63 protein-coding genes and 1 tRNA gene are annotated in these 47,027 nt (G+C 44.7%); 55 read left to right on the top strand and 9 right to left on the bottom strand.

What is annotated here, in order from left to right; genetic code table 11:
• Both MHZ92_RS21690 and rnhC read right to left on the bottom strand, forming a co-directional pair.
• Window positions 1-420 (bottom strand): hypothetical protein (locus MHZ92_RS21690; RefSeq protein WP_239433547.1); only part of this gene is annotated, 420 nt, incomplete at its 3' end.
• Between the two features lie 46 nt (window positions 421-466).
• On the bottom strand, window positions 467-1,399 hold the full coding sequence (gene rnhC, locus MHZ92_RS20355; protein WP_239433546.1) for a ribonuclease HIII: 933 nt from the start codon (window positions 1,397-1,399) through the stop codon (window positions 467-469).
• Window positions 1,400-1,613: 214 nt separating this feature from the next.
• On the opposite strand from rnhC, the gene zapA reads away from it, so the two are divergent.
• From zapA to uvrC, 12 genes are all read left to right on the top strand, one after another.
• The gene (gene zapA / locus MHZ92_RS20350; protein ID WP_239433545.1) at window positions 1,614-1,874 is read left to right on the top strand and encodes a cell division protein ZapA; all 261 of its coding nucleotides are present in this window, start codon (window positions 1,614-1,616) and stop codon (window positions 1,872-1,874) included.
• A 9-nt stretch (window positions 1,875-1,883) separates the two neighbouring features.
• Entirely contained in the window at window positions 1,884-2,423 is a 540-nt protein-coding gene (locus MHZ92_RS20345) for a CvpA family protein (RefSeq protein WP_239433544.1), read from the top strand.
• 72 nt (window positions 2,424-2,495) lie between these two features.
• On the top strand, window positions 2,496-4,202 hold the full coding sequence (polX, locus tag MHZ92_RS20340; protein ID WP_239433543.1) for a DNA polymerase/3'-5' exonuclease PolX: 1,707 nt from the start codon (window positions 2,496-2,498) through the stop codon (window positions 4,200-4,202).
• 16 nt (window positions 4,203-4,218) lie between these two features.
• Window positions 4,219-6,573, top strand: a complete 2,355-nt coding sequence (locus tag MHZ92_RS20335; RefSeq protein WP_239433542.1) for an endonuclease MutS2 — start codon at window positions 4,219-4,221, stop codon at window positions 6,571-6,573.
• 78 nt (window positions 6,574-6,651) lie between these two features.
• Window positions 6,652-7,065 carry a DUF350 domain-containing protein gene (locus tag MHZ92_RS20330; RefSeq protein ID WP_239433541.1) on the top strand — a complete coding sequence of 138 codons (414 nt, stop codon included), beginning with the start codon at window positions 6,652-6,654 and terminating at the stop codon, window positions 7,063-7,065.
• Between the two features lie 226 nt (window positions 7,066-7,291).
• On the top strand, window positions 7,292-8,992 hold the full coding sequence (locus MHZ92_RS20325) for a long-chain-fatty-acid--CoA ligase (RefSeq protein WP_239433540.1): 1,701 nt from the start codon (window positions 7,292-7,294) through the stop codon (window positions 8,990-8,992).
• A gap of 87 nt (window positions 8,993-9,079) precedes the next feature.
• Entirely contained in the window at window positions 9,080-9,661 is a 582-nt protein-coding gene (locus MHZ92_RS20320) for a TetR/AcrR family transcriptional regulator (protein ID WP_239433539.1), read from the top strand.
• A 54-nt stretch (window positions 9,662-9,715) separates the two neighbouring features.
• Window positions 9,716-10,489: an enoyl-CoA hydratase gene (locus MHZ92_RS20315; protein ID WP_239433538.1), complete on the top strand. Its 774-nt coding sequence runs from the start codon at window positions 9,716-9,718 to the stop codon at window positions 10,487-10,489.
• Window positions 10,490-10,511: 22 nt separating this feature from the next.
• Window positions 10,512-11,285, top strand: coding sequence for an electron transfer flavoprotein subunit beta/FixA family protein (locus tag MHZ92_RS20310; RefSeq protein ID WP_239433537.1), 774 nt, complete (start codon window positions 10,512-10,514; stop codon window positions 11,283-11,285).
• 146 nt (window positions 11,286-11,431) lie between these two features.
• Window positions 11,432-12,406 (top strand): electron transfer flavoprotein subunit alpha/FixB family protein, encoded by a 975-nt coding sequence (locus MHZ92_RS20305; RefSeq protein ID WP_239433536.1) that lies wholly within the window; start codon window positions 11,432-11,434, stop codon window positions 12,404-12,406.
• Between the two features lie 243 nt (window positions 12,407-12,649).
• Window positions 12,650-12,964, top strand: coding sequence for a thioredoxin (gene trxA, locus MHZ92_RS20300; protein WP_239433535.1), 315 nt, complete (start codon window positions 12,650-12,652; stop codon window positions 12,962-12,964).
• A gap of 57 nt (window positions 12,965-13,021) precedes the next feature.
• Window positions 13,022-14,800, top strand: coding sequence for an excinuclease ABC subunit UvrC (gene uvrC / locus MHZ92_RS20295; protein WP_239433534.1), 1,779 nt, complete (start codon window positions 13,022-13,024; stop codon window positions 14,798-14,800).
• A gap of 79 nt (window positions 14,801-14,879) precedes the next feature.
• Here the strand turns inward: uvrC and MHZ92_RS20290 are convergent, their stop codons facing one another.
• Window positions 14,880-15,311, bottom strand: coding sequence for a YslB family protein (locus MHZ92_RS20290; RefSeq protein WP_239433533.1), 432 nt, complete (start codon window positions 15,309-15,311; stop codon window positions 14,880-14,882).
• A gap of 214 nt (window positions 15,312-15,525) precedes the next feature.
• Here MHZ92_RS20290 and MHZ92_RS20285 point away from each other — a divergent pair, with 214 nt between their 5' ends.
• From MHZ92_RS20285 to MHZ92_RS20230, 12 genes are all read left to right on the top strand, one after another.
• A complete protein-coding gene (locus tag MHZ92_RS20285) occupies window positions 15,526-16,134 on the top strand; it encodes a succinate dehydrogenase cytochrome b558 subunit (protein WP_239433532.1) in 609 nt (202 codons plus the stop codon).
• An 85-nt stretch (window positions 16,135-16,219) separates the two neighbouring features.
• Window positions 16,220-17,974 (top strand): succinate dehydrogenase flavoprotein subunit, encoded by a 1,755-nt coding sequence (gene sdhA, locus MHZ92_RS20280; RefSeq protein ID WP_239433531.1) that lies wholly within the window; start codon window positions 16,220-16,222, stop codon window positions 17,972-17,974.
• A gap of 5 nt (window positions 17,975-17,979) precedes the next feature.
• Window positions 17,980-18,780: a succinate dehydrogenase iron-sulfur subunit gene (gene sdhB, locus MHZ92_RS20275; protein ID WP_239433530.1), complete on the top strand. Its 801-nt coding sequence runs from the start codon at window positions 17,980-17,982 to the stop codon at window positions 18,778-18,780.
• 371 nt (window positions 18,781-19,151) lie between these two features.
• Window positions 19,152-19,598, top strand: coding sequence for an acyl-CoA thioesterase (locus MHZ92_RS20270; protein ID WP_239433529.1), 447 nt, complete (start codon window positions 19,152-19,154; stop codon window positions 19,596-19,598).
• An 87-nt stretch (window positions 19,599-19,685) separates the two neighbouring features.
• A complete protein-coding gene (locus tag MHZ92_RS20265; protein ID WP_060204861.1) occupies window positions 19,686-19,898 on the top strand; it encodes a helix-turn-helix domain-containing protein in 213 nt (70 codons plus the stop codon).
• Between the two features lie 206 nt (window positions 19,899-20,104).
• Window positions 20,105-20,545, top strand: a complete 441-nt coding sequence (locus MHZ92_RS20260) for a MarR family winged helix-turn-helix transcriptional regulator (protein ID WP_239433549.1) — start codon at window positions 20,105-20,107, stop codon at window positions 20,543-20,545.
• Window positions 20,545-21,366 (top strand): glutamate racemase, encoded by an 822-nt coding sequence (racE, locus tag MHZ92_RS20255; protein ID WP_239433528.1) that lies wholly within the window; start codon window positions 20,545-20,547, stop codon window positions 21,364-21,366. Before MHZ92_RS20260 ends, racE begins: the two co-directional genes overlap by 1 nt.
• Before the next feature lie 78 nt (window positions 21,367-21,444).
• Window positions 21,445-22,200 carry a ribonuclease PH gene (gene rph / locus MHZ92_RS20250; protein ID WP_239433527.1) on the top strand — a complete coding sequence of 252 codons (756 nt, stop codon included), beginning with the start codon at window positions 21,445-21,447 and terminating at the stop codon, window positions 22,198-22,200.
• Window positions 22,197-22,811, top strand: coding sequence for an XTP/dITP diphosphatase (locus tag MHZ92_RS20245; protein WP_239433526.1), 615 nt, complete (start codon window positions 22,197-22,199; stop codon window positions 22,809-22,811). The genes rph and MHZ92_RS20245 overlap by 4 nt, the downstream gene beginning before the upstream one ends.
• The gene (locus MHZ92_RS20240; RefSeq protein WP_239433525.1) at window positions 22,808-23,308 is read left to right on the top strand and encodes a metallophosphoesterase; all 501 of its coding nucleotides are present in this window, start codon (window positions 22,808-22,810) and stop codon (window positions 23,306-23,308) included. Before MHZ92_RS20245 ends, MHZ92_RS20240 begins: the two co-directional genes overlap by 4 nt.
• Before the next feature lie 70 nt (window positions 23,309-23,378).
• Window positions 23,379-23,452, top strand: a tRNA-Arg gene (locus tag MHZ92_RS20235).
• Between the two features lie 125 nt (window positions 23,453-23,577).
• Window positions 23,578-24,579, top strand: coding sequence for a tyrosine-type recombinase/integrase (locus MHZ92_RS20230; RefSeq protein WP_239433524.1), 1,002 nt, complete (start codon window positions 23,578-23,580; stop codon window positions 24,577-24,579).
• Window positions 24,580-24,676: 97 nt separating this feature from the next.
• Here the strand turns inward: MHZ92_RS20230 and MHZ92_RS20225 are convergent, their stop codons facing one another.
• Both MHZ92_RS20225 and MHZ92_RS20220 read right to left on the bottom strand, forming a co-directional pair.
• Complete coding sequence (locus tag MHZ92_RS20225; RefSeq protein WP_239433523.1) at window positions 24,677-25,159, bottom strand: PH domain-containing protein; 483 nt, start codon at window positions 25,157-25,159, stop codon at window positions 24,677-24,679.
• Window positions 25,160-25,254: 95 nt separating this feature from the next.
• Window positions 25,255-25,965: a hypothetical protein gene (locus MHZ92_RS20220; RefSeq protein ID WP_239433522.1), complete on the bottom strand. Its 711-nt coding sequence runs from the start codon at window positions 25,963-25,965 to the stop codon at window positions 25,255-25,257.
• 190 nt (window positions 25,966-26,155) lie between these two features.
• Between MHZ92_RS20220 and MHZ92_RS20215 the strand changes: the two genes are divergently transcribed.
• Window positions 26,156-27,016, top strand: coding sequence for a ParM/StbA family protein (locus MHZ92_RS20215; RefSeq protein ID WP_239433521.1), 861 nt, complete (start codon window positions 26,156-26,158; stop codon window positions 27,014-27,016).
• Window positions 27,013-27,258 (top strand): hypothetical protein, encoded by a 246-nt coding sequence (locus tag MHZ92_RS20210; RefSeq protein ID WP_239433520.1) that lies wholly within the window; start codon window positions 27,013-27,015, stop codon window positions 27,256-27,258. Before MHZ92_RS20215 ends, MHZ92_RS20210 begins: the two co-directional genes overlap by 4 nt.
• Before the next feature lie 22 nt (window positions 27,259-27,280).
• Here the strand turns inward: MHZ92_RS20210 and MHZ92_RS20205 are convergent, their stop codons facing one another.
• Window positions 27,281-27,607: a helix-turn-helix domain-containing protein gene (locus MHZ92_RS20205; protein ID WP_239433519.1), complete on the bottom strand. Its 327-nt coding sequence runs from the start codon at window positions 27,605-27,607 to the stop codon at window positions 27,281-27,283.
• A 99-nt stretch (window positions 27,608-27,706) separates the two neighbouring features.
• Window positions 27,707-27,928, bottom strand: coding sequence for a helix-turn-helix domain-containing protein (locus MHZ92_RS20200; RefSeq protein WP_239433518.1), 222 nt, complete (start codon window positions 27,926-27,928; stop codon window positions 27,707-27,709).
• Window positions 27,929-28,113: 185 nt separating this feature from the next.
• Here MHZ92_RS20200 and MHZ92_RS20195 point away from each other — a divergent pair, with 185 nt between their 5' ends.
• The 28 genes from MHZ92_RS20195 (at window position 28,114) to MHZ92_RS20060 (ending at window position 43,806) form a co-directional block, all read left to right on the top strand.
• Window positions 28,114-28,401, top strand: coding sequence for a hypothetical protein (locus tag MHZ92_RS20195; RefSeq protein WP_239433517.1), 288 nt, complete (start codon window positions 28,114-28,116; stop codon window positions 28,399-28,401).
• A gap of 20 nt (window positions 28,402-28,421) precedes the next feature.
• Window positions 28,422-28,829, top strand: a complete 408-nt coding sequence (locus MHZ92_RS20190) for a hypothetical protein (protein ID WP_239433516.1) — start codon at window positions 28,422-28,424, stop codon at window positions 28,827-28,829.
• On the top strand, window positions 28,816-29,106 hold the full coding sequence (locus tag MHZ92_RS20185) for a hypothetical protein (protein WP_239433515.1): 291 nt from the start codon (window positions 28,816-28,818) through the stop codon (window positions 29,104-29,106). Before MHZ92_RS20190 ends, MHZ92_RS20185 begins: the two co-directional genes overlap by 14 nt.
• Window positions 29,107-30,115: 1,009 nt before the next feature.
• Window positions 30,116-30,376: a hypothetical protein gene (locus tag MHZ92_RS20180; RefSeq protein ID WP_239433514.1), complete on the top strand. Its 261-nt coding sequence runs from the start codon at window positions 30,116-30,118 to the stop codon at window positions 30,374-30,376.
• Complete coding sequence (locus MHZ92_RS20175) at window positions 30,377-30,556, top strand: hypothetical protein (RefSeq protein ID WP_239433513.1); 180 nt, start codon at window positions 30,377-30,379, stop codon at window positions 30,554-30,556.
• Between the two features lie 254 nt (window positions 30,557-30,810).
• A complete protein-coding gene (locus tag MHZ92_RS20170; RefSeq protein WP_239433512.1) occupies window positions 30,811-31,002 on the top strand; it encodes a hypothetical protein in 192 nt (63 codons plus the stop codon).
• A 13-nt stretch (window positions 31,003-31,015) separates the two neighbouring features.
• Window positions 31,016-31,531: a helix-turn-helix domain-containing protein gene (locus MHZ92_RS20165; RefSeq protein WP_239433511.1), complete on the top strand. Its 516-nt coding sequence runs from the start codon at window positions 31,016-31,018 to the stop codon at window positions 31,529-31,531.
• Between the two features lie 272 nt (window positions 31,532-31,803).
• A complete protein-coding gene (locus MHZ92_RS20160) occupies window positions 31,804-32,586 on the top strand; it encodes a hypothetical protein (protein ID WP_239433510.1) in 783 nt (260 codons plus the stop codon).
• A 121-nt stretch (window positions 32,587-32,707) separates the two neighbouring features.
• Entirely contained in the window at window positions 32,708-33,016 is a 309-nt protein-coding gene (locus tag MHZ92_RS20155) for a helix-turn-helix transcriptional regulator (RefSeq protein WP_239433509.1), read from the top strand.
• Window positions 33,003-33,302 (top strand): hypothetical protein, encoded by a 300-nt coding sequence (locus MHZ92_RS20150; protein WP_239433508.1) that lies wholly within the window; start codon window positions 33,003-33,005, stop codon window positions 33,300-33,302. Before MHZ92_RS20155 ends, MHZ92_RS20150 begins: the two co-directional genes overlap by 14 nt.
• Before the next feature lie 13 nt (window positions 33,303-33,315).
• Entirely contained in the window at window positions 33,316-33,639 is a 324-nt protein-coding gene (locus tag MHZ92_RS20145; RefSeq protein WP_239433507.1) for a hypothetical protein, read from the top strand.
• Window positions 33,629-33,850: a hypothetical protein gene (locus tag MHZ92_RS20140; protein ID WP_239433506.1), complete on the top strand. Its 222-nt coding sequence runs from the start codon at window positions 33,629-33,631 to the stop codon at window positions 33,848-33,850. The genes MHZ92_RS20145 and MHZ92_RS20140 overlap by 11 nt, the downstream gene beginning before the upstream one ends.
• A 242-nt stretch (window positions 33,851-34,092) precedes the next feature.
• The gene (locus tag MHZ92_RS20135) at window positions 34,093-34,692 is read left to right on the top strand and encodes an HNH endonuclease (RefSeq protein ID WP_239433505.1); all 600 of its coding nucleotides are present in this window, start codon (window positions 34,093-34,095) and stop codon (window positions 34,690-34,692) included.
• Window positions 34,689-34,862 carry a hypothetical protein gene (locus MHZ92_RS20130; RefSeq protein ID WP_239433504.1) on the top strand — a complete coding sequence of 58 codons (174 nt, stop codon included), beginning with the start codon at window positions 34,689-34,691 and terminating at the stop codon, window positions 34,860-34,862. The genes MHZ92_RS20135 and MHZ92_RS20130 overlap by 4 nt, the downstream gene beginning before the upstream one ends.
• A 21-nt stretch (window positions 34,863-34,883) precedes the next feature.
• Window positions 34,884-35,048, top strand: a complete 165-nt coding sequence (locus MHZ92_RS20125; RefSeq protein ID WP_239433503.1) for a hypothetical protein — start codon at window positions 34,884-34,886, stop codon at window positions 35,046-35,048.
• Window positions 35,049-35,082: 34 nt separating this feature from the next.
• Entirely contained in the window at window positions 35,083-35,244 is a 162-nt protein-coding gene (locus MHZ92_RS20120; protein ID WP_239433502.1) for a hypothetical protein, read from the top strand.
• Window positions 35,241-35,411, top strand: a complete 171-nt coding sequence (locus tag MHZ92_RS20115) for a hypothetical protein (RefSeq protein WP_239433501.1) — start codon at window positions 35,241-35,243, stop codon at window positions 35,409-35,411. Before MHZ92_RS20120 ends, MHZ92_RS20115 begins: the two co-directional genes overlap by 4 nt.
• Before the next feature lie 3 nt (window positions 35,412-35,414).
• Entirely contained in the window at window positions 35,415-36,182 is a 768-nt protein-coding gene (locus MHZ92_RS20110) for a hypothetical protein (protein WP_239433500.1), read from the top strand.
• 88 nt (window positions 36,183-36,270) lie between these two features.
• Window positions 36,271-36,840, top strand: a complete 570-nt coding sequence (locus MHZ92_RS20105; RefSeq protein ID WP_239433499.1) for a hypothetical protein — start codon at window positions 36,271-36,273, stop codon at window positions 36,838-36,840.
• Window positions 36,841-36,915: 75 nt separating this feature from the next.
• A complete protein-coding gene (locus tag MHZ92_RS20100; RefSeq protein WP_239433498.1) occupies window positions 36,916-37,272 on the top strand; it encodes a hypothetical protein in 357 nt (118 codons plus the stop codon).
• A complete protein-coding gene (locus MHZ92_RS20095) occupies window positions 37,265-37,624 on the top strand; it encodes a phage tail tape measure protein (RefSeq protein ID WP_239433497.1) in 360 nt (119 codons plus the stop codon). The genes MHZ92_RS20100 and MHZ92_RS20095 overlap by 8 nt, the downstream gene beginning before the upstream one ends.
• A 253-nt stretch (window positions 37,625-37,877) precedes the next feature.
• Window positions 37,878-40,244 carry a phage tail tape measure protein gene (locus tag MHZ92_RS20090; protein ID WP_239433496.1) on the top strand — a complete coding sequence of 789 codons (2,367 nt, stop codon included), beginning with the start codon at window positions 37,878-37,880 and terminating at the stop codon, window positions 40,242-40,244.
• The gene (locus MHZ92_RS20085; RefSeq protein WP_239433495.1) at window positions 40,241-40,921 is read left to right on the top strand and encodes a hypothetical protein; all 681 of its coding nucleotides are present in this window, start codon (window positions 40,241-40,243) and stop codon (window positions 40,919-40,921) included. The genes MHZ92_RS20090 and MHZ92_RS20085 overlap by 4 nt, the downstream gene beginning before the upstream one ends.
• A gap of 64 nt (window positions 40,922-40,985) precedes the next feature.
• Window positions 40,986-41,405 carry a tail assembly chaperone gene (locus tag MHZ92_RS20080; RefSeq protein WP_239433494.1) on the top strand — a complete coding sequence of 140 codons (420 nt, stop codon included), beginning with the start codon at window positions 40,986-40,988 and terminating at the stop codon, window positions 41,403-41,405.
• 251 nt (window positions 41,406-41,656) lie between these two features.
• A complete protein-coding gene (locus MHZ92_RS20075; protein ID WP_239433493.1) occupies window positions 41,657-42,205 on the top strand; it encodes a hypothetical protein in 549 nt (182 codons plus the stop codon).
• Between the two features lie 2 nt (window positions 42,206-42,207).
• A complete protein-coding gene (locus MHZ92_RS20070; RefSeq protein ID WP_239433548.1) occupies window positions 42,208-42,639 on the top strand; it encodes a phBC6A51 family helix-turn-helix protein in 432 nt (143 codons plus the stop codon).
• A 70-nt stretch (window positions 42,640-42,709) separates the two neighbouring features.
• Window positions 42,710-42,907 (top strand): hypothetical protein, encoded by a 198-nt coding sequence (locus MHZ92_RS20065; RefSeq protein WP_239433492.1) that lies wholly within the window; start codon window positions 42,710-42,712, stop codon window positions 42,905-42,907.
• A gap of 62 nt (window positions 42,908-42,969) precedes the next feature.
• The gene (locus MHZ92_RS20060; protein WP_239433491.1) at window positions 42,970-43,806 is read left to right on the top strand and encodes a hypothetical protein; all 837 of its coding nucleotides are present in this window, start codon (window positions 42,970-42,972) and stop codon (window positions 43,804-43,806) included.
• 1,180 nt (window positions 43,807-44,986) lie between these two features.
• Here MHZ92_RS20060 and MHZ92_RS20055 read toward each other — a convergent pair.
• Window positions 44,987-45,526, bottom strand: a complete 540-nt coding sequence (locus MHZ92_RS20055) for a site-specific integrase (protein ID WP_239433490.1) — start codon at window positions 45,524-45,526, stop codon at window positions 44,987-44,989.
• A gap of 77 nt (window positions 45,527-45,603) precedes the next feature.
• Window positions 45,604-45,753 carry a hypothetical protein gene (locus MHZ92_RS20050; RefSeq protein WP_239433489.1) on the bottom strand — a complete coding sequence of 50 codons (150 nt, stop codon included), beginning with the start codon at window positions 45,751-45,753 and terminating at the stop codon, window positions 45,604-45,606.
• Window positions 45,754-46,179: 426 nt separating this feature from the next.
• Between MHZ92_RS20050 and MHZ92_RS20045 the strand changes: the two genes are divergently transcribed.
• Window positions 46,180-46,515: a hypothetical protein gene (locus tag MHZ92_RS20045; RefSeq protein ID WP_239433488.1), complete on the top strand. Its 336-nt coding sequence runs from the start codon at window positions 46,180-46,182 to the stop codon at window positions 46,513-46,515.
• Window positions 46,516-47,027 lie beyond the last annotated feature (512 nt).

Here is a 47,027-nt window from a genome sequence, read left to right as displayed (position 1 = left end):
ATTAGAAAACAGATTATCGATTATACTAGACATAGATAGTGCATCCTCCTTGGTTTTTGTAGTGATTAACCTTGAGGATGCCCTATCTTTTTTGTGCTTACACAGACTATTGTACGTCACCTCGAAGTGAGGTGTACCGCGCCCGAAACTATCCGTTCCACGCCCGAAACGAGCCGTTCCGCGCCCGAAACGAGCCGTTCCGCGCCCGAAACGAGCCGTTCCGCGCCCGAAACGAGCCGTTCCGCGCCCGAAACGAGCCGTTCCGAGCTTCGAAGTGAGCCGTTCCGCGCCCGAAGCAAGCCGTTTCGCGCTCGAAACGATCCGTTCCGAGCCCAAAGCGAGTCGTTTCGCGCTCAAAGTAAGCCGTTTCGCTCTCAAAGCGAGCCGTCCCGCTCTCAAAGCGACCCGTCCCACGCTCAAAGTGAGCCGCCTAGAGCTCAAACCAAGCCGTCCCACATCCAAGCAATCACCTTTTCATCGCCGCAATTTTTTTCGCCTTCTGCGCATTGGCGAAATGCCATTTCGTCATTGACTTCAGAGTCTCTTCGCCACTTTTTAATAAGATCTTCGCAGCTGCTTCATCCACTATCTTTCCCGCACCTTTTGGAAGTCGGACACCTGCAATCTCGCTCAACCGATCCATCTCTTCCAAAAATGCTACTCTAGCAATAATGGAGGCCGCTGCTACAGCGACATGCAAACCTTCCGCCTTCGTTGAAAACAAGACGTTTTCTCGAACAATTTCCGGCTGGTTTTTAATATGGTTATAATAAATGCCACGCTCAGCAAATTGATCAATCAATATATAATCAGGTTTCTCGCCATTCAGTTTACGCAAGACATGCTTCAACGCTTGATTATGAAGCAACGCTTTTATCTTCCCTTGCGACCATCCCTTTGCCTGCACCTCATTATACTTCTCATTCGTTAACGTTAGGACGCTATGAACGAGAGTCGCCTGCAAATCAGGTGCAATGCTTCTCATCAAATCATCATTCAACTGCTTCGAGTCCTTAACCCCTAACTCACGAACAAGCTCGATCTGATCGGCCCTGACGAAACAGGCCGCCACCGTGACAGGACCAAAAAAGTCACCTGTACCTGTTTCATCAGAGCCAAGAACGGACATCTCGGAGAATCGATCAGGCAACACTTCACCTTTTGGTTTGGAGAGTAAAGGAGCAGTTTGCGTTTCTCCATCGCCCCATAAACTAGCCTCTCGAAGCGCTCCGCCACCTTGAAATAGCACTTTTCCCGATTTGTATGCCGTAATGGCGGCATCTGGCAGTTTTGCAGCAAAAACGACCCCTGGTGCATTTCGAATAATCTTGAATGCCTTGTAATGATTGATTAATTTTGTCATTTTCTCATTATCCAATTGCAACACGCTTTGACCCATGGTCCTCTTCCTCTCCGGCTTTAACTTCATTTCCCCTATTGTACAATATCGCAGAATCCATCGCCTTCCCTTTTCATCTAAAACGATTTCATGGTATGATTGTGTACAGAGTTTTAACTTAAATGTGCAGATGTTATTCTACTGAAGAGACGCAGCATGTACAGGAGCGTCAAACTGCTATCAGATAAGTGTTTATTAATAGGAGGTTTCATCATTGACAGACGAGCAGAAGACGCGCGTTGCGGTTGACATATATGGACAGACGTATACGATTGTCGGCAGTGAAACGAGCAGTCACGTCCGACTCGTCGCTTCAATGGTCGATGAAAGGATGAGGGAAATCAGTTCACGAAACCCTTATCTGGACAGTTCCAAAATTGCTGTCCTCACCGCAGTGAACAGCGTGCATGATTACTTGAAATTAAAAGAGCGCATTGAGCTTTTAGAAGAAGAATTGAATAAGTTGAAGGGTTGACGGTCGTATATGCTTGATTTACTACTTATCATCCTCCTACTAGGGGGATTGATCACCGGGTTTAGACGGGGGCTTATCGTACAACTAATACATATGACAGGCTTCATTATCGCATTTATCGTTGCTTATCTCTATTACAAACAGCTTGCTGAGAAGTTCGTCTTATGGATTCCTTATCCTGGCGTGACGGCAGGATCGAAATTGAGTTGGACTGTCGAGCAACTTGATCTGGATCAGACGTTTTACAGGATGCTTGCCTTTGTTATTATTTTCATCGTTGTCAAATTCATATTGCAGCTAATTGCATCCATGTTCGATTTCCTGAAATTCCTACCGGTTTTGGGCTTTTTATCACGTTTTGCTGGTGCTGCTTTAGGTTTCATCGAGTTTTATATAATCATATTCCTATTACTCTATCTTTCGGCAATGCTGCCGCTTAATTTCATCCAAGAACTGATCGGGAAATCATTCTTAGCAGAAATGATATTTGAACACACTCCGGTCATTTCGGAAATGGTGAAGAATTGGTGGTATATTTATATTAAGTAACGGTTCACGGCCCCCTCTTCGTTGGAGGGAGGCCTTTTTAAACGATTCACAAGAATGAAGGGGTGGTTATGTATGAATAAAAAAACGATCATTCGCACGTTCGAAAAAATCGCATTGTATATGGAGTTATTAGGTGAAAATCCGTTTAAAGTGGGAGCCTTCCGAAAAGCCGCGAATGTGCTCGAACTTGATCCGCGGAGCCTCTCCGAGATGGATGATATATTGAAGCTGAAAGGGATCGGTAAGGGGACGGGTGCCGTCATCATCGATTTAATGGAAAAAGGGGAGTCCGACTTGCTGAAGGAACTTGAGAAAGAGGTTCCAAAAGGGTTAATTCCACTCTTAAAAGTCCCCGGCCTCGGCGGCAAAAGAATTGCCAAGCTACGGGAAGCGATCGGCATTGATTCTGTCGAGTCGTTGCGTATTGCTTGTGAATCGAATAAAGTGAGTGTCATTCCAGGATTCGGTAAGAAGACGGAAGAGAAAATATTGCATGAACTGCAGCAACTAGGTACCCGGAAAGGGAAGCTGCCCGTTTGGCAAGTGGAAACGATTGTACATGCAATTGAAGAGGAATTGAGTGAAATTGAGGAAATCACTCGTTTTTCTGTTGCGGGAAGTTTTCGTCGTGCTGAAGAGAAGAGCAGCGATGTTGACTTCATCATCGTTACGGATGAACCGTCCACTGTTCGGGAAAAACTGATGGCAGTACTTCCGATCGAAGAAACAGTTGCTGCGGGTGATTCGAAGCTATCTGTCGTCCTCGATATGGCCGATTTGGTCGATGCGGATTTCCGCTTTGTGAACGATGAACAATTTGCAACCGCCTTGCACCACTTCACAGGCTCGAAAGACCATAATGTGAAAATGCGTCAACTTGCGAAATCAAAAGGGATGAAAATTAGCGAATACGGCGTTGAAATGGAAGATGGATCGGTTAAGATGTTTGAATCGGAAGCCGATTTTTTCGCCTTCTTCGATTTGCCTTTCATCCCTCCAGCATTGCGTAAAGACGGGACGGAGATAGACCGCGCAAATGAAATTGCTGAAGTTGTAACGTTCGAAGATATCCGAGGCGATTTTCATATGCATACGACTTGGTCGGACGGCGGATATTCGATCCGCGAAATGGTGGAAGCATGTAGAGCGAAAGGCTATTCGCATATCGTCATTACCGACCATACGCAATACTTAAAAATAGCGAACGGATTAACGCCGGAAAGAGTTCGAAGCCAAATGAAAGAAATCCGTTCATTGAACGAGGAATACGATGACATCGAGATTTTCTGTGGTACGGAAATGGATATCCTTCCGAATGGGACGCTCGATTTCGATGATGATTTATTGCAGGAACTCGACTTTGTCATCGCGTCCATCCATTCCAATTTCAATCAATCGCAGGAGCAGATTATGAACAGGCTGCATGCGGCGATGAAAAATCCATATGTCACGATGATCGCTCATCCAACAGGTCGTATTATCGGTCAAAGGGACGGATATAACCCTGACGTGCCCCAATTAATTGAATGGGCGAAAAAGTACGATAAAATATTGGAGCTGAACGGTAATCCGCACCGCTTCGATTTAGCAGTCGACTATTTGGAATTGGCTCAAGAAGCAGGCGTTAAAATTGCCGTCAATACAGATGCGCATACGATCGATCAATTGGATCATATGGAAATTGGCGTGAAATACGCGCAAAAGGCATGGTTGAAGAAAGAAACGGTCGTGAATACATGGCCGATTGAACAATTCATCCGGGAAATCATAAGGAAATGAAAGGAAGTGTAAGACATTGGAAAACCGTGTCTTAAAAACACTTGAGTTTGATAAAATCCGGGATATCGTGGCGACATATTGCACGTCATCCGCAGGAAGATCATATATTGAAAAGTTAGTTCCTCAAAGCGACTATGAAGAAGTCGTCCGGTTGCTTGAAGAAACGGACGAAGGACTCGCAATTTTGAGAGTGCGCGGAAATGTGCCAATGGGCGGCATAAGTGATATAAGGCCCCATGCAAAACGTGCTCAAATCGGCGGTGTTCTCAGTGCATACGAATTAATGGAGACTGCCAATACGATTCGAGCAAGTAGGATCTTACGGCAGTTCATTGAGTCCGTTGATGAGGATGAAGATATTGAAATTCCACATTTTCTAGCTAAAAAAGAGGCATTGCCGATTCTTACGGCACTCGAGCACGAAATCAATGCGGCCATCGATGAAAATGGACATGTTGTGGACAGTGCATCCGGCACGCTTCGGTCGATCCGTCAAAGCTTGCGCATCCAGGAAGGCCGTGTTCGGGAAAAACTAGAAGGATATACACGTGGTAGAAATGCATCGAAAATGCTTTCCGATTCCATCGTAACTATCCGAAACGACAGATACGTCATACCCGTCAAAGCGGAATACCGATCTCATTTTGGCGGGGTTATTCATGACATGTCCTCATCAGGACAGACTTTATTCATCGAACCGGATGCTGTCGTCCAAGCGAATAATGAAATTCGCAATTTGAAGATGAAAGAGCAGGATGAAATCGAAAAAATCTTGCAGGAACTATCGATGAAAGTCCAAGCTGTCGCACATGATCTGTTTGTTCTCGTCGATGTCTTATCGGAAATCGATATCATCCTCGCCAAATCAAAATATGGGATTGCGCATAAGTGCACGAAGCCCGAAGTGAATAATGAAGGATATATCCGTTTGGCAAAGGCACGCCATCCTTTATTGCCAATTGAACAGGCGGTTGCCAATACGATTGAATTTGGGAAGGAAATTACAACGATCGTCATTACTGGTCCGAATACAGGAGGGAAGACTGTCACATTAAAGACAGTTGGCTTATGCACATTGATGGCCCAGGCAGGATTGCCGATCCCTGCATTGGACGGGTCGGAAATTGCTGTATTCGACTCCGTCTACGCCGACATAGGTGATGAACAGTCCATCGAGCAAAGCTTGAGTACGTTTTCATCCCATATGGTAAACATTGTCGATATTCTTAAGAAATTCGATTCTCGCTCGTTGCTCATCTTTGACGAACTCGGTTCAGGTACAGATCCACAAGAAGGAGCAGCTTTGGCAATCTCCATTTTGGATGAAGTGCATGGTACAGGGGCTAGAGTGATGGCGACGACTCACTATCCAGAGCTGAAAGCGTACGGTTATAACCGTCCTGGCGTGGCGAATGCGAGCGTTGAATTCGATATTGATACGCTTAGTCCGACGTATCGTTTGTTAATCGGGGTTCCTGGACGTAGTAACGCATTTGAAATCTCAAAACGGCTCGGACTTCATGAGCATATTATTAAACGGGCAAAGAAATTCACGGGAACGGACCGTGGAGAGGTCGATTCCATGATTGCTTCATTGGAATCAAGCAGGGTTCAATCAGAGAAAGATGCGGAACAAACTCATGCATTGTTGATCGAAACGGAAAAACTGAAACGTGAATTGGAAACGAAGCTATCCGAATTCGATGATATGAAAGAAAAATTGATTGAAAATGCAAAAGAAAAAGCGAAAAAAATCGTGGAAGAAGCCCGTGTCGAATCAGAGGCAGTTATTTCCGATTTGCGTGCATTGCGGTTGAATGCGGGAGCGAATGTTAAAGAGCATGAATTGATTGAGGCACGCAAGCGATTGGAAGGGGCTGCCCCTGAAGACAAAAAGAAAAAGATTAAAGCAAAGGCGGCTTCAAGACCTTTGGAAGCTGGAGATGAAGTGAAGGTCATCACGTATGGACAAAAAGGGACACTCGTTGAAAAAGTGTCCGAAAAAGAATGGATTGTACAAATCGGCATCTTAAAAATGAAGCTTGATGAATCGGTGCTGGAATATACAAAGCCTGAAAAAGTGAAGGACACAGTCGTTTCTGCTTCCGTTAAAGGAAGAGATTCGTACGTCAAATTGGAGCTTGACCTTCGAGGAGAGCGATATGAAAACGCGTTGCTCCGTACAGAGAAATATTTGGATGATGCATTGCTTTCCAATTACCATCAAGTATCGATCATCCACGGAAAAGGGACGGGAGCATTGCGCCAAGGTGTTCAAACGTATTTGAAAAACCATCCCCGTGTGAAAAGCTTCCGTTATGGAGAAGCGGGTGAAGGAGGACACGGCGTTACTGTCGTGGAACTGAAGTAAATAGTTGAAGCGAAGTGAAACTTTCCCGTTCGCTAATCGTATAGGTTAGGATGAATGATTTTCAAAGGAGTCAAACAAATGACGGAAACTGGGTTTTGGAGCCATCCCCTTGTGGAAACTGCAGGCTATTTCAGCGTTGTAATCCTTTGCCTCATCGTTTCGATGGTGCTATTTGAACTTGTAACTAAATATAAAAATTGGGAAGAAATTCGAAAAGGGAATGTAGCTGTTGCGATGGCGACAGGAGGGAAGATATTTGGAGTGGCCAATATTTTCCGATATTCAATTGAACAGCATAATTCGTTGCCGCAAATGATCGGGTGGGGTCTCTATGGATTTGTCCTGCTCGTCATCGCTTATTTCCTCTTTGAATTCCTGACACCGAAATTTAATATCGATAAGGAAATCGAAGAAGATAACCGATCTGTTGGCTTCATCTCCTTGACGATATCCGTTGGGTTATCATTTGTAATTGGAGCAAGCATTTCATAGGAGACTTGATATGGAGAAATTATCTAAAATATTAATCGTCGTCTGTGTTCTTTTTATTATTGTAGGAGTATATTGGATGTTCACAAATACGCCTTGACCGAAACTTTTCGGTTAAGGCATTTTTTTACTTGGAAATTAATATTCTATTTGAAAGCGGATTCATTTATCGATATAATACTAGAAGATGGAATTTTCTAAGTATTGGAATGGGAAAAGGGGGGTTACAATGACGGGGAGACCATGGCTAGATTTGTATCCGTCAGAAATACCGAAGACGATCGATTATGATCGGATTCCACTTCAGGAATTTCTGACAAGGTCAAGTAACAAGTATCCTGAAAAGACCGCTATGCATTTCTTGGGCAAGGACATTAGCTACAAAGAGTTTCATGAATCGGCATTGAAGTTCGCCAACTATTTGCGAACACTCGGCATTGAAAAGGGGGACCGAGTTGCCATCATGCTTCCGAACTGTCCTCAAGGAGCGATCGCCTATTATGGCATCCTCTATATTGGAGGAATTGTCGTACAGACAAATCCGCTTTATACAGAAAGGGAATTAGCTTACCAGATGGCGGATTCCGGGGCAAAGGTAATCATTTCACTTGATATTCTATATGGAAGGATTTCAAAGATTATCAAGGAAACTAAATTGGAGCACGTCATCATTACGGGAATTAAGGATTACTTGCCTTTCCCAAAAAATCTTATTTATCCTTTCATCCAGAAAAAAGAGTACGGAGTTATCGTGAAAGTGGAGCACCGGGGCATGAACCATTTGTTCACGGAGATTATGAAAATAGCTAAACCTGATCCGATATCATACGAATTTGATTATGATGAAGACATTGCATTGCTTCAATATACCGGGGGAACGACAGGACCGCCGAAAGGTGTCATTCTAACACACGCCAATCTGATCAGCAACGCGCAAATGTGCAATGCATGGTTGTATAAATGTGAGGAAGGCAAAGAGACAATCATGGGGATCTTGCCATTCTTCCACGTATATGGTATGACGACTGTTCTTGTTTTATCAGTCATGCAGGGCAATAAGATGGTGTTGTTGCCGAAGTTTGACCTTGATAGCGCACTGAAGACAATCGATAAACAGAAACCGACGCTGTTCCCAGGAGCCCCGACAATCTATATTGGATTGCTCAATCACCCTGATTTATCGAAATACGATCTATCATCCATCAAAGCCTGTATAAGTGGATCCGCTGCATTGCCTGTCGAACTACAGGAGAAATTCGAAAAGGTGACTGGTGGCAAACTTGTGGAAGGATACGGTTTGACAGAAACGTCTCCAGTAGCAATGGCGAATTTTGTATGGGAGGAAAGACGTGTTAAAGGATCGGTTGGAGTCCCTTGGCCAGACACAGATGCATGCATTTTAGGTCCGGAATCGACGGAACCGTTGCCAAGTGGGGAAATTGGCGAAATTGCGGTGAAAGGACCTCAAGTGATGAGAGGCTATTGGAACCGACCGGAGGAAACGGCTGAAACATTCCGGGATGGATGGTTTTTGACGGGTGATTTAGGGTACATGGATGATGAAGGACATTTCTATGTTGTCGATAGGAAGAAAGATATGATCATTGCGAGTGGATTCAATATTTATCCGCGCGAAATCGAAGAAATACTTTACGAGCATGAGGCGATTCAAGAATGTGTTGTAGCGGGAGTTCCAGATGCTTACCGAGGAGAAACCGTTAAGGCGTATATCGTTCTTAAAGAAGGGAAATCGGTGACAGAGGAAGAATTGGATGCGTATTGCCGAGAGCACTTGGCATCGTTCAAAGTGCCACGTCAATATGAGTTCAGGAAAGAGCTGCCAAAAACGGCAGTTGGTAAAATATTGCGGCGTGCCCTCGTGGATGAGGAGAAAAAGAAGATCGAGCAGGAATTGCAAACTTCCTCTTGAAAGACTTGACGACAATTAAATAAACGATTAATATGAAAATATGAATGAATAGTCATTCATATTTTCTTCTTTTTGGTGGTGAAAAAATTGAAACGCGATAAACCCAAATATAAACAAATAGTGGATGCAGCCGTAATCGTTATTGCCGAAAACGGTTACCATCAGGCACAAGTCTCGAAAATCGCCAAGGAAGCAGGCGTTGCGGACGGAACGATTTATCTTTATTTCAAAAATAAAGAGGATATCCTCATTTCCGTGTTCCGTGAAAAGATGAGCGTTTTTGTGGAGAACGTTAAAGAAATATTGAAAACAGAAATCACTGCTACAGAAATGCTAGCAAGGATGATTGAAAACCATTTTAGTTTACTCAATGGTGACCGCCACCTAGCCATTGTAACCCAGTTGGAATTGCGGCAATCAAACAAAGAACTCCGCTACAGGATCAATGAAGTATTGAAGGAGTATTTGACATTGCTCGATACCATTTTAAAAGAAGGTATCAAAAAAGGTGAATTTGACGGCAGAATCGACATCCGGTTAGCACGTCAAATGGTGTTTGGAACGATTGACGAAACGATTACCTCGTGGGTAATGAATGATCAAAAATATGATTTGATGAAATTGGCACCAGAAGTTCATCGCCTTATCTTAAATGGAATGAAGGCTTAAAATACGTACGATGAACGATGTTGAAGTAAGCGTTTTTAGAAAGGGTGGGGAAAGATGGAGTTTTTGAAAATGACGATTGAAGAAGGAGTAGCATCCATTGCTATTAACAGGCCTCCTGCAAATGCATTGTCCAGCGGTCTTATCCAGGAAATCGATCGGATATTGGACGAAGTGGAAAATGACGATTCCGTAAGAGTCATTGTGCTTTATGGGGAAGGTAAATTCTTTTCGGCAGGCGCCGATATTAAGGAATTTACGACAGTGACATCAGGAGAACAATTTTCCAAGCTAGCTTCTGCCGGACAGGACGTTTTTGAACGGATGGAAAGCTTCAACAAGCCAATCATCGCTGCTATTCATGGTGCAGCACTTGGCGGCGGACTAGAATTAGCAATGGGTTGCCATATCCGAATTGTTACGGAGAAAGCTAAGCTCGGACTGCCTGAATTGCAATTAGGTCTTATCCCGGGGTTTGCGGGCACGCAACGCTTGCCTCGTTACGTCGGGATGGCCAAGGCGGCAGAAATGCTGTTGACGAGCGATGCGATTACTGGGGAAGAGGCAGTTAGATGGGGTCTAGCTAATCACGCGTTCCCGGAAGAAGAGCTACTTCCAAAAACGATGGAACTGGCGAAAAAGATTGCAAAGAAAAGCCCGATTGCTATGAGAGCCGCACTCCGTATGCTTCAATTTACGAAAACGGACTCGTTCTATGAAGGGGTGAAAGCCGAGGCTGATTCGTTCGGAGAGGTTTTCGTATCGGAGGATGCTAAAGAGGGAATCCAAGCATTCATAGAAAAAAGGGAACCACAATTCAAAGGGAATTAAAAAAGCCGAGGAGGTACGCAATATGAACATTTATGCATTAGTGAAACGTACTTTTGACACTGAGGAGAAAATTGCTGTTTCGAACGGAAAAATTGTCGAAGACGGTGCTGAATTCATCATTAACCCATACGATGAATATGCAATAGAGGAAGCGATTCAAGTACGCGATGAACATGGCGGGGAAGTAACCGTCATTACAATCGGTGACGAAGAGGCTGAAAAACAGCTTCGGACGGCACTTGCAATGGGGGCAGACAAAGCCGTTCTCATTAATACCGAGGACGACCTTGATGAAATGGACGAGTTCACGGCTGCTAAAATCATCGCGGAATACTTAAAAGACAAAAATGCGGATCTTATCCTAGCGGGGAACGTGGCGATTGACGGCGGATCCGGCCAAGTTGGACCGCGTGTTGCAGAATTGCTCGGAATCAATTATGTAACAACAATTACAAATCTTGAAATCGACGGTACATCCGTAAAGATTATTCGTGACGTTGAAGGGGATTCTGAAACGATAGAAACGTCCTTGCCATTATTGGTCACAGCACAGCAAGGTCTGAACGAGCCTCGCTATCCGTCTTTACCAGGCATTATGAAGGCGAAGAAAAAGCCGCTCGAAGAACTGGAGTTGGATGATCTGGATCTTGATGAGGATGATGTGGAAGCGAAGACGGAAACAATCGAAATTTATCTACCACCTCAAAAAGCGGCTGGACGCGTACTCGAAGGCGACTTGTCCGATCAAGTGAAAGAGCTCGTAGATCTTCTGCATAAAGAAGCAAAAGTGCTTTGATTTGATTCTAGCAAATCAAATCAAAGCGCCTCCGGCGGATGTCACGGATTTTTAGTTTTTCGAGAAGGTTCGAAAGAATCCGGACGCAATCACGCCGAGGCGTGATTGATTGCGTGATTTTCATATTGTAATGGGAGGGACTGTATATGTCTAAAAAAGTAGTAGTGCTTGGTGAAGCTCGTGAAGGGGCATTGCGGAATGTTTCGTTTGAGACGATTGCAGCAGCCAAAACGGTAGCGGGCGGCGGGGAAATCGTCGGTTTGCTATTTGGCGACGCTGTGCAATCTTTGGGGGAAGAGATGATTAAATATGGTGCGGATCGTGTCATCACTGTTGAACATCCGCATTTGAAACATTATACATCTGACGGTTTCGGTCAAGCGTTCATGGCTGTCTATGAGCAGGAAAAGCCAGACGCTATCGTGTTCGGACATACTGCACTTGGGAAGGATCTGTCTCCGAAGATTGCTAGTAAACTAGCAATAGGATTAATATCTGACGTAACAGCAATCGAAGGGGAAGGTGACGACGCAGTTTTCATCCGACCGATCTATTCCGGGAAGGCGTTTGAAAAAGTGAAAAACAAGGATGGTCTACTCTTCTTTACAGTCCGTCCGAACAATATTGAACCACTTGAAAAAGACGAAAGCCGTTCGGGTGACGTCTCATCCGTATCGGTCGACATTACGAATTTACGATCTGTCATTAGCGAAGTCGTCCGTAAATCGACGGAAGGCGTCGATTTATCGGAAGCAAAAGTTGTCGTCGCTGGCGGCCGTGGTGTAAAAAGTGCGGAAGGTTTTGCGCCTCTTGAAGAATTGGCAAAATTGCTTGGCGGTGCAGTTGGTGCATCCCGTGGAGCATGTGATGCTGATTACTGCGATTATTCTTTGCAAATTGGGCAGACTGGTAAAGTCGTAACTCCTGATCTGTATATCGCAGCAGGAATTTCGGGCGCTATCCAGCATATGGCGGGCATGTCCAACTCGAAGGTCATTGTGGCCATCAATAAAGATCCGGAAGCTAATATTTTCAAAGTGGCGGATTACGGAATCGTAGGGGACTTGTTCGAAGTCATCCCAATGATGATTGAAGAAATCAAAAAGATTAAAACGAATTAATTCTCAGCCTGTTGACAAACGCTCGCATCCGTTGTTGCTCGTGTCGCTCGTCCGCTCATGAACTTTAGTTCTATTCGCGTCTTCGCTCCACTTCGCGCCTAGGCTGACAAGCGTTTTCAATCAGGCTGAGGGAATTCCTATCTATAGTGTAATTCCTACTTCATTCAAGCAGATGTTTCGCTCGTCAATATTTGACATGCTATAATGCAGACATAGTTGGATTTACTAAAGGAGGGGAATTAAATGGCTATTACACATGCAACTGACCAAGACTTTAAAGAACAAACAAAAGACGGTCTTGTCCTTGTTGACTTTTGGGCAACATGGTGCGGACCTTGTAAAATGATTGCTCCAGTTTTGGAAGAACTCGATGGCGATCTAAACGGTAAAGCAAAGATCGTTAAAGTCGATGTCGATGAAAACCAAGCAACTGCTGGCGAATTCGGCATTATGTCAATCCCGACGCTCGTTCTTTTCAAAGATGGGGAGATTGTCGATAAAGTTGTCGGTTTCCAACCGAAAGAACAACTTGCTGAAATGATCGAAAAACATGCGTAATGAATTACTTGAAACCGGGGCCTGCAGAGGATCCCGGTTTTTTGGTAGGTGAGAAAGATGAATGAAAAAATAGAACATAAACTGTCCTTGCTGCCGGACTTGCCGGGTTGCTATTTAATGAAAGATCGCCAAGGCACGATTATTTACGTAGGTAAGGCGAAAATCTTGAAAAACAGAGTCCGCAGTTATTTCACCGGAACGCATGATGCAAAAACCCAGCGACTTGTCGGAGAAATAGAGGATTTCGAATATATCGTTACGTCATCGGATATCGAGGCGCTCATTTTAGAGCTGAACCTCATAAAGCAACATGACCCAAAATACAATATTATGCTGAAAGATGATAAAACGTATCCGTATTTGAAAATCACTTCGGAGCGACATCCTAAGCTGATCGTCACGAGGCAATTGAAAAAGGATAAGGGAAAGTATTTCGGTCCCTATCCAAACGCGACCGCTGCACATGAGACGAAAAAATTACTTGACCGTTTATATCCATACCGAAAATGCCATCAACTTCCGGACCGCGTTTGCCTCTATTATCATTTAGGCCAATGCCTTGCCCCATGCGTGAATGAAGTCAAACAGGAAACGTATAAGGAAATGGTGGACGATATAAGCCGTTTTCTAAACGGTGGATATAAAAGTGTGAAAAAAGAGTTGACGGAGAAAATGACGTCAGCTGCAGAGAATCTTGAGTTCGAAAGGGCAAAAGAGTACCGAGACCAAATTGCGAATATCGAGGCCGTCATGGAGAAACAGACGATGATGATGAATGATTTCACCGACCGGGATGTATTTGGATATGCTGTCGAGAAAGGTTGGATGTGCGTCCAAGTATTTTTTGTCCGTCAAGGGAAGTTAATCGAAAGAGACGTTTCCATCTTCCCGCTCTATCAGGATCCAGAAGAGGAAATGCTGACGTTCATCGGTCAGTTTTACGGAAAGTCCGGCCATCTTTTGCCAAAGGAAATATTGTTGCCTGAAGGGATCGACAAGGAAATTGTCCAGCAATTATTACAAGTAAACGTGTTCATCCCGCAAAGGGGTAAGAAAAAAGATCTTGTCAATTTATCGAGTAAAAATGCAAAGATTTCTTTACGTGAGAAATTCCAGCTTATCGAGCGTCAGGAACAGAGGACAATCGGTGCTTGTGAGGAACTTGGTGAGGCGATGAGAATTGCAACGCCGTTGCGGATTGAGGCATTTGATAACTCGCATACTGGAGGAGTCGATCCAGTATCAGCTATGGTTTCTTTCCTTGACGGAAAACCGAACCGAAAAGATTACCGGAAATACAAAACGAGGACAGCGGCTGCCCATGATGATTACGGGGCAATGCGAGAAGTGATCAGAAGACGGTACGTCCGCGTATTGAGGGACCAACTTCCGTTGCCTGACCTGATCATCATTGATGGCGGTAAAGGCCAGATGGAAATTGCTCGCGAAGTCATTGAGGATGAACTCGGCTTGTCCATTCCCATTGCGGGACTAGCAAAGGACGAAAAGCATCAGACTGCTCAATTACTGTACGGGAACCCGGTTGAGGTCGTACCGTTAAAGCGGACGAGTGAAGCGTTTTATTTACTCCAACGCATACAAGATGAAGTGCATCGGTTTGTCATTACGTTTCATAGGCAACGGAGGGATGCCAATTCATTGACATCTGTTTTAGATGGCTTGCCAGGAGTCGGTCCTAAGAGGAAACAGCAGCTGCTGAAGCATTTTGGTTCAGTTAAGAAAATTCGCGAAGCGACTGTTACGGAACTGAAAGATGCAGGTCTTCCAATGAAAGTAGCCGAAACGGTTGTCGAATATCTGAAAGAAGAAAATTGAAAAAGGGCTTCATCCGATTGCTGATGAGCCCTTTTTCTTCATATTTTTATACGTGAAAATGTTTATTCGCCCGGATAACTTATACTTGTGTTTTCGTATCCCATTTCACTAGAAAACGTATATGGTTTTCTTTCGGGAATTTTTCGGCATAGCATTCGGTGAGGAATCCGTTCAACTTTTGGAACTGTTCAGCAATGAAACCTGCTTCAAGATGATAAGACCTGTTTTCCAAAACTGTTTGATCAGTTATTTCCAATATGAATATAGCTTCGTCTTTAGCAGTTTTTCCATCGTAGGCGGTGAGATGCCCCCAACCTGCTTCGCGGAAAAAATCCGGTAATTCATCTACTGAAAAAATCGGAAATTTTCTTGCAACTTCCTTACCCGACCAATAAAGAATATCATCCTCGTGTTTACCTAATATGTTCGGCAGCACATGATCCCTAATAATTTCATATCCTAATTGTGATGGAGTTTCATAAGATTGTTTATTTATAGTTTGTTTATTCAATGATTATGCAGTCCTTTCGGGGAAATCGGGTTATGTAAGGGCTTTTTGCTAAGTAGAGAAAAGTCCTCATCGCCTTGACCTCTTTAAAAGTGAGGAGTACAATGAACATGTTATAATATTGTAACATCAAGAGGGATGCCGTGTACTTCTATCATTTGTACAAACAGTGACGATGTTATTCGACATTCTTCATTAACAAGGGAGGGTAAAAGACTTGTCAAGAGATTCAGATTTTTTCTTGCGCCGACTGCATTCTTTGCTCGGAATTATTCCGGTTGGGTTGTTCCTTACTCAACACTTGGTGGTCAACCATTTCGCAACTCGCGGTGAAGAGGCATTTAACAACGCGTCCAATTTCATGGGGAACTTACCGTTCGTCCTATTCTTGGAATGGTTCATTATCTATATTCCGTTAATGTTCCATGCGTTTTACGGTGTGTACATAGCTTTCACTGCGAAAAACAATGTTCAGCGCTACGGAACGTTCCGCAACTGGATGTTCCTATTGCAACGTGTAACTGGTGTTTTCCTAGTCATTTTCATAGCTTGGCATATCTATGAAACAAGAATTCAAAAAGCACTTGGTGCTGAAGTGAACTTCGACATGATGGCGAACATTCTGGATAACCCGTTCATGCTTGCGTTCTATATCGCAGGAGTTCTTGCAGCAACATTCCACTTGGCAAATGGCCTATGGTCGTTCGCGGTAACTTGGGGAATTGCACAATCTCCTCGTTCGCAAAAAATCGTTTCTTATATTACAATCTTAGCATTCTTAGTACTTTCTGTAATTGGTGTTCAAGCATTATTGGCGTTCGTATAATTAGTAGATGATTTAACTATAATAGTAGCAAACTTGAGGTTAATTTAATTATAAGATTATGTAAAACTTGAGGAGTGAATCAATAATGGCAAAAGGCAGATTGATTGTCGTCGGCGGCGGGCTTGCCGGATTGATGGCAACTATCAAAGCTGCGGAAGAAGGGGTCGGAGTAGACCTATTCTCGCTCGTTCCGGTAAAGCGCTCCCACTCCGTTTGTGCACAAGGCGGCATTAACGGCGCAGTGAATACGAAAGGTGAGGGGGACTCACCTGCAATCCATTTTGATGATACAGTTTACGGAGGTGACTTCCTTGCGAACCAACCTCCTGTAAAAGCGATGACAGAAGCTGCTCCGGGGATCATTCACTTGATGGACCGGATGGGAGTTATGTTCAACCGTACTCCTGAAGGATTATTGGATTTCCGCCGTTTCGGTGGTACATTGCATCACCGTACCGCTTTTGCGGGCGCTACGACAGGCCAACAACTTCTTTATGCTTTGGACGAGCAAGTTCGTCGCCATGAAGTAGCGGGCCTTGTTCAAAAGTATGAACACTGGGAGTTCCTCGGTATTATCATGGATGATGAAGGAATTTGCCGAGGCATTAAAGCACAAAACATGCAATCTATGGAAATCAAAGCATTCCCTGGCGACGCAGTTATTATGGCAACAGGCGGTCCTGGAATCATCTTTGGTAAATCGACGAACTCTGTCATCAATACGGGTTCTGCTGCTTCCATCGTTTATCAGCAAGGGGCTAAATATGCAAACGGGGAATTCATCCAAATTCACCCGACTGCCATCCCTGGAGACGATAAACTTCGTCTTATGAGTGAATCTGCTCGTGGTGAAGGTGGACGTATTTGGACATATAAAGACGGTAAGCCATGGTACTTCCTTGAAGAAAAATATCCTGACTACGGAAACCTCGTTCCACGTGATATCGCGACTCGTGAGATTTTCGATGTCTGTGTAAATCAAAAATTGGGTGTTAACGGGGAAAACATGGTATACCTCGACCTTTCCCATAAAGATCCGAAAGAACTGGATATTAAACTCGGTGGAATTATTGAAATTTACGAGAAATTCACAGGCGACGATCCACGTAAATTGCCAATGAAAATCTTCCCAGCTGTCCACTATTCAATGGGCGGACTATGGGTCGATTACGAGCAGCAAACAAGCATCCCTGGTCTGTTTGCAGCTGGCGAATGTGATTATTCTCAGCACGGTGCAAACCGTCTTGGTGCGAACTCCCTCCTTTCCGCTATTTACGGCGGGATGGTTGCCGGTCCGGAAGCGGTCAAGTATATGCGCGGCATAAAGCGCACTGCAGACGAACTTCCATCAACATTGTTCGATTTGGCTGTAAAAGACGAACAGCAAAAATGGGACGACACGTTGAAAATGGATGGCAACGAGAACGCGTATATGCTGCATAAGGAACTTGGAGAAATTATGACAGATAACGTAACGGTAGTTCGTTACAATGATAAATTGCAAGAAACAGACTACAAGATTCAAGAACTTCTTGAACGTTACGAAAATATCAATATTGGCGATACACAACAATGGTCCAACCAAGGTGCAACGTTCACTCGCCAGTTGAAAAACATGCTATACTTAGCTCGAGTCATCACTTTAGGGGCACTGAATCGTAATGAAAGCCGCGGTGCGCATTACAAACCGGAATTCCCTGACCGTGACGACGAAAACTTCTTGAAAACAACGATCGCACAATTCGACGGAGAATCTGCGCCGATCCTTTCTTATGAAGAAGTGGATGTATCCTTGATTCCGCCGCGTAAACGTGACTATTCAGCGAAGAAAGGAGATTGACATAAGTGACTGAGCAAAATACGGCTGTCCTTGAACAGCAAACTGCAAGTAAAACGGTCAAGTTTGAAATACAGCGTCAAGATACACCTGATTCAAAACCGTATTGGGAAAGCTTTGAAATCCCATACAGACCGAACATGAACGTCATTTCCGCTCTGATGGAAATCCGTCGTAACCCGGTGAATGCACAAGGAAAGAAAACGACTCCAGTCAACTGGGACATGAACTGCCTAGAAGAAGTTTGCGGTGCATGTTCAATGGTGATTAACGGACGCCCTCGCCAATCTTGTACGGCTTTGGTCGATCAGCTGACACAGCCGATCAAACTCGAGCCGATGAGAACTTTCCCGGTTGTCCGAGATCTTGTAGTAGACCGAGAATTCATGTTCGATTCCCTTAAACGAGTCAAAGCATGGATTCCGATTGATGGCACTTACGATTTAGGTGAAGGTCCACGTATGCCTGAGCGTAAACGTCAATGGGCTTACGAATTGTCAAAATGTATGACTTGCGGTGTGTGCCTTGAGGCTTGCCCGAACGTCAACGACAAATCGAACTTCATCGGTCCTGCAATATTGTCACAAGTGCGCCTTTTCAACTCGCATCCAACAGGTGCTATGAACAAAGACGAACGTCTTGCGACAATCATGTCCGATGGTGGAATCGGCGAATGCGGTAACTCACAAAACTGTGTCGTCGCATGCCCGAAAGGCATTCCTTTGACAACTTCCATCGCTGCCTTGAACCGCGCAACGACAGTACAAATGTTCAAAAACTTCTTCGGAAGCGACCATATGGTAGACTAAGAATAATCTTTTAATGGAACTGTCCAGAAAGTCGACAAACGGCTTTCTGAGACAGTTCTTTTTTGTAATAAAGAAGTCTCGCGCCCAAAGCTAGCCGCGAATATTGGAGATCAGATGATATATTGGATGTTTACGACTTATTTGATATACTAAAAGAATGAATGTTCATTCATTTTATCTTTGTTCAGCAAAAACCTATCTTTATAGGTGGCGGGATGAAATCAAGTTTTAACTCCTGTCCAGTGGATGTTCATTGGCCAGCTGAACAAAGATAAAGCCTCCGGCGGATGTCACGGATTTTGAATTGTGCAAGCACAATTCAAAATCCGGACGCAATTACGCCGAGGCGTAATTGATAAAGGGGAGTGGGAATGTTGAGGATTGCTTATATTGAAAACATGGAAAAGTGGAGTGAAGAGTTCACATTTTCAGTACCTGTAACCGTTCGTTTTTCTGAAACGGACATGTACGGGCATTTAAACAATACAGTTACCTTTGCATACTTTGAATATGCACGAATCGAATATTTTAAACATGTCGGACACATGGCGGACTGGCTTGACCCGAACGGAACGACAATACCAGTTGTAGCCGATCTGCAATGTGACTATATGAAGCAAGTATTCTTTGATGAACAACTGTCGATTTTTGTCAAAACAGCAGCTGTCGGGAACAGCTCTGTGGACATACATTATATGGCGAAAAATGCGAAGGGCGAAATCGTGTTTACAGGGAGAGGAGCGATTGTCCAAATCGATAGGACAACTGGTAAATCTGTTCCTTGGAAAGACGATCAAAAATCCGGGTTTTCCTTGTAAAATGATGAACGAGCCGGCACAGCCTAAACCCTCCTCACATATTGTAAAGTGAACGTGGATAGGAGGGGGCGCGTCTTGACAGGAGAAATGAAAAACCGTTCTTTGCTTACAGCAAGGGAGCGAGAAATTTTTCATCTATTAGTAGATGATCATACGACGAAAGAAATCGCAGGACGGCTCGGCATTAGCGAAAAAACCGTCCGGAACCATATTTCTAATACAATTCAAAAATTAGGAGTATCCGGTAGGGCACAAGCGATTGTCGAATTGTTGCGATTAGGGGAACTGAAACTGAACTAAACAAATTATTGACGTTCCTTAAAATATAGACTTAGTCGTTATGAAGCCGTCATATATATCAATGTGCCATATGCTCAGTTCCCTGGAAATAACTTCTTATACTTATAATCCTTTATAAAATTGTTGCGTTATATGACGAAAAAGGTGACAATAAGTAGACAGTATTCGTTTTCAGGGAGCTGGTATATGTGGCGGAACATAACGCAATGAGTCTAAATGGTACCGAGAACATTGCTCGGATGGAAAAGGAACTTCGATATATATCCGGAATCATTAAACAACAAGGTCGAAAAATATTAAGCAATTATACGATCACTCCTCCCCAGTTCATTGCTTTGCAATGGCTTTTCGAGCATGGAGACATGACGATCGGCGATTTATCGAATAAGATGTATCTTGCATTTAGTACAACGACAGATCTTGTTGATCGCATGGAAAATAACAAGCTCGTGAAGAGAGTGCGTGATGAGCAAGACCGGCGAGTCGTGCGCATCCACTTGCTCGATGAGGGAGAACGAATCATCGAAGAAGTGATCGATAAACGACGAAAATACTTAAATGATGTTCTGGAAGATTTTACAGAAGTAGAAATAAACGAGTTTTCCCGATTATTAACAAAGCTTCATAAAGAGATGATCAAAGATTGATGAACCGGAATAATGCACCGATCGGAGTCATAGATTCCGGAGTTGGCGGATTAACCGTCGTAAAGGAAATGTTACAATATTTGTCTACAGAAACAATCATTTATATAGGCGATGATGCGCGTTGTCCATACGGGCCACGTTCAGTTGAAGAAGTGAAGGAATTTACAATGGAGATGGCTTCCGCTCTTGCCAAAATGGGAATTAAAATGCTTGTCGTCGCTTGCAATACAGCTACTGCGGTGACGTTGGATTTGTTGCGTGAACAGTTCCCTTTTCCCGTCTTAGGGGTAATCGAACCGGGGGCAAGGGCAGCTACGCGAGTTTCATCCACAAGAAAGATCGCGGTTTTAGGTACTGTCGGGACGATCAAAAGCCAGGCATACGAGAATGCTATCTCCGCTATTTCGGCAGATGCGGAAATTGTTCCGCTTGCCTGTCCGGAGTTTGTTCCCCTTGTTGAAAGTGGTCAGTACAAACAGATGGACATTCGACCAGTTGTAAAAAGATCTTTGGATCCGATTGCGCACATGGAATTCGACACAGCCATTTTGGGATGCACGCATTATCCACTTTTGTATAATCAAATACAAGAACAATTACCCGCAGGTGTTACGATTGTCTCATCAGCGTATGAGACAGTGCGGGATGTGGAGAAAGTTTTATCCAAATTGCGTCTTGAGAACATCTCCGGCGAGCGGAAAGATCCGATTTTTTACACGACAGGCGAATTGGAAGGGTTCCGATCGATTGCAATCGATTGGCTCGGAATAGAAAGACCTGACGTTAGACATATCGTTCTAGGGAAACCCGGCTGCCAATAAAGGCAACCGGGTTTTTGCTATGGTTAAAATGAGTATGGTAAGATGGATGCTGAATTCGAATTGTGGAGGGTATCCAATATGAGGCATGATGGAAGAAATGCAAACATGGGAAGGCCGGTAACGATCGAGACGGACTATTTGATTCATCCGGAAGGGTCGGTGCTCATTTCCGTAGGGAATACGAAGGTGATTTGCACGGCATCCATTGAGGAAAGGGTTCCGCCTTTTCTACGAGGGAGTGGACAAGGTTGGGTGACGGCAGAATACTCAATGCTTCCCCGTGCAACCGGTCAGCGGACTCAACGGGAATCCTCACGAGGGAAAGTGGGCGGAAGAACGATGGAGATCCAGCGCTTGATCGGACGAGCAATGCGCGCGGTGATAGATCTTAAGGCGCTTGGGGAACGGACGATCTGGATCGATTGTGATGTGATTCAAGCGGATGGAGGTACACGTACGGCATCCATTACAGGTGCGTTTGTCGCCATGAGTATAGCAGTCTCCAAATTGGCGAAGGAAAAGGAATTGACACAATTTCCAATCCGTGACTATTTAGCTGCAATAAGTGTTGGGAAGACGGAAGAAGGCGAATTGATTTTGGATCTTGATTATCCAGAGGACTCGACAGCAGCTGTCGATATGAACGTCGTCATGACGGGTGCTGGGGAATTTGTTGAATTACAAGGCACCGGTGAGGAATCGACTTTTACTAGACAAGAGATGAATGACCTCGTCGAACTTGCGGAATACGGCATCCAACGGTTAATCGACATCCAAAAAGAAGTGCTCGGGGAAATCGGACCGCTGATTGGCAGAAAGGGTGACGAACAATGAAGAAATTAATGATTGCAACGAACAATAAAGGGAAGGCTAAAGATTTTGAAACACTATTCAGTCCGTACGGTTTTGAAGTGCAAACATTAAATGACCTAGATCAGGACATCGATGTAGAAGAGACTGGTGTTACCTTCGAGGAAAACGCGGTATTGAAAGCCGAGGAAGTTTCAAAACTCTTAGGGATTATCGTTATCGCTGATGATAGTGGACTCGAAATCGATAAACTAAAAGGGGCTCCGGGCGTCTATTCTGCACGTTATGCAGGCGAGCAAAAGAATGATGAGGCGAATATCGACAAAGTACTGTCAGAGCTTCAAGGAGTGCCTCAGCAGGAGCGTACAGCTCGCTTCCGTTGCGTTCTTGCGGTTGCGGGTCCTGGGGTTGAAACTGTCACATTTTCCGGAAGCTGTGAAGGGTTGATATTGGAAGAGCGAAGGGGCACGAACGGCTTCGGGTATGATCCGATTTTCTATGTACCTGAAAAGGGACGGGCGATGGCAGAACTGTCACCAGAGGAAAAAGGGGAGATCTCTCATCGGGGGGCTGCACTTCGCCAGTTGAAGGAGCAATTACCACGGTTGTTAGATTCGTTAGGTGAACAGCAATGAAGATTATTGTCATGAGTGATTCGCATGGTGATACGGAAACGGTGAAGACCGTTTCCGCATTGCAGGCGGATGCTGTTTTTCATTGTGGTGACAGTGAACTGTCATGGGAAGATCCTATATTGCATAACATCCATATTGTGAAAGGCAACTGTGATAGGGATTCGCGTTTTCCTGATTCAGTCATAGTAGAAGTGGGCGCTAAGAAGATCTGGATGGTGCACGGACATGAGCATGATTGCAAGCGGACAATGTTGCCATTGTATTATGGGGCTCAAGAAATTGGGGCTGACATCGTCTTGTTCGGCCATTCCCATTCGTACGCGGCTGAGCTGAGGGATGGAATATTATTCGTTAATCCAGGGAGCACAAAGTTACCAAGAGCAGGTAAACCAGCAACTTTCGCTGAAATTGAATGGGATGGCGGCTACCGAGTTTCGTTCAAAAATATGGATCTTGAAACGGTTATTGCAGTGGAAATGAAAAATATCACAAATTAACGTTGACATTTCCAACGGACCTGCCTATAATAAAATTTGTCGTTGGTAATCACTAGTTACCAAACAACATGTCTCAGTAGCTCAGCTGGATAGAGCAACAGCCTTCTAAGCTGTGGGTCGGGGGTTCGAATCCCTCCTGGGACGTATTAAAAAGCGGTATAAACCGCGCTGTTATCGCCTTCTAAGACGTTGAATGAAACGGTCAATGATACGGTCAATTATCGTATTATGCCGATTTTATCACTCACTCGTTCTTAGGAGGTTTTTTCATGTCGAAAAAGCGTGAGTCCTTAATCGTAACGGAAGATTTTACGGACTTATTTGCGGTTACGCCTTCACGCGATCTAAACGAAGGGAAAATAATTCAAGCGGAGGAAACTGTCGACGGTCTTTCGATTACGGACGCACTTAAATCGGTAACGCGTCAGATGGAAGTTTCCGGAATGCGAGAGCGGACAATTAGCGACTACAATCGTCACGTTCTCCATTTCGTTAAAGTGACCGGCGCGCAAACGCTCGAAGAATTAACTGTCGAGCATATTTACGAATGGCTTGCGAGCATGGAAGTAAGCAACCAAACGAAGCTGACGCGTTTAAAGTGTCTAAAAGCCTTCCTAACGCGTTGCTTCCATAACGGATGGCTACCGGTGAACTTCTGGCGGCAGGTCAATGTAAGGGTGTCTACGCCCGTTAAAGAGGGTGCTGCGGAGCAAGAGGTCATGACGCTGCTTTCCTTGCTGGATTTAACCGACTTCGTGCAGCTACGCGATGCCACGGCGGTTCTTGTGATGTTTCAGACTGGATTGCGCTCAAATACCGTAGCGCAGCTTAGAAGCTCGCATGTTGATTTGAAGGAGAAGATTTTCAAGATTGACGGCGGGTTACTTAAAAACCACGATCAAATCTTTCTGCCGTTTGACGAAACATTGGCGCGTCTTCTTGCAGCATTAATCCGTCAAAATGAAAGCATCAGGAAAGAAAAGCGGACAAGGAATGATTTTATATTCATTACGCAACATGGAAACTCCGTATTACGTACGCCGACAAATAACATAATTCAGAAGCGACTTAGGAATTATACGAAAACATACGGACTGAAAAATATTAATCCTCACGCTTTGCGCCGAGGTTTTGCGAAACGTCTACTTGATCGGGGCGCGAATGTCGCTGTTATTTCAAAGGCGTTGGGCCATAGTGATTTAGCTGTCACTACACGTTACCTTCATTTAGATAAAGAAGAGGTAGTAGGTAGCCTACGAAAATATCTGTGATTAATCAGGAAAAGTACCCTTATCCATAACGGACGGGGTGCTTTTTAATTCAAAAAAAGAAAAACGACCGCGTAAGCAGTCGCTATATATATCCGTATTAAATTCCGAGCAGCTGTTTCTTTTTCTCGGCGAAGTCTTCCTCCGAAATGATGCCGTCGTCCACTAGCGCTTTATATTTGCGCAGCTCCTCCGAAGTATCAACTTTCGTTTCCACTGGCGCAGGTGCCGATGACTTACCGATCCTTGAACGTACATACTCGACGAATTCCGCGTACTGCCCCGTATTTATCATGCTCATTTCAGCCTTGTTACCGGACGCGAAGATATTAAGTTTGTGGCCCATTGCGCCTTTTCCGGCTTCGATGCTTGAGATATTAGAGAACGGAAATGACTCCGTTTCATAACCGAATGTCTTCTTGCAATAGAAGAATACTTGCCGATCCGTTGCGATAAATAAACCGTTACGAAGCGTACTCTTTCCCATAATCTCCGACTTGAATGCGCCGAATATCCAATACTTGACTTCTTCACCGTTTAAATGCTCCTGCGCAAACTTAATCAATTTTTCGGGTTTTGCCATTGTATAGCCTCCTAATTTTATTTTATATCCATCATAGTACAATTGGAATGTACTGGCAATTTAGAATAGTATACACCGCGAAATTAACGTACATACTAATCTGAATCATCCTCGGCTAGCTCGAACTCGTCAAAGTCGTCCAGTGTCCAGCGATACGTTTCGCGATCAACGGCTTTATCCGGTATCCGTTTACCGAGGCCGCGCGCTCTTTTCGAGAATCCTTCGACTAACTGTACGAGTATTTGATTCCACGATGTCTTGTAAGGATTGCGATGATTTATAAAGCGCATTAGTTTCCGCATTTCTTCATCTTCCTCGTAACCTAATCCTAGACGGTTAGTATGCTTCTGTAGCATTTCCTCGATGATTCCGTGATGGCGGATGCTAAAGTCTAGTAAGACTGCGGTAGCTCGCGTCGGAGATACGTCTAGTAAACTCGCAAGTAGTTTAATATTGTCGTCGTATTCCTCGCGAATAAAGCGTAAGTGTATACGCTCGGTCTCGACGTGTTCGGGAAGTTCGCGCAACGATGGCTTCATATCATGACCGTAATGCATCGTGCTGCCTACGAGTAAAATGCCCGTCTGCATATAGTCTCCAAAGCGGTGCGTTACGTCGTGCGTCTTGAATCCGTAATGACAAAGCAGCTCACCCGTAGTTTTCACCGGCTGATCGAGGATAAATGCAAGTCTCTCAATCTCGCGTTTCAACTGAATAGGTACGTAGGGCGCGACCTGCACTTTCTTATCCGATCGTTCTTTGCGTTCAACTTCGACTTCAATTTTCTTTTTGCGAAGCCATTGCAAAGACTATCCTCCTTTTTCGGTTATAGTACCGCTACCAAGTAGCAAGTAGCGGACTTATTTTAGCTTATGCTGAGAATTGGTTGCATATTAACCAATTTTGTTGCGTAGAATGTTCTACAAGCGTGGCACAAATTTCCCTCTAATTTCTCGAATGTGCCACAACTGTACTACAAAAATGGAGGGGTTTTTGATGAGCGTTTTAAATTTGGGGATTGACGCGGGTAACTATCGGGCTAAGACAGCAGGACCTTACGGAGTGGATTCATACCGGACTGCGATCTGTAGTTGGTTCAAGCGGAACATCGAGGAGGATTTTGGAGAGGACGATATGGAATTCGAGTACAACGGAAGGAAAGGCTTTGCAGGCACTCTAGCTTCCTATGAGGATATGTTCGGGGAATCTGGAATGTACGGCGATAACAAGGCGCATGACGATACGGTGATCCGTGTCCTGCTCGCAATCTATCGTTACACTCAAAAGTATTGCCCCGGTTTCCTGAGGTTTAATATTATCGTGGGGCAGCCTATCGCGACTCATAAACCGTCTGAGAAGAAGAAGCTCATAGATATGCTCGTCGGTCCTCATAAAATCATTGTCAATCGGAAAACATTTCACTATACAATCGAGCAAGTCAAGGTAGTAGCCGAAGGTACCGGAGCATTCTTCGCTTCTCCTAAGAGCGGGCGCATACACATCATTGATATCGGGAGCGGAACGGTCAACCTCGCAACTCTGACGGATGCCAAGCACATCAATCAATCTTCCGGCACGTTCAATTACGGCGTGGAGACTACTGGCGGTAGGGATAACGTTGACAACCTAGCTAGAGCCGTGATTCAATCTACAACTAAACTGAGGTGGCGTGAAGAAGAACCGATTTATGTCTGCGGCGGCGTGACGGAAGAAGTGATACCTGTTCTATCTGAACGCTATAAAAATGTTCAGCCGATCATTCCGCAGTTAAACTCTCATAACGGTATGCAGATTCATCTACCGACCTTTGCGAATGCTATTGGCTTCTACGAGCTGGCAAGGCAGTTATATGAATGAGAATCACACCGTCCGTCAGCTTCAATCTAGACAATGACTATGAGCGCGGACTGCATGAGTTCGCAATGGAGCAGGATAAGTATTTCTCAAAGTACGTTAAGCGGCTGATAGAAAAGGATCGGTCAGGTACGATGACGATAGCTGCTCCCGCGCCCGCTCCTGCGGCTGTTATGCCTATACCTATGCCTCCGGTTGAAAAGCCGATGAAGTTTACTAAAGCGGCATTAAAGGCGTTCACATGAGAAAAAGAGGGGTCGCAGCCCCTCAAATCTTAGAACGGAAATATCGTATTAATCGAATCGCATCGGCAATCTCTCGTTCTGTAGTTTCCACTCCGTCGATGAAAAACCTTTTTTCGGATCGTGATGCTTCGGTTTCCGGTGCTTTTAGGACATTACCGAAAAAGTCATTAGGGTCTACTCCATAAATTTCGAGAATGTCATTTAGTAGTTCGGCTGTGATACCATATTTACCGCGTTCAATTTTGGATAAGTTGCTCCAATCATAATTTATTTTCTCAGCTAGTCCTTTTAATGTATCTTTATTTCCCTTCCTTAGTTGCTTAATTCTCTCTCCTAAACCTTCGATCATAACATCACCCAATTAAATTGTACTAAAGAGTTCGTATATTCACAAAAGGAATTTTATAGGTAGGCTATAGAAGTCAACAATAAAGAAAGACCTCGCAAATTACTTCGCGGGGTCTTTTCTGTCTTCTTCATATTCAATAATATCGCCGACTTTACAATTAAGTACCTTACATAACCGATTCAATGTTTCGTATTCTATTCCACTATTTACCTCGCGCAATATCTTCGAAATTCCGTTACGGTGCATGCCAGCAGCCTCCGCAAGAGTTCCGATATTGTAGCCCTTTGCTTTCATTGTTTCCTTTAGTTTAATCACAATCACAGTTATTACCTCCTTTTAGTAGCTCCTATTACTATAAACGAATACTAAGGTGTCTACATCTTTTTTATAATATGCATAAAAAGAGTTGACAATGCACACTAAGGTGTTTATAGTGAGAATTAAGAAATGCACACTAAGGTGTTCAAAAATGAAAGGGGTTATAAAATTTGAGGCGCATTCAAGTAATGCATTCAGACTACAGCGACGGGCCGGTACTCGGATGGACTGATTATACGGAAGGACTGCTTATCAATCCTCGCATGGTTTTAGAACCTAATCAAATGGGTTTAGGCTTCCTCGTATACGATAAGCCGATTACGGATGAAGTTTTGACAGTATCAGTTCACGATGCAACGCACTATCAGCTCGAAATCTTTCGCGGCAATTCTGTTCAACATATGGACGTCGAAAAACTGGCGCATATGCAGGTATGGGAGCTTGGAGAGTTTATCACGGGCACGGACAAACTATAACGTTTAAGGGGGAATGGGATATGTTGACAATCAAAGATGAACTAATGGAAATCGAAAAAGGGTGGACAGTGCATATTCGCACTATGCCGATAATTGAAGGTGTGGAAGTCGTAACGATCGATAACAAAGAAGCATCACTCCGCGTTAATGGTGAGGATATCATCGAATTTAACTGGACGCAAGAGGCGGCAACGTTATTCGCAAATATAGATGTATGCGAGCCGATCGAACTGCTCGAACTACTCGCGAGACTTAATCGCCAACTGAACGGACGGCTCGGCGCAAGTCGGAAAGGTGGCTGTCTAATGGGTTGGCAATTGGTACCACGCGAAGAAGTCGCCTTGTCACCGGCAGAACAGGCGCAAGTAGAAGCGATCCTGCGACTACTGGACGCAGTAGAAAGGGGAGTTCCACATGAAGCCGCATGAAAAATACGTCGATCAATTAAACGAGCTGAATGAACGGATTCAATCGGACTTCGAATATTACCGCAATATTAATTCGCAGATTGATAAACGACTCAACGAGCTAGGCAAACGCGGCAACATCGAAGAAACTGCGGACGAAATGCGTATGCTGCTCGAAGACCGTGCGCGCGTTAAGGACATATCGCTGAAACTGCTACCGTTGCGCGATTTCTTCCGCAACAATTACGAGGAAGTAGGCGACCGGTTGGCGCGACTGGCCGAGTTTGATCGTAAATAGGGGAGTCATGTTTAGGGAAGGGACGCTCACGCGTCCTTTTCTTATATAAATATTAGGTCTTTAGGATTATTTTGCATGGTCGATGTAGCAATTGCATAGTTGCGTAGGGGGAAATTGGAGTAAGAGGAGAAAAAGAAATTTGTGAAATCAGTCCGCGCGACGCGATTTGAAACGATATATCTATTAGGAGGGAGATTTCCGTCCGTTTAGGTATCCACTTCCGATTTTGAAACGTTAATACCTATGAGGGGAGTTTCGCGAATATCCGACGTTAGAATGAGCGTTTGACTATATTAATATAGCTTTATGGTGAAAAAGAGATATGTAAAGTTTTTCCAGCGAAAGATTGTGAAATGAAAACTTGATGGGTGTTAATGGGGTCTATTTTAAATTTAATTCAAGGAATTTCCATTACTAAATGTCTAGTTTAGACACAAAGTTGTCACAATTTACAGGACTTTAGTCATTGCTTAACCTAATATTTTACATTCACAATCTACTATATAGTGAGAGGAGTAATTTATTTTCGAGGAGGAGGTAGGTGATCGTGTTTCGGGCAGAAAAAAAGGGGAGGTGTGTTTTTCGACGCGTTCTGGACGCGCAGGAGACGTTCTGAGGTGTTTTTAGGGTAAGGACAGCCGGAACACCTTAAAAACGTTCTACGAGGCTTCTAGGGCGCTTTAAATCGATGCGCTATTTTCGAGCCTGATTTTAGCTCGTTTTTAACAGTTTTTAGGTCTTTTTATTTTCGTAGTATAACAAAAACGCAGTTCCTTCCTCCTTAGTTTAGCATACTGTTTAATCGTTTGTAAACAAGAATGAAGAATTTCTTAAAAAACTTTTTAAAATAAACGCAAAAAGGCTAAACAACCGAAATTATCAGCCGATAATATACTTAGGTGTATCTATTTTTTCGCGCAATACACCTATCTTATCACTTTAAGTCAATTATAGCAGTGGGCGCGGAGTATTGCAAGCGAAAAGATTAAAAGAAAAGGGAGCGATTTAATTGGAGATAGCACACGGAGGAATGATCGACCTTAAAGGAAAGTGTTTTCATTGCGGAAATGACACGCGACAAGGCGGAATATGGCAAGGGATCGGCTACGATGTCGCGGTTTGCCCGGACGAAGATTGTATGCGGGCGCTGCTTCACACGGTTTACGACGCGATGAAAGACACTATGCCTTTAGACGAGGACAAGCGCCACGTCAGCCGATGGTTTATGGAATTGACAGCGGAAGTATCGACGGAAAAGGGGCGGATTTAATTGGCGAAACACTACAAGGATTGGTCGCAAGAGGAATTAATTGCGGAAATTAAGGAGGTGAAAGCGGAGTTAAGGCGCAAGACAAGCGCGTTAGACCGGATTTTGGGTTACGCAAAGAGCGGAAATCTAAGCGCGGTGAAAGCGGCGGCAGGTAATGCGGTGAAACCGAAAAGACAGTAAAAATTACAGAAAGGGAGCTGTATATGGAGAAATTTCAAGCAGTCGAAAGCCGAGAACTTGCGTTGAAGTTGATCGACGCAGGTCACTTATTTCTATGCAAGATGGAATCAGAAACCAGGCACGGGGTTATCTATCACATATTTCTTAATTCTAAGAAGTTGCAGGCGGATTTAACGACTTACTTACCTGAACGTTAATAACTGCTGTGATTTCTTCCCCGATTACAAACAAATTTTACTAAGGAGGTGTGCATCTTGAATGTCGCTAAAAAGTGTATCCGCTCGTTTCGTGTAGCGCAATTTCTTATGGAGCGCGGCCATGTACCAGTCGGAACGGAACGTTCGCGGAAATCAGAAGGCTTTAACGTCTTTATTTTCAACGAGACTCCGGCGTTATCGGAGGACTTTGAAGAAATCATGCGTGGAATCGCGCAAAAACAATACTGAGGGGGATTTATTAATGACGAAAAACAGCCAACAAACACAGCCAAACGTAGAAACGGAAGTAGAGAAGACAGAAAGTGCGTCAAAGGCGTTACCATTTGCGGTTAATAAGGGGTGGACAGGCGTGCCTAATTCGATATTTACGGTTTACACCAAACACCCGGAGATCAATGCGACCGCGATAATGGTCTATACGTATCTGTTGCGTCTGCATAACGATGATTACGGCTATGCTTACCCGTCGCAAGTTGAAATGGCTATTAATTTCGGCGTTACTACCGGAACGATAAAGAACGCAGTCGCGAGGTTGCGAAACGCCGGACTGATTACAACTAAATATAATATTCGACACAGCAACAATAACTATTTTTTTAACAGGCCGGTCGAAACCGTGGAGGAATTACTAGAGAAGTTTCCTGAAATTGAGGGGCATTTAAAAAAGTTGGAAGAGAAGGCGCAAAAGACACGGGAAGAAGCAGAGGCGGAGAAAGAGCGACTGGCGAAAACTAGGCAGAAAAAGGCGGAAAGCTAAATTTAATACTGTCCGGTAGTATAAAAAAATATCCGACAGTAAGGTTGTTTTTGTTTACGTTACTAAGACCTACTCTATTAAGAATTACTTTATTAAGACTTACAAAACATAGTCGCAAAGATTAAAAACCGTTGTTCATATGCTTGCGCATATTCACTATCTACGTATATAGATTATTGCGCCAAGTATTTGAAAACAACCAAAGACAGACAAGCCGTCGGACAATTTTTTATCCGACCGTAAAAACAGCCAAATTGAAAAGGGGAATTAATATGACAACGACAAAAAATAGTACACAATCAATCGACTACTCAACGTATCCGCGCCTAAAGGCATTTCACGCAGTACAGTACGGTGAAGGCTTTCAACAACGCAATTACAGCGTCCTAGAATCGTATGCCAACGTAGACGACGTTACACTCAAACGCGCACCAAGAACGACACTAGAAGGCGCAGCGCGCGATATGATAACAGCGGTAGAACGCGCCGAGCAAATCGCTATTCGTGCTAATCCGCCGGTCAATTGCAAAGGCTACGTAGAACGCGCTGACTATCCGATCACATCGTTGTATAGCGATTATAAAGAGGGCATAGAGGCGGAGGAACGAACGTGGGCGGACTATCGCGCCGAGCGTAAGAAGTGGCGCAAATGCAAGCATATGTATTGTCTGAACGTATTTCCGACTGTCAAAGACAACTTTAAACTATTCCCGGCCAAACGCAAGGGTGCCCGCTATTGTTGCGATGGTTGCCGAGTGGCGCACAAAGACGCACACAAGCGTTACGAGGCGACGGGATCGTACTTGCCGGTTTACTACTATTTGCCGAAATTAACCGAGTCAGTGAACGATGAAGCGCGTATGTATGAGAGTGCGTATGAAGCGGATAAAATCGAAAAACAAGTGGATAAGAAGCGTCCACAACGTCGCGTAGTCGTCCGCAAAGTGAACGATAAAGGTACGTCGGGCGGGGTGGTTACAACGTATAAAACGCGGGCGGAAGCAGTTGCAGCGTATGATGATGTGGAACGTGAAGGGTGGGTGAAAATAAATTGATTAAATTGAATAAACTTTCGCGAAAACAAGAAAATAAGCGTGGGAAAATTCCCTTATATAGTAAGAGGGCAGATGTGCCCATTATTTTTTAAGGACTTACGCATAAAAAGGAGGGTTAGCAATGGAGAATAACATTTTTAAAGACATGCGTTTGCAGAAAAGGATGACACAAAAAGAATTTGCAGACGCGCTTGGCTTATCGCAGTCCACAGTTGCACACATCGAAGCGGGACGTAGAGAAATCTCATACAATACACGTACTAGGCTTGCTCAAATTGTCGATGTTCAAGGAGAGTTTGCTTCTTTTTTTGAACGTTTAAAGGAAATCGAGCGCGTGTTTTCCCAATTTAATCATACCACGTCAATTTCAGAGAGTCAAGCGGACGATCAAATTGAATCTAAAGGGGAGTTTTACGATGACGGTACATGAACTAAAGCGTTCAATCACACGCAAAGTCACTGAACACACGGTATTAGCGGCAGTATCCACGCTAGATTGTTACGGAGTCCCGCATAGAGTCACTACAGCTTTACATGCGGACTTACACGAATTGGAGCAGTTAGAAAGTTCGCGGGTAGTTGACGCTGCAAAGTCGCTCGTAAAAGTAGCGATCGCTCACAGCATATCGCCAACTGAAACGACTTACGCGGATGCTCGTAGAGCGAGAGATACTTTAGGGGATTTGCTTATGGATACGAAAGAAATTAAGGGATAAGGGGAATGAGCTTATGGAAAAAATCGATTTAACTTTAAACATTGAGGAAGACGATGGCGGCAAAGGCTTCAACGTGACCGGCGCACTAACCGCTGCGGGAGAAACAACCGATATAGACCGGTATTTTGGCGGAGGGAACGCTATATTTCCGCTATACATCACGTTGCGCGACGAAATAAAGCACGTCACCAACTGCGAAATAGTCATCAACTCGAATCACCGTCGTTTCAAACGTGAAATAACGGAACTGGACGAACAGACTGGCACACTTGCGAAAAACCTCCGACGCGAAGCGCAGAACAACAATTTAATTATCCGCGTTTCGGATGGGAAATAACAAACTTTGGCGTATGGAAACGGGTTTTATAGGCGGTTACACGGAGGATCGCGAACTAATTAGACGTATCCGGCGCTACAAAGAGCCGAAAGGTTGGACGATTATGGCTGACTACTACAAGAACGGTAGATTTATCGGCATTCAGTATAAAGTGCCGATTTCGCAACGACGCGTTGCCGAGCGAATGTTCATGACAAATTTAGAGGACTAGACGGCGTTCTAAGACGTTTTAACGCAGGGATGAACGAATACACTCGAAACAATTTAAAGGTGCTGTAATCACACGGAAACGAACGTAAATCAGTTGTATTCACCACAATAAAACAGGTAGACGAAAAGGAGATAGACGAATATGAAAACGAATATGAAAACGATGTTACCATCGCTACTAGAGTTACTAAAGGTGATTAAACGCGTTGAGGGTAAGCTAGATAGTTTGGTAGGTGACCGCAAATGACAACACGGAATGAAGAAACGCGCCAGTGTCGACTTTGCGGTAAGGTCAAGGTTTTGGATTTATTCGAGAACGATAAGCGAGTAATCGGAGGGAAAACGTCGAGGTGTCGGGTCTGCAAAGCAGGATTAAACGATCGCGCCAGTACAGCACTTGCGAGTATGAAACAGAGGGCAGCGCGTCACGGTGCGGAGGTAGAGGTCACGATTGAACAAATCAACACCTTATACGAAGCCTTTGATGGTCTATGTATATATTGCGGAAAGTCGGAGGAAGGCGAAGAAAGACGACACGCAATCGACCATGTGATTCCGATTAGTCGCGGGGGAACTTCGCATATTTCGAATTTAGTCCTGGCGTGTAACAGTTGCAATGCCTCAAAGAACGACAAACCGCTTGCAACGTTCTATATCGATCAAAAGGAAACAGGCATCTTTCCCGGTGAAAACTTCGTAGTAGTTGAACAATTTCTCGCACTAATGTCGGGAACACCCGTTATAGAGTTGCGGCAATCACTTCTGATGGAACACGCGAAATGGACTACGGGTAGATTGTTCGAGCAATTGGACAAGCAATCGGAATTGGAGGGGGTTTCATGACAATCGACGAACGCGCACGCCTCGATGCACTTGAACACTTCGAAATGACCGAGGAAGAATTCGACAAGTGCAGGGAGGTAATCGAAGGTTCGTTGTATTACTCCAAACGGCGACTACATTACTCATGGTCGGACTTGAAGCAGGCCGTTCGAGACAGTTTTCGAAAATAAAGCGGAAGGAGCGCGGTAATTATGGCACGGAAGACATCGAAGCAGGTGCGCGAACAGAATAAGCCGCAAAACCTCAAAAATAGAGAATCAAAGAATAAGCAATCGGATAGGGAGCAGAAAGATAAGCGCGATATATTCGCTGAAAAGATGTTAAGGCAGCTTGCGGCGATGAAAAAAGCGGATTAACGAACAGTAGGCGAGTAAAGGGGAGGGTATTGCGTTGAAGGTACATGAAGGTATAACGACTATTCCGGCTGTCGCCGGCAGTAAATGTAGTCATACGACTGTATACGACTTGCGCAAAATGAAGCCTGATCTAATAGAGGCATACGGTTTGGAGCGCTATGTTTCGGATAAAACCGGCAAGGCGGCAGCGGTTTGAAGCAACGCGACATTCAAATCCAACGCAGATACGGTCCACATGGAATTACGAGGGTTATCGTGTGGCGCGACGGAGAGGAATACGAATTCACAGTCGGCAGAAACGTCGGGGAGCGGCGCATCTACGAACTGGCTCAAAATATGAAACTACAAAAAAGGGAGATATGAAAAATGACAGAAAAATACGTTGACGTACTAATCACAGAGGGAACAGATATCGGCGGAGGTCATAAGTACGAAGGAAATATATATCAATTGCGTGAAGAAGATGCGCGATTAATTGAGTCACAGGGTAAAGGTCAAATTACGTATGTTGCACCGCTAGAAACACATAAAAACACCATGAAAGTTTTAACGGAACAACTACAAGAGAAGTTGAAAAAGATAAATGACGACCCGAGGCTAACGGATTTCGCTAAAAGAGAAGACAAGAGGGCAGCAATAGAAGAGAGTGAAGGGATCGCGCAAGCCGTACAAGAACAATACGAACGCGAGTTACGGCTTCTAAGTGATTCAGCTCATGAGAAGTTCAGGCACTCCGTCCCCGAGACTAAACTTTCCGGTGATGAAGTGAGAACACAGGCACGATTGATTATGTCGGATACAATGCTGGCTCCTACGTTCGAGGGCGCTATTGAAGTTTTAAAAGAACGTATTGAATATTCAGATCCTAGTGTACTAAGGGAATTACAATCACATTTCTATCAAATCAAGACCGATTTACAATCGAGAATGTCAAACAGCGATGATAGGATCAAACGGATTAAGCAAGCGGGAGAACTCACTAAAATATACGATAGCCTCAAACAGAAATCTATGACACCGGAACAAGCGGAATTAAAGAAGCGGGCGGATTTGTATGCAGCGCTGACTCAACAAAGAGGCGATGTTCGGGCGGATTTCATTAGGACTACGCAAATCATGCGACGGAAATTGTGATATTAAAGCTGTTAGAAAATGATATTAGAATAAAAAACAATTAGAAAATGATATTAGAATAAAAAACAATTAGAAAAGGGGAATGGAAATGACAAACTTACAAACATACCAAACTGAAATAGAAGGCGATATTCAACGATTCAAGACAGCGGTTCGTTTCGCGCAAGGATCGGAAGAAGAAATAGCGGAAGCGGTCGATAGAGCGTGGGCAGTCCTCAACGATCGCGCCAGTGAAGTCAGAAGCAAGTACGCAGCTTTCCGCGAGGAAACGATTGCAGGAGCGCGCAAACAAGCGGCTTTGAATCCGGTATCTTACGAGCCGTGGGATCGTTCTACAGCTAAAAACAACGCACACGACGTAATCGTTGATTTAATCGCGGCAAATGATGCTACGGAGCAAAACGCTGTACTCAAAAAACTTGAAGACACGTTGAGATACTTTTCAGACGGGCAGAAAAGAGCATTTCGTCCGCAATTGATAGCAATTAACGGACTACTAATCGACAAGGCTGCGTCGAAGGCTTCACTAAAAGCGGTAATCAACGAGATTAAGAACGTTGCGAAGCCGTATGACGACGCGTTGGCAGAAGCCGAAGCGTTGCCGACAGTGATCGGAGAAGAATACGACACGCTGAAAGCTGAAAGAGAAGCGGAATAACTAAAAGCATAGCGACGCGATGAAGGCTCCCGAATGGGGGCTTTTTTTGCGTGCGGAAAATAAGGAGGAATGGAAATGGAGAAGGAAATGAACACAAAGGAAGATATTCAGCGCCTCGTAATCGAATACTACTACGGGACGGGGAAACAGATGCAACAAGTAGAAGACCTCTCGAAAGTTTACGAGGGCGCAAGAGTTGCCGAGTCAAGGTTCATGGAAGGCCTCGCGCAATTGGAAAAATTAAAGCTGACGCCCGAAGATCGTCGACACTTCTCATTACTACGCGAAGCATTCTACGATGTTATTCGTTCAATGCGTGAAATTCGCAAAGGAAACCACACAAAAGCGACGCAGTACGGTAGCCAGTCCGGAGAAAAAGCGTTCCGATATACGTTAGCGGTCGGAATTAAAGTAGGCGATCCGAGTGAATAACGGCGATATCTTAATCCGCGTGGGTGCGGATATTTCAGCTTTTAGTAGATCCATGCGTCAAGCGACTTCCGAACTAGATAGATTCCAGCAGCAAAACAAAGAAACGTTCCAATCATTTACAAAAGTTGGGCAGGCACTTACTGCCACGGGCCTCGCTATAGGCGGCGCGCTAGGTTTAACAGTCAAATCTGCGGCCAGTTTCGATACTTCGATGCGGAAGGCAGGCGCAATTGCGGGCGCAACAGCCGAGGAATTCGACTTAATGAAAGCGGCAGCGATCAAACTCGGAGCAGATACAAGTAAGAGCGCAGGGGAAGTTTCTGAGGCTAAACATACATGGCCCGTTGCGTAGAAATATGCAAATGACAATCGCGTGAATTCATGGAAGGCTAAGGCGCAAGCTACGCTAATCATGAGCCAAGCCCGTACGGAAACGGCGGGAAGGTGCAACGACTACCTCACGGAGCCGTAACGTAAAGACGACGGCAGTAAAGAGGCACGAGCGCGCGACACCTTAACGTCAATTGGCGAAGGTGATGATATAGTCTGACCTTGCGGGAAACCGTAAGAAGTAGCGGATAAAGAGCCGTTACAAAAACACAGTGATGACAGAAATGGCCGCGAAAGGTTTCTCAGCTACACAAATAATTGCAGCAATGCCAGGGGTAATCGCAGCTTCCGAAGCATCGGGGGAGTCTTTGGCATTAACGGCAGACACCGTTTCATCTGCGCTTAATATTTGGGCGTTAGAAGCAGGAGAAGCCGGACGGGTCGCGGATATCCTTGCGACTTCTGCGAACGTATCTGCGGCAGGTATTACCGACCTCGGTTATGTTTTGAAGTACGCCGGCGCCCCAGCCAGTGCGCTCGGAATTTCGTTGGAAGAATTGGCTGCTGCGGCCGGCCTCGTTATTGATGCAGGAATTGACGGGAGTTCCGCTGGCACAAGCCTTCGGGCGTCACTCTTAGCACTAAATAACCCGGCAAAAGCGCAAGCAAAAATAATGAAAGAACTCGGATTCTCGTTCCAAGACGGCGAAGGAAACGCGAAAGGTTTAGCGGAAATGATTCGCGACATGACATCCGCAACTGAGCATATGAGCGAAGCAGATAAAGTCGCAACACTCGGTAAGCTAGTCGGTACAGAGGCGGTTTCCGGATTCCTAGCTCTTATGAAAGCCGGTCCTGACGCGATTAACGCGAACACGAAAGCACTCGAAAATAGTGCGGGTGCGTCGCAAGAAGCGGCAGATAAGATGATGGGCGGTATCGGTGGAGCGTGGGAAGAAATGATGGGCGCGTTTGAGTCGGCAGCAATCTTAATTGGTGACGTGCTAGTTCCGTACGTGACGAGTTTTGCTAAGAAAATCGGTGAGCTAGTCGATAAATTTAACAACGCGAGTCCTGCGTTTCAAGATTTAGTCGTAAAAGGAACGGCGATTGCGGGTGCCTTGTTGCTTATCGGTGGACCGTTGCTCATGTTGGTCGGAGCCATTCCTTCTATCATCGCAGGAATCACCTCGGTAGTGACGGTATTCGGTGCGGCGAAGTTGGCTATTGCCGGCTTAGCGACGGGTATTGGGCCACTATCAGCGGCGCTCACATTCTTATCGGGGCCGATCGGTCTAACAATCGCGGCGATAGCGGGAATAACGGTCGGAGTAATCGCGCTCGTAAGGCACTTGAAACAGGATGCGATACCGGAAGTCGATCGATTCGGTAAAGGTGTTTCGGACGCTACGAAAGAAGCGCTCGGAGGATTCTTCGAGTTGTCGGACGGTGCTTCGCAGGCGATTGCGGATATGTCCATTAACTCGAGTAGAATAACGGGCGAAATGGCTACGGACTTAATCGGGAAGTACTCGGAAATGAATAAGCAGATTCTTAGCGCGATGAATGAAAGACACGCAGCGCAAGAGGCTTCTATGGCATCCTTCTTCGCTAATTCTTCCGTCCTTACTGACGAGCAAGAAGCGGCGATATTGCAGAAACAGCAAAACTCACACGACTTGCAAGTTATGGCACAGGAAGCGAAAGAGACTCGCATTGCGGAAATCATGAACGCGGCAGCGGAAGCTAACCGTAGGCTTACGCAGTCCGAGCAAGACGAGATTAATAGTATTCAAAAGTCGATGAACGAGAACGCCGTTAAATATCTGTCTCAGAGCGAAGTCGAGCAGAAAATCATCATGGAGCGCTTGAAAGAAACGGCTGGCGATCTATCGGCGAAGCAAGCTGCGGAAGTTGCTAAGAACTCGGCAGTACAGCGGGAGAAAGCCGTTACGGAGGCAGAAGCTCAATACGACCAGACTATAGCGGAAATCATTCGTATGCGTGACGAGACAGGAGCTATTACTGAAGAACAAGCAGCGCAGATGATTGCGGAAGCTACACGCGCGAGGGACGGTTCTGTAAAGCAAGCGGAATTAATGCACCAAGAAGTCGTTGAGCGAGCGAAAGCACAGGCTGGGGAACACATCGACAACGTAAACTGGGAAACCGGCGAAGTGCTTTCGAAGTGGGAAGTCTTCAAGAACGGCGTAGCGGCTAAGTGGCGTGAAATCGTGAAGGCGACCGGATTAAAGATTGGTGAAATGGTAATCGGAGTCAAAAAGAAATTCGAAGAAATCCGCGATGGTGTACTAGAGAAAATGGTTGAAGTTAAGGAAAAGATCGAAACCGGATGGAAAACGGCGGAGGCATTCCTTAAAGGTATTAACCTTCTGCAAATCGGTAAGGACGTCGTGCAAGGTCTTATTGATGGAATCAGCGGTAAATTTAAGGATGTAAAAGCTAAAGTGTCGGAATTAGCGAACTTACTTCCTGATGTGGTGAAGAATTTGCTCGGTATTCATTCGCCGATAGAGAAATCTAGTCCTAAAACGAAAAAACGAGCTGCTAAACTAGCGGTGCTATTAAAAACTATGAAACCGAGTGAAAAAATACAAGCGAAGCAGGTGAGTTTTGCATGACATTAATTATGAATCAAAACTTCGGTCAATTATTGACTGTAATGTCCAGTGATACGCGGAAGGTTCTACGTATGAACGTGTTAGGGACTATGGTTGAGTCCAAGTTTACCGGAGATAAGTCGAAAATTGAACGCCTATCACCTTACTGTATCTTCGGGGGTGGTGGAGGAGATTCAATCGTCGACGAAATTAAACGGGAACTTAAAGAGTCGGGCGGGAGGTACATCGAGGATTTTATCGAACCGTTTAAGGCTTGCGTCGCCCGTTTATACGGTGATTCAGCTTATAAACGCAAGATGAATAACGATATATATGCGCAGGTAATGATAACGGGATTCAATGCGGATAATTCACTAGGAAGGGTATCGTTTGTGACGGGCAGAGATAGCGAAGTCGAGTATACGATCCTCCCAAACTACGGCACTTTACAATTTATTGCGCCGTCAGAGGACGAAATGGAGGCAGCTGCGGAGAATGTGGAGTACGGTACCCCGGCAAATTACCGAGCGTACGTCGATCATACGGTAACGTTTCTATCTGAAATTCAGCGCGCCTTCCACTTGAATAACCCTGACGCGGTATCAGAAACATTCGAGTACATCGCAATCTATCGCGATCCGGACACCAATGAGTTTTCATGCTTCGAGGATTCAATAAACTTAATCGAACAGAAGTAAGACGGGTGCGTAACTGCCTCGTCTTTTTTAATACAAAAACCTAAAATAATGGAGGAATTACACAATGACAAACTCAAATACAACGCCAAAAACAACTAAAGCACCGAAAGCAGTAGAGCCTTTAATGTTCAAAATTGAAGGGGAAATGCAAGAACTAAAATTGAACTACGCAGGAATTAAATACTTGAACGGACTGTATGAAGGCGGTTCATTCGAGCTTATCGGAAAGGCGCTCATGGGCGACATTGAAACGTTCCCGCACATTATCCTAGCTGCACTCAAGCACACGGACGGGATTTATAACGAATACGACGTTGAAGAATCATTAGATGAAATGATCGAAGCCGGTGAGCTATCGCTGAAAGACGTTATTCGTATAAGTAACGTACTTGTCGCGAGAAGTCCCTTCTACAAGGCGACCGTCGATCAGTTAATGAAAAACGACCCGGCGGCACAGGCGTCAATAGATGCGTTAATGGGGTAATAAATACGCAGTAAGACGGCTACTGCTGACTGACAAACGTAATCGGTGCGCTAGCGTCGAGGGGCATCGTGCTTACTAAGGGCGACCGCTGACCCCCGAGATTATCACCGAGTAAGTCCGTTGCAAAGCCCGGACGCAGTTGTAACGGCAGAAATCGGTCGGAGGTACGAAGGCAAACGTAAGACGGCGGCACTCCTTCGCGGGGTGTCGTTCTTTTTGCGTGTGTTAAATCGGAGAAATGAGGTGGTATCGTGGGTAGTGTGGATATCGAGAAGATGAAAAGGCAGATAGCGGAATGGAAAGCGGATCGGGTATCGCGGGGATTATCACCTAGCCCGCCCGCCGGTTTTGTAACAGACGAACATGCAGCGCGATTACTACATGAGGTAAAACCGGTATTTGACGTACTATCGGGATATGCTACGGTAATGGCAAAAACGGGCCAAGTGGTAGACGTTGATATGAGCGTCTTCGATCCGTTTGAAAAGAAGTTGCTTATTCTGCGGTATGCTAGGTCAAACAGTTACGCGGGGTTAGCGTTTATGCTCGCAAGTTCGTTAAGCGTGATTAAAGCGGCTCAAGAAGGGCGTATGTCGTATCAAAGAATGATGGAAAATGTAGTACTCGCATTAAAAGCATTTAGCGACTCGCACCGCAGTTATGCGCGAATGAAAGAGTTTGAGGATTGGGACGGAATACTCGAAGCATACGACCAACAACGTATAGCGGAGATCGAGGAAGAAGCGAGACTCGAACGAGAGTACGCGGAAAATCAATTGAAAGGGGAAAAGACACAGTGAGAATGAGTTTGGCGCAGATGAAAGAAATATTAACGCCGCAACAACAGGAGTGTGCGGAACTTATCGCAATGAATGAACTGGAATACGGTGTCGGAGGCAAACGTAAAACACTCGAAGAAATCGGGGAAATCGTAGGGGTGTCGCGCCAGTCTATACACAAATGGAAGCAGATACCGGCGTTTCTCGAGTACATGTCGCATGTATCGTCGCAACATATGGCAGCTACACGACCGATGGTTTATTCGCAGCTATTGACGGCAATCCGCGGTGGGAACAACGGGATACCATCGATAAAGGCGATTGAACTGTACTTGAAGCTATCGGGCGACCTCGTAGAACGTCGGGAAGTTACGCATGTTGAGGATTACCGTACTCCGATGTCACGCGAGCAAATCGCCGCAGAACTAGAGGAAATCACGCGCAGGCTACATTGATAATTGACGACGCAAAAAAGGAGTTCCCCTTATTAACGTAGAACTACTAGGTTAGTAGGGAGGTGCTTAAATGACATTTCAAGGCAAAATTATTCAGATGGTTGCTAATATGAGCGATAGCGAATCGAAGGAATTACTTGCGCGGATATTTCTTAAACTAGACCGTATAAATAATTACGACTATCCGAAAACAAAGGCCCATGACGAGATATACGAGATTTACCGAGAGGAAGTCGTGGGGAGAATGATTTTCGACAAAGAAGGATAATGAAGAACTGAGGGCGTCCGTCATGGGCGCTCTTTTTTTATGAAAAAAAGGGGAGGTGTCATATGAGTAAATACGAGCAAGTAGTCACGGAAAACGGAGAAGTAGGCGTATTTGTACCCGACTCCGCTAACGCAATTATACGTACGCCCGAAGAAGTCGAACGCGCTAAGATGTTCGCTACATTACCGGCTCGCAAACGATTCCACCACGGTCGCAACTACTTCGTCAGTTATAACGATGCTGTAGCGGAGATAATTAAAGACTTGTCGCTAATCGAAGCAGGCGCGCTAATTAAGCTATTACTTACGCTGAAAATGAACGGTGACGGACGTATTATGTCGGCAGGTAAGTCGCTGAATAAGGCGGACATTGCACGGCTATTAGGACGCAGTAGGTCGGCTACTAACGAGATTATCGACCGTCTAATATTAATTGGCGTACTGATTTCGGATGATACCGGATTCCGCATAGACGAGAAATTTCACGTCATGGGCAAGATGGCAGCAACCGAGGTATTTACGAAGATGTATACGGTGAGGACTCGCGAGATTATAGCGGATTTGAAGCTGAGCGAAATCGGCTTGCTATACAAGATTATACCGTTCTTTCATTACTCCGAGTATTACCTTTGCGTTAATTCGAATGCCGACCCTAAGAACATCGAATATATGTTGCGTGAAGGTTTGGCGGAAGCTATCGGCCATGCTCCGGCTACAGTGACGAGGCTAGTCAGTAGGTTACAAAGTGCTGGCGCTATCCTTGTGACTGGCACACGGAATGAAGCGCGTTACTTAGTGCATCCGGATTTAATGTTCCGACAAGCGGAGGGTACAGAAACGAAATGGACGTGGGCAGTACGTAAAATGTTCGACGATCATGCGAAAAAGGCAGGTCGCTGAAATCTCAGTGTGACCAAAACCGAACAAATCGGGGTTTCAGTGTGACGAAAACCGAACACGTCAAAAGTGGCGTGAGCCTTACGGAGAGTAGGCGTTAGGCGTGTTTTACGTGAAAGTGTCGTCTTCTTCTTAGATTAACGCTAATAACGATTGGCGCAATAAACACAGTAATAAGTACCTTAAACATACGCCTCAATTCCAAAACCGGGAATTTCGGCGGGTCTTTCTCTTTTAAAGTAATAGGCGCAATAGATAATAGTGACACGTCCGACGGCGTTAGCCGGAGGTATGTTTTAGGTCGGTACGACAAGCGGGGACATTATACGGGGAATGTATTGCGTTGATATTTACATATCGCGGACATTCCTACATAGAGGCGATTAGTAGACGCAGATACAGCGTACTATCACCGGAGATACACCGTACTATCTGCGGGTATATAGCAACGTATGAACAGGCGGTAAGGTGACGTGGGCATAGCGTTATATGGTAACGTATGATAGGTCGCAATGGTGACGTTAGATTTACGAAAGTTTACGCGATGAACGGATACTTACGGTTGATAGTTGCGTACGATCAGGCGATGCCTAGTTACGTGCGAGGACCTCCGAAACTTCGGGGTTGAATCGACAGACTATTCCGATAGTGTTAATTGAATATACAACGGACACAACTCGTATACACCGTTTATGCAGCGGAGAGTGTTCGCTTACTTTTCGTAAGTGTACGCATATCAACGATTAGGCGACTGTATAAATACATAGGCGATCCATTAGCGGCTTAACACCGCATAGATGGCGTCATAACAACGTTTGAGGGCGATAGTGAGCGTATCTTAATGCGATTCTGTTACGATAGATATACGGTCAAAATGAATAAATATAAACGTTCACACTATCGCAATTGTATAAGCAACGATGATAATTCGATAAATTGTTTGCGAAAGTGAAACGATTCTGAATTAAATAACCCGGGGGCATTGTTTGAAAAATTGACACAATTACAGGTGATTCTTAAACGCGGAAATCAAATTTTAAACCTCGGTGTCAAAAAAATCGCGACAATTTTTCGTAATCTTCGGGGTCAAATCGGAGTAAACCGCAGGGGTCGTGTAAACCTCGCAGGCGTCCGTAAATGAACGCAAAAAGACGGCCATCCCCGAAGGAATAACCGTCCAAAATTACAGGCATATGTCGATGTGAACCGAGTCGATATCGTCCTGCTCGATACCAATATAACGGAGTGTCTCGCGTTCTGACGAATGGTTGAGCGCCTTCATTATTAGCGGCAACTCTACGCCTCTCTCGTAGGCAAATCGCCCGAACGTTTTGCGCATCGTATGTGTGCCGATCCTCATATGCGCCAGTCCTGCGCGCTCAGCAGCTTCGTTGAGGATGCGGTAGGCTTGAACGCGTGTAATCGGCTTGCCACCGTTTCGACTCGGAAACAGCCAATCATCCGGCTTTGCGTCCGCAGATAATAACGTCTTAACGGCTTTTTTAATGCTGGCGTTAATCTTAATGCGCTTGCGTTTGCCGGTCTTAGATTCGACGACCTCGATATACTCGCCGGTTACGTCGCTTACTTTAAGTTGCAGAAGGTCGCTCACACGTAGCGCGGTATTAATTCCGATAGTGAACATTAGCAGGTTGCGCCCATGCAGCGATCGTTTCATTGCGTCGATTTCCTTCGTCGATCTAAACGACTGGACTTCGTTCATGTTATTCGCTCCTATCCATCAGTGTAATGTTTTCTTATGTTATGTTACACTCATTGTATAACGGAAGAAGTTGGAAGTCAACTACGATTGCGCAATCTAACGTTTAAATAACGCCGTTCCTCCGTGTAGCCTCCGTAGGAAAATATGTATGTCGTAAATGTATCGCCAGTAGCGCCGCGTTCTAGGCGTAGTTTATTCGCACGCATGTAATCCGCAGTCTCTTTCATATCGCGCTGTACTGCGTCAATCGCATCGTAGTTATAATAGAAGGTACGATGTCTTGACTGCGAAATAAGACGAGTGATATAGTGAAAATGAAAAATCGGTCGAATGACCGCTCAATGACCGAATCAATTAACGATACTTAAAGCGCTGATAATAACGTCGTGTAAAACCGGTCGGGGGTTCGAATCCCTCCTGGGACGTATTAAAAACTATACTCGATAAGAAGTAAGAAGATGGCCGTAAACGTTGATCAGCGTTTACGGCCATTCTTTGTTTTTGGGGTAAGGTTTACCCAATACACTTACAACATCTGCTCTTATAAGCGATACAAGTTTCTGGTTTATCAATAGTAGACCTGATAATACTATGATAGGGAGTTATAATGTTATTAGTGTTATGAAAGTTGAAAATGAAAGGGGAGGGAAAGTTTGAAGAGTAAAATAAGCTTAGCGATTTTAACCACAATATTAATAGGTGGTATTCTCTTTTTTACTACTTATTTTGCATATGAAGAAAGCGATGAATTCTATAATTTCCCGATACCAAAAAATGCCCAATTACTCAGTGGTAATGAAAATGTTGCTATTTATAATTGGTCAAAAGCCACAGAAGAAAATGGAATTCCATTTGTATATGAGATAATAATCAAATCAAAAGGATGGAGAAATGTTGGTAGAGAAGGTGCGTCAACTTATTATGAAAAAGAGGGGCATATAATCGATTTAATTTCTCAAACGGACGAGTTAACGATAATTGCGAAATAAGGAAACATGTAAACATACAAAAGGGATGATCGAATTAACGGTTATATCTTCTTAACTAGATTGAGGGGGAATAGCACGTTATAAACGAACTGTAACATACCATTAAACATGGCACAGAACATTTTTTTGAAATTATGGTTGCAATCGATATAATTTGATGGTATATTATTAAACGTCGCTTCTGAGAGAATGGAAGCTGAGAGAATGGAAGCGAGAAAAAATATCAAAAAAGATGTTGACAATACAAACTCGATTTGATATTATATAAGAGTTGCTTCTGACGGAGCGACGCAAAATGAACCTTGAAAACTGAACAGCAAAACGTCAACAAATAAAGTCTTGAAGCCGACCCCGTCGGAGGACAGACAAACGAATCTTCGGATTCAAAAATGACATCTTAAATGATGCCAGCAAGAAACTCGAGCTATTCAAGTTTCTCTAACCTTTCTATTATAGAAGGTTCGTCTGGCGGTTGAGGTGTGGTGCAGTGCTAGGAAGCGAGTGAGTGAACA

This window comes from Sporosarcina sp. ACRSL (genome assembly GCF_022346605.1).
GTDB lineage: Bacteria > Bacillota > Bacilli > Bacillales_A > Planococcaceae > Sporosarcina.
The sequence above is the reverse complement of the archived record's forward strand: the minus strand, read 5'-3'. Positions and strand labels throughout refer to the sequence as shown.

Excerpts from the sequence above, each read along its gene's own strand:
- rnhC (WP_239433546.1), bottom strand. The coding sequence starts at position 1,399 with ATGGGTCAAAGCGTGTTGCAATTGGATAATGAGAAAATGACAAAATTA.
- MHZ92_RS20345 (WP_239433544.1), top strand. The coding sequence starts at position 1,884 with ATGCTTGATTTACTACTTATCATCCTCCTACTAGGGGGATTGATCACC.
- polX (WP_239433543.1), top strand. The coding sequence starts at position 2,496 with ATGAATAAAAAAACGATCATTCGCACGTTCGAAAAAATCGCATTGTAT.
- MHZ92_RS20330 (WP_239433541.1), top strand. The coding sequence starts at position 6,652 with ATGACGGAAACTGGGTTTTGGAGCCATCCCCTTGTGGAAACTGCAGGC.
- MHZ92_RS20325 (WP_239433540.1), top strand. The coding sequence starts at position 7,292 with ATGACGGGGAGACCATGGCTAGATTTGTATCCGTCAGAAATACCGAAG.
- MHZ92_RS20315 (WP_239433538.1), top strand. The coding sequence starts at position 9,716 with ATGGAGTTTTTGAAAATGACGATTGAAGAAGGAGTAGCATCCATTGCT.
- MHZ92_RS20310 (WP_239433537.1), top strand. The coding sequence starts at position 10,512 with ATGAACATTTATGCATTAGTGAAACGTACTTTTGACACTGAGGAGAAA.
- MHZ92_RS20305 (WP_239433536.1), top strand. The coding sequence starts at position 11,432 with ATGTCTAAAAAAGTAGTAGTGCTTGGTGAAGCTCGTGAAGGGGCATTG.
- trxA (WP_239433535.1), top strand. The coding sequence starts at position 12,650 with ATGGCTATTACACATGCAACTGACCAAGACTTTAAAGAACAAACAAAA.
- uvrC (WP_239433534.1), top strand. The coding sequence starts at position 13,022 with ATGAATGAAAAAATAGAACATAAACTGTCCTTGCTGCCGGACTTGCCG.
- sdhA (WP_239433531.1), top strand. The coding sequence starts at position 16,220 with ATGGCAAAAGGCAGATTGATTGTCGTCGGCGGCGGGCTTGCCGGATTG.
- MHZ92_RS20270 (WP_239433529.1), top strand. The coding sequence starts at position 19,152 with ATGTTGAGGATTGCTTATATTGAAAACATGGAAAAGTGGAGTGAAGAG.
- MHZ92_RS20265 (WP_060204861.1), top strand. The coding sequence starts at position 19,686 with ATGAAAAACCGTTCTTTGCTTACAGCAAGGGAGCGAGAAATTTTTCAT.
- MHZ92_RS20260 (WP_239433549.1), top strand. The coding sequence starts at position 20,105 with ATGAGTCTAAATGGTACCGAGAACATTGCTCGGATGGAAAAGGAACTT.
- racE (WP_239433528.1), top strand. The coding sequence starts at position 20,545 with ATGAACCGGAATAATGCACCGATCGGAGTCATAGATTCCGGAGTTGGC.
- rph (WP_239433527.1), top strand. The coding sequence starts at position 21,445 with ATGAGGCATGATGGAAGAAATGCAAACATGGGAAGGCCGGTAACGATC.
- MHZ92_RS20245 (WP_239433526.1), top strand. The coding sequence starts at position 22,197 with ATGAAGAAATTAATGATTGCAACGAACAATAAAGGGAAGGCTAAAGAT.
- MHZ92_RS20240 (WP_239433525.1), top strand. The coding sequence starts at position 22,808 with ATGAAGATTATTGTCATGAGTGATTCGCATGGTGATACGGAAACGGTG.
- MHZ92_RS20230 (WP_239433524.1), top strand. The coding sequence starts at position 23,578 with ATGTCGAAAAAGCGTGAGTCCTTAATCGTAACGGAAGATTTTACGGAC.
- MHZ92_RS20225 (WP_239433523.1), bottom strand. The coding sequence starts at position 25,159 with ATGGCAAAACCCGAAAAATTGATTAAGTTTGCGCAGGAGCATTTAAAC.
- MHZ92_RS20215 (WP_239433521.1), top strand. The coding sequence starts at position 26,156 with ATGAGCGTTTTAAATTTGGGGATTGACGCGGGTAACTATCGGGCTAAG.
- MHZ92_RS20210 (WP_239433520.1), top strand. The coding sequence starts at position 27,013 with ATGAGAATCACACCGTCCGTCAGCTTCAATCTAGACAATGACTATGAG.
- MHZ92_RS20205 (WP_239433519.1), bottom strand. The coding sequence starts at position 27,607 with ATGATCGAAGGTTTAGGAGAGAGAATTAAGCAACTAAGGAAGGGAAAT.
- MHZ92_RS20195 (WP_239433517.1), top strand. The coding sequence starts at position 28,114 with ATGCATTCAGACTACAGCGACGGGCCGGTACTCGGATGGACTGATTAT.
- MHZ92_RS20190 (WP_239433516.1), top strand. The coding sequence starts at position 28,422 with ATGTTGACAATCAAAGATGAACTAATGGAAATCGAAAAAGGGTGGACA.
- MHZ92_RS20185 (WP_239433515.1), top strand. The coding sequence starts at position 28,816 with ATGAAGCCGCATGAAAAATACGTCGATCAATTAAACGAGCTGAATGAA.
- MHZ92_RS20165 (WP_239433511.1), top strand. The coding sequence starts at position 31,016 with ATGACGAAAAACAGCCAACAAACACAGCCAAACGTAGAAACGGAAGTA.
- MHZ92_RS20160 (WP_239433510.1), top strand. The coding sequence starts at position 31,804 with ATGACAACGACAAAAAATAGTACACAATCAATCGACTACTCAACGTAT.
- MHZ92_RS20155 (WP_239433509.1), top strand. The coding sequence starts at position 32,708 with ATGGAGAATAACATTTTTAAAGACATGCGTTTGCAGAAAAGGATGACA.
- MHZ92_RS20150 (WP_239433508.1), top strand. The coding sequence starts at position 33,003 with ATGACGGTACATGAACTAAAGCGTTCAATCACACGCAAAGTCACTGAA.
- MHZ92_RS20145 (WP_239433507.1), top strand. The coding sequence starts at position 33,316 with ATGGAAAAAATCGATTTAACTTTAAACATTGAGGAAGACGATGGCGGC.
- MHZ92_RS20140 (WP_239433506.1), top strand. The coding sequence starts at position 33,629 with ATGGGAAATAACAAACTTTGGCGTATGGAAACGGGTTTTATAGGCGGT.
- MHZ92_RS20135 (WP_239433505.1), top strand. The coding sequence starts at position 34,093 with ATGACAACACGGAATGAAGAAACGCGCCAGTGTCGACTTTGCGGTAAG.
- MHZ92_RS20130 (WP_239433504.1), top strand. The coding sequence starts at position 34,689 with ATGACAATCGACGAACGCGCACGCCTCGATGCACTTGAACACTTCGAA.
- MHZ92_RS20125 (WP_239433503.1), top strand. The coding sequence starts at position 34,884 with ATGGCACGGAAGACATCGAAGCAGGTGCGCGAACAGAATAAGCCGCAA.
- MHZ92_RS20110 (WP_239433500.1), top strand. The coding sequence starts at position 35,415 with ATGACAGAAAAATACGTTGACGTACTAATCACAGAGGGAACAGATATC.
- MHZ92_RS20105 (WP_239433499.1), top strand. The coding sequence starts at position 36,271 with ATGACAAACTTACAAACATACCAAACTGAAATAGAAGGCGATATTCAA.
- MHZ92_RS20100 (WP_239433498.1), top strand. The coding sequence starts at position 36,916 with ATGGAGAAGGAAATGAACACAAAGGAAGATATTCAGCGCCTCGTAATC.
- MHZ92_RS20090 (WP_239433496.1), top strand. The coding sequence starts at position 37,878 with ATGACAGAAATGGCCGCGAAAGGTTTCTCAGCTACACAAATAATTGCA.
- MHZ92_RS20085 (WP_239433495.1), top strand. The coding sequence starts at position 40,241 with ATGACATTAATTATGAATCAAAACTTCGGTCAATTATTGACTGTAATG.
- MHZ92_RS20080 (WP_239433494.1), top strand. The coding sequence starts at position 40,986 with ATGACAAACTCAAATACAACGCCAAAAACAACTAAAGCACCGAAAGCA.
- MHZ92_RS20070 (WP_239433548.1), top strand. The coding sequence starts at position 42,208 with ATGAGTTTGGCGCAGATGAAAGAAATATTAACGCCGCAACAACAGGAG.
- MHZ92_RS20065 (WP_239433492.1), top strand. The coding sequence starts at position 42,710 with ATGACATTTCAAGGCAAAATTATTCAGATGGTTGCTAATATGAGCGAT.
- MHZ92_RS20060 (WP_239433491.1), top strand. The coding sequence starts at position 42,970 with ATGAGTAAATACGAGCAAGTAGTCACGGAAAACGGAGAAGTAGGCGTA.
- MHZ92_RS20055 (WP_239433490.1), bottom strand. The coding sequence starts at position 45,526 with ATGAACGAAGTCCAGTCGTTTAGATCGACGAAGGAAATCGACGCAATG.
- MHZ92_RS20050 (WP_239433489.1), bottom strand. The coding sequence starts at position 45,753 with ATGAAAGAGACTGCGGATTACATGCGTGCGAATAAACTACGCCTAGAA.